Origin of the sequence: Micromonospora sp. NPDC049060, assembly GCF_040649055.1 — a bacterium.
Taxonomy (GTDB): Bacteria; Actinomycetota; Actinomycetes; order Mycobacteriales; family Micromonosporaceae; genus Micromonospora; species Micromonospora reichwaldensis.
Genome location: NZ_JBEZEV010000009.1, coordinates 1 through 57,671, shown reverse-complemented (window position 1 = coordinate 57,671; position 57,671 = coordinate 1). Strand labels below are relative to the sequence as shown.

The following is a 57,671-nucleotide window of genomic DNA, read 5'->3' as shown; positions in this document are numbered from 1 at the left end:
TGGCACGTGTCCGGGCCGCCGGACTGGTTCGACAGCGCGGGCCGGATCGAGGGGTGGCGGGAGGCCCTCCGGTCAGCCGGTGCCGAGGCGCCGCCGCTGATCCCGGCGGACTGGTCCGCGGCGGCCGGCTACCGGTGCGGGCAGATGCTCGCCCGGATACCGGAGGTCACCGCGGTGTTCACCGCCAACGACCACCTGGCGCTGGGCGTGCTGCGGGCGCTGCACGAGCACGGCCTGCGGGTGCCTGACGACATCAGCGTGGTCGGCTTCGACGACGTCCCGGAGGCGGCGTACTTCATCCCGCCGCTGACCACCGTGCGGCCCGACTTCGCCGCGGTCGCCCGGGCGAGCCTGGACCTGCTGCTCGCCCAGATCGAGTCGTCGCAGGTCGTCGGCCCGCTGCGGCAGACGGTCGCACCGAGCCTGGTCGCCCGCCGCAGCGTCGGAGCGCCGCCGCGCCGTTAGGGCCGGGTGGAGGTCCCCGCGTCGCGGTTCAGACGAACCGCCAACGCTGGTCGGCGGCCCCGCTGTCGGTGCCGAGGACGATCTGCGCGCCCTGGCTGCCGGAGCCGCCGCTCACCCCGAGGACCCGGCCGCCGTTGGCGCACTGGACGCGGAAGTAGCCGTTGCCGCCGTACCGCAGCCGCCACCGGTGGTCGTTCGCGCCGTTGTCGGCCCACTGCACGATCCGGGTGCCGGCGGCGCTGGCGCCGCCCTCGACCCCGAGCACCTTTCCGCTGTGCGAGTTGCGCAGCCGCAGGTAGCCGCCGGTGTCCACGATCGCGGTCCACAGGTGGTCGGCGGTGCCGGTGTCGCCCCACTGGAGGACGAGGCCGCCGTCGGCGGTGGACATGTCCCGCACCCCGAGCACGAGCCCGCTGGCGAGGTTCTGGATCCGGCGGGCGCCGTTGGGCACGAACCGCCACTGGTTGTCCAGGCTGCCGTTGTCCTGGTCCTGCACCGCCTGGGCGCCCTGGGTGGTGGCGGCGCCGGAGATGGCGAGCAGCTTGCCGGTGTGCGCGTTGCGCAGCTTGTGCGTGCCGTCGCCCACGTCGGCGGGCGTCCAGTCGTGGTCGGCGGTGCCGTTGTCGGCCCACTGGACGATGCGGGCGTTGTCGGCGGTGGACATGCCCTCCACGCCGAGCACCTTGCCGCTGTGGACGTTGCGCAGCCGGATCGTCGACCCGCCGGGCAGGAGCTGCCAGTCGTGGTCGGCGGTGCCGGTGTCGCCCCACTGGAGGGCGGGGCCGCCGTCGGCGGTGGACATGTCCCGGATGCCGAGCACCAGGCCGCTGGCCGCGTTGACCAGGCGGAAGCTCGCGTCGCCGCCACCGTTGCCGGCGACGCTCCAGTAGACGGTGTAGTTGTGCCCGTGCGCGTCGTGGAAGGGCCCGAGGGCGACCGTGGCGCCGTTGGCGACGGCGGTGAACGCGAGGGCGCTGGTGCTGGTCCGCGTGACCGAGCCGGTGCTCAGCGCGGGCAGCCCGCTCAGGGCGGTGTTGCCGTAGTTGCCGGAGAGGACCACCGGACCGTACGTGACGGCCTGCACCGCGGCGTTGTCGTTGGCGGCCGACATGACGACCCGCATCGGCAGCCGGACCGTGACCACGTCGCCGGGAGCCCAGGAGCGGGTGAGGCTGGCGTAGCTGCCTGGGGTCGTGGCGATGTTCTGCGGCGTGCCGTTGACGCTGACGCTGGCGCCGCCGGTCCAGCCGGGGATCCGGATCCGCATCGTCCACGCTCCGCCGGCCGAGCCGGTCACGGTCAGGGTGGTGGTGTCGCCGACCGGGTACGAGGTGGTCTGGGTGACCGTGATCCCGCGCTGCGTCCAGGCGAGCACCGATGGCATGAACAGGTTCACCGTCAGCGTGGTGCCGTCGTGGAAGTAGATGGAGTCCGCCAGCGTGGTGTTGGTTTCCAGGCCGGTGCCCTGGCAGCACCAGAACGAGTCGTAGTCGGTGCTCCAGGTGCCCCCGCCCCACGCCGGACCGACCCCGCGCCGGCCGCCCGGGTTCAGCGGCGTGAAGTAGGTGACGTGGCCGTGGACGTCGGCCGGGTTCTGCTGGCCGCTCATGTGGTTGAGCAGCGCCCGCTCGTAGAAGTCGAAGTAGGCGGCCCGGTTCGGGTCCAGCAGCCACAGCTCCCGGGTCAGCTTCAGCATGTTGTAGGTGTTGCAGGCCTCGCAGGTGTCGGCGCGCAGGTACCCGGCGATGGCGTCGGGGGAGCGGAAGTGCTCGGCCTGGCTGTTGCCGCCGATCACGTAGCTGTGCGCGTCGACGGTGATGTTCCACGCGTTGCTGGCGATGTCCCGGTAACGGGTGGTGCCGGTGGCCTTGAACTCCCGGGCCGCGCCGATCCACTTCGGCACCTGCGTGTTGGCGTGCAGCCCGTTGAGCTGGTCGGAGTTGGCGGCGAGGGGGTTGAACACGGCGTTGTGGTCGAACCGCTGGGCGGCAGTGAGCCACCGGGCGGTACCGGTCTGCTGGTACAGGTCCGTCAGGACGGCGTTCATGCCGCCGAACTCGGTGCCGAGCATGGCCTGCATCTGGGCGGTGGTGAGCCGGGCGGTGCGCCAGTCGACCCAACCGGCGAGCGCCAGCAGCACGTCGCGGGCCTGGGTGTTGCCGACGAGGCGCCAGACGTCGAGCAGCCCGGCGAGTGTCTTGTGGACGCAGTAGTACGGCACGTTGCCGTTGCTCAGCGTCCGCGCCTCCAACGCGGTGAAGTCGGACTCCGGGAAGCCGGACAGGTATCCGGTGTTGAATCCGGCCGCCGCGTTGTTGGCCTGGCACTTCGCCAGCTCCGCCACCATGCGGTTCGCCTTGTCGCGGCAGGTGGCGTCCCCGAGCACCGCCCAGGCGTGGGCCCAGGCGGTCAGGAAGTGCCCCTGCATGTGGGTACGGAACGGAAACGTCGGGGCGTCCCAGCCGCCGGTCGGCGCGGCGCCGGCCGTGGAGAGGCGGTGGTTGGCGCGGAAGTTGTAGAGCAGCCGGTCGACGTCGACGAACCGCAGGTAGTTCAGCGTGCGGCTCTGGTTCTCCTGCCAGCGGCTCGCGGACAGCCGGACCTGGCCGGGCTCGAACGCGTGGGCGGAGACGCCGATGTCGGGCCGGGCCGGGGGCAGGGCCGCGCTGGCCGTACCGCCGCCGGTGACGGCGCCGAGGGCGGACCCGCCGGTGGTGGCGACGGCGACCACGCCGGCGGACCTGAGCAGGAGTCGACGGTTGAGGGAGGGAGTGGGCATCGGGGCCTCCGGGTGCGGCGGTCGGGGTGCTACGAGGTGATCCGGAAGGTGGCGTCCTGCCGGTCGGCGGCGCTGGAGGAGGCGCTCAGCGTCGAGTCCCACACGTGCAGGTACTGGCTGATGACGCCGAAGTTCGTGCCGCGCAGGTCGGCGACTCGGTGAAGTAGGTCATCACGTAGCCGGTGTAGGTCGCAGCCGAGGCCGCCCGGGGGCGATCGTCAGGCCGGCGGCGGTGGCCGCGCCGGTGGCGACCGCACCGAGGGCGAAGGCTCGTCGGGTCAGGGCCATGGAGGTGACCTTTCTCGATGGTGGTGGGGGAGCGGCGGTTGGCGGGCCGGCGCCGCGAAAGCCCCTACGTCCCGGTTCTTACGAGCGCCTGGTCGTGGGCCGGCCGAGTCGGGGCGGCCAGCCGTCGGCGAGCGGTACGGCCGGCCGAAGGGCCCGGCGGCACGCCGTCGCCGGAGCGGGCGTGACGTCGGGGGAGAGGTGCGGGACGGGTGGTGCGTGCCACGGGCGCGGCGGTCGGAACGGCCGCGCGACCGTCCGGACAAGCCATGGGGCAACATCGATGTTATCGATAACATAGTTTCCACGTGACGCCCGCGCAAGGCTCCTCCCGACGCGGAGAGCCGGATGCCCCGGGCCCGGGCGCGGGACCCACCCAGAAATATCCGGGCGGCGATGTCGAGAACCCGGGACCAGCTCCGTCCCCGTGGTGGACGCGATCAGAATGGGTTCGCACCCGCACCGAGAGGGGAAACACGATGGCCAAGTACCTGCTGCTCAAGCACTACCGGGGCGCTCCGGCCGGGGTCAACGACGTGCCCATGGACCAGTGGACGCCGGAGGAGATCTCGGCGCACATGCAGTACATGCAGGACTTCGCGACCCGGCTCGAGGGGACCGGCGAGTTCGTCGACGGTCAGGCGCTCGCCCCCGAGGGGACGTTCGTCCGGTACGACGGTGAGGGGCGCCCGCCGGTCACCGACGGCCCGTTCGCCGAGACCAAGGACCTGATCGCCGGCTGGATGGTGATCGACGTCGACAGCTACGAGCGCGCCGTCGAGCTGGCCGGGGAGCTGTCGGCCGCTCCCGGTGCGGGCGGGAAGCCGATCCACGAGTGGCTCGAGCTGCGCCCGTTCCTGACCGCGCCGCCCACCATCACGGAGTGACCTGATGCAGGAGGCCCTGCTCCGGAGCCTCACGCCCGGCGTGCTCGGAATCCTCGTCCGCCGCGGAGCCGACTTCGCGGCGGCCGAGGATGCCGTACAGGATGCGCTGGTCGAGGCGGTCCGCACCTGGCCGGCCGACCCGCCGCGCGACCCGAAGGCCTGGCTGGTCACCGTGGCGTGGCGTCGGTTCCTCGACGCGACCCGGGCGGACGCCGCCCGCCGTCGGCGTGAGGACCTCGTCGACGAGGAGCCCGCGCCCGGACCCACGCCCACGGTGGACGACACGCTCCAGCTCTACTTCCTGTGCGCCCACCCGTCGCTGACGCCGGCGTCGGCGGTCGCGCTCACGCTGCGTGCCGTCGGCGGGCTGACCACCCGTCAGATCGCCCAGGCGTACCTGGTGCCCGAGGCGACCATGGCGCAACGCATCAGCCGGGCCAAGCGCACCGTCTCCGGCGTGCGGTTCAACCAGCCCGGCGACGTCGCGACCGTACTGCGCGTCCTGTACCTGGTCTTCAACGAGGGCTACTCCGGCGATGTCGACCTCGCCGCCGAGGCCATCCGGCTCACCCGGCAGCTCGCGGTCGCGATCGAGCACCCCGAGGTGGCGGGGCTGCTCGCCCTCATGCTGTTGCACCACGCCCGACGCGCCGCGCGGACCGCGCCCGACGGCAGCCTGGTGCCGCTCGCCGCGCAGGACCGCGGCCGGTGGGACACCACGTCGATCGCCGAGGGCGTCGAGATCCTGCAGGCCGCCCTCGCCCGCGACCGGCTGGGCGAGTTCCAGGCCCAGGCAGCCGTCGCGGCGCTGCACGCCGACGCGCCCACCGCCGAGGAGACCGACTGGGTGCAGATCGTCGAGTGGTACGACGAACTCGTGCGCCTGACCGACAGCCCGGTCGTCCGGCTCAACCGCGCGGTGGCCGTCGGCGAGGCCGACGGGCCGCGCGCCGGCCTGGCGGCGCTCGCGGCGCTGGACGACTCGCTGCCCCGCCACGCGGCGGTGGCGGCGTACCTGCACGAGCGCGACGGTGACCTGGCGACGGCGGCACGGCTGTACGCCGAAGCGGCCCGGAAGGCGCCCAACCTCGCCGAGCGTGACCACCTGACGCGCCAGGCCGCCCGGCTCAACGCCCGCCGGCGCGCCTGACCTGCCTAGGACTCCGCAGTGGAACCATTGTCCTAGGATGCTTTAGGGGGTGTGCGCCAGCCGGCACCGGAATGACACGCCGGACGATCACCCGGTACGGGCACGACCGTCGGCTCGACGGGCCCTAGCATTGCCGGCGTGGCGACGCGGCTCGTGCAGATCAACATGAAGGCCCGGGACGACTCCGCGCTCGGCGGTTTCTGGGCGGAGGTGCTCGGCTGGGGAGTCTCCAGCGAGGGGCCCGGCGTGACAAACCTCGAACCCGAGGGCTTCGTCTACCCCGACCCCGTCGCGGTCTGCATCGACCTCATCGTCTCTTCGGAACCCAAGACGGTGAAGAACCGCGTGCACGTCGACCTCGCCACCACCTCGGCAGCCCACCAGGCGGAGGTGGTCGCGCGCCTGAAGGAGCTCGGCGCGACACCTGCCGACGTGGGCCAGGGCGACGTCCCGTGGACGGTCCTGGCCGACCCGGAGGGCAACGAATTCTGCGTGCTGGACCCCCGACCGCTCCACCGCGACACCGGACCGATCGCCGCCGTGGTGGTCGACTGCGCGGATCCGCGAGCCATGGCGCGCTTCTGGGGCGAGGCCATGGACTGGGCCCTGCACGAGGTGACCGACCACGAGGCGGTGCTGCGCTCCGCCAAGGGCGTCGGCCCCTACCTGCGGTTCCTCCGCACACCCGACGTGAAGACCGGGTGGAACCGCGTCCACCTCGACGTCCGCCCGTACCCGGGTGACGACCTGGAGGCCGAGGCGGCCAGACTGCGGAATCTCGGCGCCACCGCCGTCGACCTGGACCGCGACGTCCCGTGGACGGTCCTCGCCGACCCGGAGGGCAACGAGTTCTGCGTCCTCACCCCAGGCTGACCCGAACCCCCGTCAGCCGCTCACCACGACCATCAGCCCCGACCTTGCGACGGCCCTAGCCCACTGATCGCACGATCCGGGCCGTTCACTGCCGGAAAAGGTCTCCGCCGCAGCCGTGCTGCTGGCGGCCTCCGCAGGGTGGCACCGTCCAAACTGTACGTCGGGCCCGCACTGCTGCCATTCGGGTGAACAGCCCTGTTGAAGTGCGGTTTCGCCGCTATACCCTCGCTGCTTGTGATTGACGACGACCCTTGGACGACGCTCCGGACGACCGACGGACACGTCGGCACCTCCAGGGTGGTCCACCTCCGCGGCGACCCCTGGTTGGACGGCCCGGTCGGAGACCCGGTGGCGCGGGGACTCGCGGGCAATCCGGCGGCACCGGCCGACGTGCTGCTGCGTCTGCTCGACGACCACGCCGAGGCCGTCCCCGCAGCGTTCCGGCGGCGCGCCGACCTGCCGCCCGCGGTGGTCGCAGGGGCGATGCGTCACCCCTCGGCCCGGGTACGCGGCGCGCTCGCCGCCAACCCGCACATCGTCCCGGCGCTCCGGCTCGGCCTGCTGGACGACCCCGAGCGTCGCGTTGTCGAGCTCGTCCGTGCGGATCCGGACCTGGCTCTGCCGGATCGCGCGTTCACGCCGAGCCTGGACCGGCTCGTCGAGCAGTTCCGGCGAGGCATCATGACGGCGGCCGAGCTGCGTGGCGAGGTGATCGAGCTGGCGTGGGGCGACCGGCGTGCGGTGCGTGTCGTCGCCACCCACCCGGAGCCGCTCGTGCGTGCCGCCGCGGTCGGGCTGCTCGGCGGCCTGGACGAAGCGTCCCGCGATGAACTACGCCAAGCCTTGCTGCACGACGACGTGCCGGAGGTGCGGGCGGCGACCGCCCACTTCTACGCCGAGCGGGAACGGGCGCAGGAGCCGGCGGACCTACCCGCCAACGGGTACGCGTACCGAGGGCTGCTGGGTGAGCTGCCGCTCTCGCCCGCACTGATCGAGTACGTGCTCGCCGCCGAGGACGGGAGGGAGGGCGTCGACGCGATGGCAACCAACCCGGCCCTGCCGCCGGAGGTGGTCGAGGCGCTGTTCGACCACCCGTCGGCGGACGTCCGGCGCAGCCTCGCCGGGCGTGACGACCTGACAGGCGCCCAGTTGGCGCGGCTCGCCGCCGACCCGGACGCGTCCGTACGGACCGCGGCCTCCGTGCATCCCGCGCTGACCGAGGAGGAACGTGCGGCGATCGACATCGACGTGACCACGGCACCGTTTGACCCCCGTATCGACCTGTGCTGGCACGTGCGGGGGACGGTGTCGCGTGAACCGCTGCCGCCGCCGGCGGAGTCGGTACGGCTTGCCACGTCGGTCAACCCGCTCCTGCGCCGGCGGGCCGCGGTCGACCCGCGGTTGCCGGCCGGGATCGTCACCGCGCTCTCGGACGATGCCGATCCCGGCGTGCGGGCGCTCGTCGCTCATCACCATCCGGCCGCGCCGCCCGAACTGCTCCTGCGCGTGTTCCGCGAGCAGGGGAACCGTCGATGCGACCGGGGCCGGCTGCTGGCGCTGCCGAACTTCCCGACGGCGGGGCTGGCCCGGTTCGCCGACGATCAGGATCCCGCCGTCCGGCGGCTCGTCGCCCGCGACCCGGAGGCGGATCCGGCGCTCGTCGACCGGCTCACCCGCGACCCCGACGCCGCGGTACGGCAGGCGATGGCGGCATGCCCCCGACTGCCGGTGGACCGGATCGTCGACCTGCTCGACGACGTCGAACTGGCCGGGTCCACGGCGCGGAACCCGGCCCTGCCGGTCGACGCGATGCGCGAGCGACTCGCCTCGTCGGCACCCTCGCAGGGGAGGCGCTGACGGTCGATCGGCACCAGGTGCCGAGTGCCATGACCTGCGTCGACCTCCGGCCGACGGGCAGCCGTGCGGGTGCTGGGCGCGGAGGTCGGTGGTGGTCAGGTGGCGGCGGTCGCGGCCGGCCGCGGGTACTTGTGGAAACCGCTGCCGCTCTTGCGCCCGTACCGGCCCGCGTCCACCAGTTCCCGCAGCGTGCGCCCGGGCCGGAAGCGGGGGTCACCGGTGCACTCGAGCAGCACCAGGAGCGTGTCGACGACGGTGTCCAGGCCGATCAGGTCGGCGGTACGCAGCGGACCCGTCGCGTGGCCGAGGCACTCCTGGAAGACCCGGTCGACGGTCGCGGCGTCGGCGGTGCCCTGGCCGACGACCTCGGCGGCCTCGTTCACGGTGAGCATCAACACGCGGTTGATCACGAAGCCCGGCCCGTCGGCGACGACGATGCCGGTCTTGCCGATCGCGGCGAGCAGGTCGAGGGTGCGCTGGAGGGTGTCCGCGCTGGTCCGTGGCGCCCGCACCACCTCGACGCTGTCCCTGCGGGGCGCGGGGTTCATGAAGTGTGTCCCGACCACCCGGTCCGGCCGGCGGGTGCTGGCGGCGAGCCGGTCGATGGGGATGGCGGAGGTGACCGACGCGAGCACCGTCGTCGGTGGACAGACGGCGTCCAGCTCGCCGAAGATCCGTTCCTTGAGCGGGATGCGTTCCGGTGCGCACTCGATCACGTACCCGGCCCGGTCGAGCCCGGCGGTCCGGTCGGTCCAGCTGATCCGCTCGGTCACCCGGGCCATCGGCTCGCCCGCGCGGTGCGGGGCCAGCAGCCGGGCCTGCCGCAGCCCGGTACGCAGCCGGTCCACCGCCGCCGCCACCCCGGTCGCCGACCCGAGCGCCGGGTCGGCCACGACCACGTCGTACCCGCCCTCGGCCAGGCACTGGGCGATGCTGAGCCCCATCGTGCCGGCGCCGACCACCCCGACGGTTCCGCTCATGCTCCCCCCTCGCCGCGCCTGATGATCCGTCCGCTGTGCCCGCTCACGCCGTCACCACCCGCACCGGGTGTGCCCGCGCGGTCGGCGGCCGGGCCGGGTCGATCGCGAGCGTCCACCGGTCGCCCGCGTCGTCCTCGACGGCGAAGCCGGCGAAGCGCAGGGTGACCAGCATCTGCCGGTTGACCGCGGTGGGCACGAACTCCGCCACCGGCCGTCGGCCGGCGGCGAGCGCGGTGTGCACGAGGTGGTCGAGCAGGGCCGCGCCGGCGCCCCGGGACAGCACCCGGCACGACATCAGCAGCAGCCGCAGTACGCTCGCGTCCGGCCGCAGCTCGGTGACGGCCAGCCCGACCGTGCCGTAGGAGCCGAACCTGTCCCGCAGCCGCGCCACCAGCACCTCGTGCCGCGGCGACGCGCACAGTGCGCGCAGTTCCGCCAGGCTGAACGTGACGCCGGTGGTGTTCAGCTGGTGGGTGCGTACGGTCAGCTCGTGCGCCCGGGCGAGGTCGGCCGGGCCGGCCCGGCGCACCTCCAGCACCAGGCCGAGCGAGGCGAGGAAGTCCGCGGGCGGCCCGGCATGGGTGGCCTCGGCGGCCCGGCGTCGCTCGTCGGTCCGGTAGAGCTGGCGGCGCTGCCGGGACTCCTCGGTGACGAACTCGCGGGCGAACTCGGGCAGCGCCGGCAGTGCGGCGACGGCGTCGGCCGGGTGGCAGCGCACGACCGGCAGCGCGGCGGCCACCTCGGCGCGCTCCACCGGGTCGTTGTCGACGAACGCGACGGTGTCCAGGCCGATGCCCAGGTCGGCGGCGATCCGGGTGACCGCGAGGGACTTGGCGCCCCAGCCCACCTCGACCCGGGTGAACAGGTCGAGCAGGCCGTGCGCGGCCAGGTGGGCGGTGGCGGCGGCACGCTCGCCCCGGCTGGCCACGGCGTGCAGGACGCCGCGCCGGTCCAGGGCGTGCTCGGGGTGCCGGGGTGAGCTGCCGGCCGGCAGCCGGTGGGCGCACCGGGGGCCGGGGTCCGCTGCCGTTCCTGCCGTCGGGCCGGTGTGGTGGGCGACCTGTTCAAGATCGTAACGCAGGCCGCCGACGAGATCCGCAAGCGCACGTGACGCGGCAGTGTCGACGATGCCTACGGCGGATCCCTCCCACCCGCTCGTCATGAGGCATCGGGAAGGAACCTGATCGCGGCGTAGCGCGCGGCCGGGTGCGGAAGCTGTCCGGGGATGCCGAGAATATGGGGGCCGTTCCCCGTACCGGTCGCCGCAGGCGCGGTGACATTCTCGTTGCCGTCCGTCAGCGACGAGTTTCCTGGAGTGGTGCGCATGGACGAGCAGGTACGGGTGCAGGTCATCGCCGCCGACCCGGAGGTACGGGTCGGTGTCGACGAGCTGGTGCGGGTGTGCCCGGAGCTGACCGTGGTGGTCGACCGGCCGGACGTGGTGCTGGTGGTGACCGACGAGGTCGGCGACGCGGTGCTGGTCCTGTTGCGCTCGCTGTCCCGCGCCGGCCGGCGGGTGCTGCTGGTGGCCGACAGGTTGCGGGAGTCGGACGTGGCCGAGGCCGTGGCGGCGGGTGCCGGCGGGCTGCTGCGCCGTTGCGAGGTTCGCCCCGACCGGCTGCGCCCGGCGATCCGGGCGACGGCCGAGGGCAGCTTCACCGTGCCGTCGGACCTGCTGGGGGACCTGCTGACCCGGGCCGACGAGCGGGCGCCGGAGCGGCCGGCGGCACGACGGCTCACCACGCGGGAGCGGGCGGTGCTGCTCATGCTCGCCGACGGGCACGAGACCGAGGAGATCGCCCGCTCGCTGGCCTACTCGGTCCGCACCGTGACCGGCATCGTGCACGCGATCACCCACCGATGGCAGGTGCGCAACAGGGCGCACGCCGTGGCGTGCGCCCTGCGTGAGGGGCTCATCTGAGCCGGACGCGCCGGGTCAGATCAGCCCGTGCCGGATGGCGTACGCGGTCGCGTGGACCCGGTTGGAGACCTGCAACCGGGCCATGAGGTCGTAGATCATGTTCTTCACGCTGTGTGGTGAGCAGCGCAGTTCCCGCGCGATCCCCGCGTTGTCGTACCCCTCGGCGACGAGTTCGAGCACCCGGAGCTGCTGGGCGGTGAGTACGGGCTTCGACGCGTTCCTCATGATCGTCTCCTGGGCCGTGTGGTGGTGACTACCGACCCAGGCTAGGAACGGCTCGTCGCCCGCTCATCGGGCCGCCGCACCCAGATTGCCGGCCGCCGCCCCCGCATTTTCCGCACGGGCGCCCACGATCCACTGCCGGGCCAACCGCCCGACCGCCTCCTCGGGCCGCCGCACCGCCGCGGCGAGGATCCCGCTGAAGCCGGCGGCGAACGAGGCGGCGCGGTCGGCGGTGAACAGGTCCTCGTGGTACTGGAGGGACCCGGTCAGCCGCGTTCCCTCTCCCCGTACGGTGAGCAGCAGGTCGAAGGGGGAACCGCCCTGGCCGTGCCGGAACGGCTCGGCGGTCACCCCGGGCAGCCGGAGCCGACCGGTCAGGTCACCGAGAGTCTGGAAGGCGACCTGGACCAGCGGGTTGCGGCCCAGGTCGCGCTTCGGACGCAGCGCCGTCACCAGCCGGTCGAAGGGGAACCCCTGGTGCCGGTACCCGGCCAGCGCCACGTCACGTACCCGCAGCAGCAGGTCGGTGAAGGCCGCTCCGGGCGGGCAGGGCACCCGCAGGGCGAGGGTGTTGGCGAACATCCCGATCCCGTTCTCCGCCGCCTCCGTGTCGCGGTTCGCGGCGAACGTGCCGACCACCAGGTCGTCGCGGCCGGCGAGCTGCCCGACCAGCACGGTGAACGCGGTGAGCAGCACCATGAACGGGGTCGAGCCGGTGGCCCGCGCCAGCGTCCGCACCGCGGCGGTGGTCTCCGCCGACAGGTCGAACCGGACGGTGGCCCCGCTCTGCCGCAGCCGCGCCGGTCGGGGCAGATCGGTCGGGAGGTCCAGGGTGGGCGGCGCGCCGGCGAGGTGCCGACGCCAGTAGTCGAGGCCGGCCGGGTCGGTCGCCGGCAGCGGGGCCGGCGGCAGCGGGTCGACGGCCGCCGTGTCGCCCCGGCGGCGCCGCGCGTACGCCTGGCAGAGGTCGCGCCACAGCACGTCCATCGACCAGTCGTCGGCGACGACGTGGTGGACGGTGGCGGCCAGGACGTGCTCCTCGGGGGCCAGGCGCAGCAGGGTGACCCGCAGCAGCGGCCCCTCGGCGAGCGCGAACGGCACGGCGGCGAGCCGTTCGACGGCCACCCGCGCCTCGGTGAGGTCGGCGACGGTGCGCACCTCGACCGGCACCCGGGCGTCCGGCCCGATCTCCGCGTACGGCACGCCGCGCCGGGACCGGAAGGTGGTCCGCAGGGCCGGGTGCCGGCGCACCGTGTCCGCCAGGGCGGCGCCCAGCACGTCGACGTCGACGGGTCCGCGCAGGCGGTAGGACTCGGCGATCGTGTAGGTGGTCGACCCCGGATCGAGCTGGTCGGCGAACCAGATCCGGTGCTGGGCGGCGCTGAGCGCCCCGGCAGCCGGCCGGTCGGCGTCGACGTCCGGTGCGCCCGGCGGCTGGCTCTCCCCGGCTGCGCCACCGGTGCCGGCCGCCGCCCGGCCGGCCCCGACGAGGTCGGCCACGGTGGCGGTGAGCACGTCGGCGGGGGAGAACGACCGGCCCCACAGGTGGCGCAGGCGGGAGCAGACCCGGGCGGCCGCCAGCGAGTCGCCGCCCAGCTCGACGAAGGTGTCGTGCACCCCGACCGGCCCGGCGCCGAGCACCTCGGCCCAGATGCCGGCGAGCCGACGCTCGTCGTCGGTACGCGGTTCGACCCGCTCCCCGTCGGCGAGCCGGTGCCCGTCGGGCGCGGGCAGGGCCGCCCGGTCCAGCTTGCCGCTCGGCCCGACCGGCAACGCCGGCACGGCCACGAACGCCGGCGGGACCATGTGCCCGGGCAGCCGTTCGGCGAGGTGGGCCCGGAGCACCCGGACGCCGGGGACGGCGCCGGCCACCACGTACCCGACGAGCTGCCCGGCGTGCACGGCGGTGGCGGCGGCCCGCACGCCCGGCACGGTACGCAGCGCCGCGTCGATCTCACCCAGCTCGACCCGGTGGCCCCGGATCTTGACCTGGTGGTCGATCCGGCCCAGGTAGTCCACGGCCCCGTCGGGCAGCCGCCGGGCCAGGTCCCCCGTGCGGTACAGCCGGGAGCCGGGCGGGCCGAACGGGTCGGGGACGAACCTCTCGGCCGTCAGCCCGGGCCGGCCCAGGTAGCCCCGGGCGAGCTGCACCCCGGCCAGGCAGAGTTCGCCGACGTCCGCCGCCTCGCCGCGCTCGTCCAGGACGTGGGTGCGGGTGTTCGCCACCGCGTGGCCGATGCTGACCGGCTCACCCGCCCGGCAGCGCGACCCGGTCACCTCCACCGCCGCCTCGGTCGGGCCGTAGAGGTTGAGCAGCTCGCAGCCGATCAGCTCGTCGGCCTCGGTGACCAGGTCACCCGTCAGCTCCTCGCCGCTGCAGACGATCCGGCGCAGGGCGGGCAGGCGGGCCTCGGTGTCGCGGACCTCGGCGAGGAACGCCCGCAGCATCGACGGTACGAAGTGGATCGCGGTGATCCCGTACCGGCGGATCGTGTCGATCAGGTACGCCGGGTCGCGGTGTCCGCCGGGGCGGGCCATCACCAGCCGCGCGCCGGCGGCCAGGGTGCCGAAGATCTCCGGCACCGAGACGTCGAAGCCGTACGGGGTCTTCTGGAGCACCCGGTCGTCGGGGCCCAGCGGATGCGCGTCCAGCCCCCAGCGGACCCGGTTGACGATGGCGCGGTGCGGGATCACCACGCCCTTGGGCCGACCGGTGGAGCCGGAGGTGTAGATGACGTACGCCGGATGATCCGCGTCGACGGTGACCCGCGGCGCCCCGGCCGGCCGACCGGGGGTCTCCCGGCCCACCGGCACGGTGGCGACGCTGCGGCCCGCCTCGGCGAGGGCCGGCAGGCCCGGGTCGGCCACCACGGTGTCCAGCCCCGCGTCGGCCACCAGCAGGGCGATCCGCCGGGCCGGGTGCTCCGGGTCCAGCGGCACGTAGGCGGCTCCGGCGGTGAGGACGCCGAGCAGGGCCACCACCAGGTCGCCGCCCCGGTGCAGGCACACCCCGACCCGGGACTCCGGGCCGACGCCCCGCGCGACCAGCAGGTCGGCGAGCCGGTCGGCCCGCCGTACCAGTTCGGCGTAGCTGAGCTGCTCCCGCTCGGTGACCACCGCGACGGCGTCCGGGGTGCGCGCCGCCTGCCCGTGCACCAGCTCGTGCAGTGCCGGCTGTCCCGGGTAGCTCCTGGCCGTGTCGTTCCACGGTGCGACGCCCGGCTCAGTCGGCATCCGGGTCCTCCGGCGCGATGGTCAGGAAGTCCGGCAGCCGGGTGCCGAGGCCGTCGCGTTCCGCGGCCCGCCGCACCAGCTCGGCCACGGCGAGGTCGAGCACGCCCAGGCCGAACGGCGAGTAGACGGTGACCCGTTGCGGGTCGTGCCGCCAGCCGGCCCCGTCCAGGATCTCGCCGATGCCGGCGGCGATGAAGTCGCGGTTGCCGGCCTCCTGCTCCGCCAGGTGCAGCGAGGTGGCCGCCCGGCAGACGTGGTCGGCGTCGTCGACGACGTTGACGGCGGTGCGGACGTCCGCCGGGAAGATGTCCCGCAGCGACAGGTGCAGCACGAGTGCCCCGGGGCGGCAGTGCGCCAGCCCCAGGTGCGGTACGCCCGCCGTCGTGGCCAGGCAGACCAGCGGGTGGGCGCCGAGCGCCTCCTCGACGCCGCCGGCGACGCGCACCTTCAGGTCCCACCGCGCGCAGCGCCGGGCGAACGCGGCGGCCCGCCCGGCGTCCAGGTCGAAGACGGTCACCTCCGTCAGGCCGGGCAGCGCCGCACGGAGGAACCGCAGCACCTCGAAGTTGATCACGCCGCAGCCGACCAGGGAGACGCCGCCGGCCGGCGGGGCGAGGGCGCCGGCGGCCAGGGCGGCGCTGGCGGCCGTCCGCCGGGCGGAGATCGTGGAGCCCTCGATCAGCGCGACCGGGTGGCCGTCGGTCATCGAGTTCACCACGATCGCGGCGGAGGCGCGGGCCAGCCCGCGGTCGACGTTGCCGGGGAACGACGAGATCCACTTCATGCCGGCGACCGGGGAGTCGTCGCCCAGGTACGCGGGCAGCCCGATGATCCGGTTGCGGGCGTCCTCCGGGAACCGCAGGAACACCGAGTGCGGCAGCACGGTACGCCCCCGCCCGTGCAGGACGTAGGCGCGGCGGACCGCGTCCAGGACGGCGTCCTCCCGGTCGGCCAGGATCTGCCGGACCTCGCCGGCGGACACGATCAGCATGACGGCACGTCCATTGTCCGGTCCCTCCACAGGTGGGTGACGTCGCCGAAGTGCCCGGTCACCCAGTCGTCGTCGTAGATCGTGTTCAGGTAGCGCTCACCCCGGTCGGGAAAGATCAGCGCGCAGGTCGCGCCGGCCGGGATCAGGTCGCGAAACTGCTCCAGGGCGGCCACCACCGCCCCGGACGAGCCACCGGCGAGGATGGCCTCCCGGCGGGCCAGCCGGCGGCAGCCGGCCACACAGTCCAGGTCGTCGACGTGCATCACCTTGTCGGCCAGCCCGTCCCGGTAGAGCTTCGGCCGGATCCCCGCGCCGTGGCCGGGGATGAGCCGCTTGCGTGGGGGGTGGTCACCGAAGATGGCGCTGCCCGCCGCGTCCACCGCGACGATTGTCAGCGCCAGCTCGTGCCGGCGCGCGTAGTCGGCACAGCCGCGCAGCGTGCCGCAGGAACTGGTCGCGCAGAACAGGAAGTCCAGCGGGGCGGGCACCCCCTCGACGATCTCCCGCATGGTGGTCTCGTGGGCGCGGGGGTTCAACGGGTTGCCGTACTGGTCCGGCCACCAGGCGTTCGGGATGGTCGCGACCAGCTCCTGGACCCGGCGGATGCGCTGCGGCAGGTACTCGCCCGTGGCCGGGTCGGTGCGGGTCACCACCTCCACCTCGGCGTCGAACGCGCGCATGACCGCGATGTTCTGCGCGTTCGTGCGGGGGTCCACCACGCAGATGAACCGGAGGCCGAAGTAGCGGCACACCTGAGCCAGCCCGATGCCGAGATTGCCCGAACTGGACTCGACCACCACCGACCGGCCGGGTTGCAGCTGCCCGGTCCGCAGCCGGTCGATCAGCATGCCCAACGCCGAGCGGTCCTTGATGCTGCCGCCCGGGTTGTGCGCCTCCAGCTTCGCCCACAGCGTGAACGCGGCGTCCGGCATGAGCTTGTCGAGCCGGACCAGTGGGGAGCCGCCGATCGTGGTCAGCACCCCACCGACGTCGGTCTCATCGGCCCGCATGTTCGCTCCCGCTACGGGGATCCGTAGCGGCCCGCAGGGTGTTACCGGGCACGGTCGCGGTGCCGGGGATCGCCTCGGCCGGGTCGTCGGTGGTGCCGAGCATCCGGTTGGCCTCGTCCACCATCACCACCCGGGGCGAGTACCCCTTGGCGTCCGGGTCGGCCATCGCCGCGTAGCTGATGATGATGACCAGGTCGCCGGGGTGGATCAGCCGGGCGGCGGCCCCGTTGATCCCGATGACCCCGCTGCCGCGCCTGCCGGCGATGACGTACGTCTCCAGGCGGGCGCCGTTGTTGATGTCCACCACGTGCACCTGCTCGCCGGCGAGCAGGTCGGCGGCGTCCATCAGATCCTCGTCGATGGTCAACGAGCCGACGTAGTGCAGGTCGGCCTGGGTGACCACCGCGCGGTGGATCTTCGACTTGAGTATGGTGCGCAACACCTTCAGCTCCTCCTTGAGGGCTCGATCGGCAGAAAGCCCGCTCGACGTATCGAGCGGCTGAGCGTCGCCAGGGCGGCGAGCAGGACCATCCAGACGGCCATCGACCACGCGGCGGGTGCCGGCCCGAGCGACTCCAGCAGGAAGCCGCCGACCAGGGAACCGAGCGCGACCGCGCCGTTGGCCAGCAGGCTGACCGCGCTGAGCACCCGGCCCTGGATGCGGTCGGGGGTGATGGCCATCTGGTACCCGGCGACCGCCACGTTCCAGATCGGCCCCACGAACCACATCAGGGCGTACGCGGCGCCGATCAGGTAGCGGTCGTCGGTGAGGGCGATGACGCAGGTCATCAGCGCCCACACCCAGTTCGCGGCGATGACGATCGCGCGCATCGGGAACCGCCCGGCGCACCACGTCGCCACCAGCGAGCCGAGCACCCCGCTGGTGCCGGCCACACCGAGCAGCAGGCCGATTGCGGCCGGGGCCGCCCCGGCGGCCTCGAACGCCACGATGATGATCAGGAACAGGACGCGGAACAGCAGGTTGCTGCCGGCGACCAGCAGGGTGGCCGTGCGCAGGAACGGCTGCCCCCACAACCACCGCAGCCCGTGCGTCAGCTCGGCGGCCAGCTTCCCGGGACGGGTGTCGGGGCCGGTCGCGTCGCCCGGCGCGGCCTGGAAGTCGCGGCGGATGAACAGCAGCGTCAGCAGGGAGACCAGATAGGAGACGGTGTCCAGCACGAACGGCCAGATCCGCCCCAGCCCGAACAGCGCCCCGCCGAGCGGGGTGCCGGCCATCACCGCGGCCCGCTCCCGGGCCTCGTTGCGCGACAGCGCCGTGGTCACCTGGCTCGGGTGCACCACGTTCGGGATCGCCGCGCCGGCCGCCAGCTCGTACCCGACCGACAGCGTCCCCTCGACGAAACCGACGGCCAGCACGTGCCACAGGTGCAGCTCGTCGACGGCGATCGCCGCCACGATGCTGCCCACCCCCAGGGCCCGCAGCACGTCGCACCAGATCATCACCCGCTTGCGGTCCCACCGGTCCACCAGCGCCCCGGCCGGCAGCTGGAACAGCAGCGTCGGCAGCAGCGCCACGAAGCCGGCCAGCCCGGCGGCGCCCGGTGAGCCGGTCAGCGCCAGCACCAGCAGCGGGTACGCCACCAGCGACGCGGTCGAGCCGAGCATGGAGACCGCCGAGCCGCTCCACAGCAGCAGGAAGTCCCGGTTGCGGTGCAGCGGCGGGATCCGCTCCCCGACGACCGGAGCGTCGACCCGGCTCACCGGTCGCCACCGATCCGGCGGCGGCCGGCGGGGCCCCCGCGCGCGGTCACCGGGCACCCCGGCGGGCGGCGACGTCGGCCAGCCGGCTCCGGGCGGTCAGCCTGGGGACCGCCGGCCGGCCGTCCAGCTTCGGGTAGCCGGGCAGCGCCCCGACCAGCCGGGCGACGGTCGGGTGGTCGAACAGGGCCCGGACCGGCACGTCGACGCGGAGCAGGTCCCGCAGCCGGACCGCGACCCGGGTGGCCAGCAGCGAGTGCCCGCCGACCTGGAAGAAGTTCTCGTGCACGCCCACCTCGCCGGTGCCGAGCACCTCGCCCCACACCTGCGCGACAGTCCGCTCGTCGGCGGTACGCGGCGCCACCCGCACGGGTTCCCGCCGCCCGCCGGCACCGGGTCGCGGCACCGGCAGGGCGTTGCGGTCGACCTTGCCCGTCGGGGTGAGCGGGAAGGCGTCCAGCGCCACGTAGGCGGCCGGGCACAGGTAGTCCGGCAGCGTACGGAGCAGGAACTCGCGCAGCTGCTCGCCGGTCGGTACCGGGTGCCGCCCCCCGCCGACCAGGTACGCGACCAGCTCCTGCTCCCCGCCGTACCGCTGCGGGTGCACCACGGCGGCCCGGACGTGCTCGTGGGCCAGCAGCGCCGCCTCGACCTCGGCCGGTTCGATCCGGTGTCCCCGGATCTTCACCTGGTGGTCGACGCGGCCGAGGATCTCCAGGTGCCCGTCGGCGTGCCAGCGGGCCAGGTCGCCGGTGCGGTACATGCGCGCGCCCGGTGCCGTGGAGTGCGGGTCGGGGACGAACTTCTCCGCCGTGAGGGCGGGCCGGCCCCGGTAGCCCCAGGCCACCCCGTCCCCGCCGATGTGGATCTCACCGGGGACGCCGACCGGCACCGGCTCCAGCCGCTCGTCCAGGATGTGGAGCCCGGCGTTCGGGGCCATGCCGAAGTCGACGGGTCGGCCGTCGGGAGCCAGCCGGGTCGTGGTCGACCAGACCGTGGTCTCGGTCGGCCCGTAGATGTCCCACACGGTGGCCCCGGTCGAGGCGAGCCGGACCGCCAGCTCGGTCGGCAGCTTCTCGCCGCCGCAGAGCACGGTCGCGCCGGCCGGCGGGGACCAGCCGGAGTCCAGCAGCATCCGGTACGTCACGGGGGTGGCCTGGAGCACCGCCGGCCCGGCGCGGTCGATCAGCTCGGACATCCGCTGCGGATCCCGGGTCTGCTCCGCGTCGGCGATCACCACCCGGCCGCCGACCAGCAGCGGCAGGTACAGCTCCAGCACCGAGGGGTCGAACGACACGGTGGTCAGGCCGACCACGGTGGCCCCCGCCGGCAGACCCGGCCGGTGCCGCATCGCGGCGAGGAAGTTGCCCAGCCCCCGGTGGTCGATCATCACCCCCTTCGGGGTGCCGGTCGATCCCGAGGTGTAGATGACGTACGCCAGGTCGTCGGCGGCCGGCCGGTCGGGCAGCCGCCGCTCGGGACGGGCGTCGATCGCCGCCCGCTCCGCGTCCAGCAGCACCGTCCGGATCCCGGCGGTGTCCAGCCGCCCGGCCAGCGCGGTCTCGGTCACCATCACCTGCGCGCCGGCGTCGGCCAGCATGAAGGCGGTCCGCTGCGCCGGGTAGTCCGGGTCCAGCGGCAGGTACGCGCCACCGGCGGCCAGCACCGCGAGGAACGCCACGACCAGGTCCGCGCTGCGGTCCAGGTGCACCCCGACCAGCGTCCCCGGCCCGACGCCCAGCTCCCGCAGGTGGTGGGCGAGGCGGTTGGTCCGGCGGTCCAGCTCGGCGTAGCTGAGCACGCCGGCGCCGAAGACCACCGCGTCCGCGTCCGGGGTGGCCGCCACCTGCCGGGCGACCCACTCGGGCAGCGTCCCGTCCGGGACCGGTCGCGGTCCGCCGGCGCCGAGGGCGAGCAGGGCGCGCCGGTCGGGCTCGGGCAGCCCGCACCGGCGCGGGTCACCCGTCGGGTCGGCGACCATCGCCTCCAGCACCCGCCGGTAGGTCCGGGTGAGCAGGTCCAGGTGGCCGTCGGAGATCCGGTCGGTGCCGGCCTCGATGATCAGTTGACCGGGCTCGCTGGACACCGAGAGGCCGAACTCGTTCGGGGTGGTGTCGGTGATCGCCGAACGGTCGATGCCGTCGAGGTCGAGCACGTGCATGTCGGTGTAGTTGAAGAAGACGTCCACAAGCGGCTTCTGCTCGCCCCACTCGCGTTGCATCGCCGGCAGCGGGTAGTGCCGGTGCGGCCAGAGCGCGACCTCCCCGGCGAAGACCCGGCGGGCCTGCTCGGCCCAGGTCGGCGCGGTCAGCTCCACCGCGAACGGCACGGTGTTGAGGAACATGCCGCGCACCTGGTCGCCGTCGGTCAGCTCGGGCCGTCCGTTGCAGACCAGCCCGCTGTGGAAGCGCCGCTGCCCGGTCACGACGCCCAGCACGGCCAGGTGCGCGGTGAACAGCAGGCTCTTCAGCGGTACGTCCGCCGTGCGGGCCAGCTCCCGCAGCCCCGGCATCAGGTCGGCGAAGGGCAGCCGCACCGCCCGGTACCGGGCCCCCGCACCCGCCCACGCGGCCGGGACGCTGAGCCGCTCGTGGGTGCGTACCCGCGACGCCCAGAACTCGCGGTCCACCCCGGCGGCCACCGCGCGGCGCTCCAGCGCCACCGCGTCGGCGAACCGGACGGCCGGCACCGGGGCGGGCCGCGGGTCCTGCCCGTCCCGGATCCGCCGGTGGTACGCCAGCAGCTCCGGGACCAGCGAGTTCTGGCTCCAGCCGTCCAGGATGGCGTGGCTGTAGCTGACCAGCAGTCGCCACCGGTCGTCGGCGAGCTGGTAGGCGTGCAGCCGCAGCAGCGACGGCGTGCCCAGGTCGAAGCGGTCCCGGCGCTCCTCGGCGACCAGCCGGGCCACGGTGCCCTCCACCTCGGCGGCCGGCAGGTCCCGCAGGTCGGTGTGGCCGACCCGGATCTCCGCGCCCGGGTGGATCAGCTGGAGCGGCTCGCGGTAGGAGGTCAGGTCGATCGAGGCCCGCAGGATCTCGTGCCGGGCGGCGAGCAGCCGGGCGGCGGCGCGCAGGGCGGGCAGCGAGAACGCCTCGCCCTCGACCGGATAGCAGAGGCTGTTCAGGTACAGCTCGCCGGTCGGGTCGGCGAGCATCTCGTACGCCATGCCGGCCTGCGCCATCGACAGCGGGTACGCGTCGACGACGCCCTCGGGCAGTCGGGCCCGGTCCTCCTCGCCGATGAGCGCGAACCGGTCGACCAGGCGGGTGGCCTCGGCCGGCAGCCCGCCCTCCCGGGCGTCGACGGCCGCGGCGAGCTCGGCGACCGTCCGGTACCGGAAGAGGTCCGTGACGGTGAGGTCGAGCCCCTGGTCGCGGAGGTTCCCGACGACCCGGATGGCGCGGATGCTGTCGCCGCCGATGTCGAAGAAGCGGTCGTGGATGCCGATCGGTCCGGCGTTGCCGGCGAGGGCCTGGGCGTAGGCGGCCACGATCAGGTGCTGGGTGGGGGTGGCCGGTGGGGTGTGCCCGCCGCTGCGCGCGGCGTGCGTGCCGGGCGGGGGGAGTGCGTTGCGGTCGATCTTCCCGCTGCTGGTCAGGGGGAGTTCGGTGAGCGTGACCCAGTGGGCGGGGACCATGTACTCGGGCAGCCGCGCGCGCAGGTGGGTGCGCAGGGTGTCGGCGTCGGCGGGGTGGCCGTCGGCGGCGACGAGGTAGGCGGCGAGTTGCCGGTCGTCGCCGGGGCCGTGCGGGTGCACGACGGCGGTACGGACGCCGGGGTGGTCGGCGAGGGCGGCCTCGATCTCGCCGAGCTCGATGCGGTTGCCGCGGATCTTCACCTGGTGGTCGAGGCGGCCGAGGTACTCGATCGTGCCGTCCGGGCGCCAGCGGGCCTGGTCGCCGGTGCGGTAGGCGCGCCGGCCGCCGTCGGCGGGGATGAAGCGTGCGGCGGTGAGCGCGGGCCGGCGGTGGTAGCCGCGGGCGAGCTGCACGCCGGTGAGCAGGAGTTCTCCGGGTACGCCGACGGGGACCGGGTTGCCCCAGGGATCGTGGATGTGGGCGCCGGTGTTGGCGATGGGGCTGCCGATGGTGACGGTCTGCCCCGGGTGGACGCGGGCGGCCGTCACGTCGACGGCGGCCTCGGTGGGGCCGTAGAGGTTGTGCAGCTCGACGTCGAGGTGTTCGTGCACGGCGGCGGCGAGGTCGTCGGGCAGCGCCTCGCCGGAGCAGACGACGTGCCGGAGGTGGGGCAGGGCGGTGCCGGTCGTGGCGAGGTGGGCGGTGAAGGCGCGCAGCATCGAGGGGACGAAGTGGACGGTGGTGACCCGCCGCCGGTCGATGGTCTCGGCGAGGTAGGCGGGGTCGCGGTGCCCGTCGGGGCGGGCCATGACGAGGGCGGCGCCGGTGGTCAGGGGCCAGAAGAACTCCCACACGCTGACGTCGAAGGTGTGCGGGGTCTTCTGCAGGATCCGGTCGGTCTGGTCGAGCCGGTAGGCGTCCTGCATCCAGCGGAGCCGGTTGACGATGGCGCGGTGGTCGACGAGGACGCCCTTGGGGCGGCCGGTGGAGCCCGAGGTGTAGATCAGGTAGGCGGGGCTGCGGTCGTCGGTGGTGACGCCGGGCCGTCCGGCGGGTTCGCCGGTGAGCGTCGGGTCGTCGAGGTGGACCCGTGGACCGGGGGACCAGTCGTGCTGGTCCGGGGCGTCGACCAGGGTGACGGGGTCGCCGGCGTCGGCGAGCATCCAGCGCAGCCGCTCGACGGGGTGGCCGGGGTCGAGCGGCAGGTAGGCGGCGCCGGTCTTGAGTACGGCGACGAGGGCCACGGCGAGGGCGACGCGGCGTCGCGCGCTGACGGCGACGATCCGTTCGGGTCCGGCGCCGAGGGCGATCAGCCGATGGGCGAGCCGGTTGGCGCGGGCGTCGAGCTGGGCGTACGTCAGCTCCTCGTCGTCGTCGAGCACGGCGACCGCGTCCGGGGTGGCGTCGACCTGCGCCTCGATCAGCCGGTGCAGCAGGGTGTGGCGGGGGTGGTCGACGGCGGTGTCGTTCCAGGCCGCGAGCTGGGCGGTCTCGGCGTCGGTGAGCATGGGCAGCCGGGTTACCGGGGCGTCCGGGTCGGCGGCGACGGCGCTCAGCAGCCGCTGGTAGTGCCCGGCCAGCCGCCGCGCGGTCGCGTCGTCGAACAACGCCGTCGCGTACTCGACCACCCCGGAGAAGGAGCCGTCCGCCTCCTCGGTCACCTGCATGGTCAGGTCGAACTTGGCGGTGTGCCAGAGCGTCGGCACCTGCCGCGCGCGCAGCCCCGCCCCGGCGAAGTCGGCCGCCGTGGCGTTCTGCATGACGAACATGGTCTGGAACAGCGGGTTGCGCGACAGGTCCCGCTCCGGGGACAGCGCGTCCACGATCCGCTCGAACGGCACGTCCTGGTGGGACTGCGCGTCAAGCACCGTCTCCCGGACCCGGGCCAGCACCTCGACGAAGGTCGGCTCGCCGGACAGGTCGGTCCGCAGCACCAGCGTGTTGACGAAGTACCCGATCAGGTCCTGGACCTCGGGGCGGGTACGCCCGGCGACCGGGGTGCCCACCGCCACGTCGGTCTGCCCGGTGTAGCGGGCCAGCAGCACCTGGAACACGGCCAGCAGCACCATGAACGGCGTCGCCCGGTACCGCCGCCCGATCGAGGCGAGGGCGCGACCGAGGTCGGCCGGCACGGTGAACGGCAGCGTCGCGCCCCGGGGGTCCTGCACGGGCGGGCGGGGCCGGTCGGTCGGCAGCTCCAGCGGCACGAGGCCCGCCAGCCGGTCGCGCCAGTGGTCGAGCTGCCCGGTCAGGCCGGCCGCCCGGTCCCGCTGCCGCACCGCGAAGTCCGCGTACTGGATCGGCGGCGGGGCGAGCGGGGACGGCTCGCCGGCGACCAGCGCCGGGTAGAGCGCGCCGAGTTCCCGGGCCAGCACGCCGACCGACCAGCCGTCGAACGCGATGTGGTGGGCGACCAGCACCATGACGTGCTCGTCCTCGGCGAGCCGGACCAGCCGGACCCGCAGCGGCGCGTCCCGACCCAGGTTGAACGGGGTGCCCGCCTCGTCCCGGATCAGCGCGTCCAGCCGCTCCCGCCGCTGCGACGGGGCGCAGCCGGTCAGGTCGACGACCGGCAGCTCGACCGGCTCGGCCGGGCCGACCACCTGGCTCGGCCGGCCGTCCACGACCCGGTAGCGGGTCCGCAGCACCTCGTGCCGCCGGACGACCTCCCGCCAGGCTTCGCGGAGGGCCACCGGGTCCAGCGGGCCGGTCAACCGCCAGCTGAACGGCACGACGTACTCCGCGCCGCCGGGCCGGATCTGGTCGAGCAGCCACACCCCCTGCTGCGGGTAGGACAGCGGCAGCGGGCCGGTCGGCCGTTGCGGCGCGCTCGGGTTGGCCGGCGACCGGTCCGGGGCCCGCCCGGCCAGCAGCGCCTCCACCAGCGCCCGACGGCGGGCGTCGGTCAAGGTCGGGGACGGGTCCTCGGGAGTCGTCATTCCTTGCCCACCTGCGCCAACATCGTCTCCAGTTCGGACTCGGACATCCCCGCCACCCGCTCCTCGACGGCCCGCTGGAGCACCGTCGCCAGCTCCGCCACGGTCGGCGCCTCGAAGACCGCGCTGACCGGCAGGTCGACCGGGAACCGTTCGTGCAGCAGCGCGACGACCTGGGTGGCCAGCAGGGAGTGACCGCCGAGGTCGAAGAAGTCGTCGTGTGTTCCGCAGCGGTCGACGCCCAGCACCTCGGCCCACACCTCGGCGACCGCCCGTTCGGTGGGGGTACGCGGGGCCGCCGCCGGTCCGTCGGCGACCGGGCCGGCCGGGGCGGGCTCCGGCAGCCGCCGGCGGTCGACCTTTCCGCTGCCGGTCAGGGGCAGCTCGTCGAGCGTCACCCAGCTCTGCGGGACAATGTGCTCCGGCACCCGCTCGGCCAGGTACGCGCGAACCGCCCGATGGTCGGCCGGCTCGGGGCCGGCCGGCAGCAGGTACGCGACGAGCTGCGGGCCGCCGACCGCGCCGTGGTGCACGTCCACCACGGCGGCGCGGACGGCGGGATGCTGGCCGAGCACCGCCTCGATCTCGCCCAGCTCGATCCGGAAGCCCCTGATCTTCACCTGCTGGTCCCGCCGGCCCAGGTACTCGATGCTGCCGTCCGGCAGGTACCGGGCCCGGTCGCCGGTGCGGTACATGCGCTGTCCGGGCCGGTCGGCGAACGGGTCGGGGACGAAGCAGGCAGCGGTCAGTCCCGGCCGGCCGAGATAGCCCCGGGCGAGCTGGATCCCGGCGAGCACCAGTTCCCCGGGCTCACCGACCGGCACCGGCCGCAGCTCGCCGTCCACGATGTACGTGCGGGTGTTGGCCACCGGCCGGCCGATGGTCACCGCCTCGCCGGGCAGGCAGCGGGTGCTGGTCACCTCGACCGTCGCCTCGGTCGGCCCGTAGAGGTTGACCACCTCGCAGTCGAGCCGGTCGTGCGCCGCGGCCACCAGGTCGGCGGGGAGCGCCTCGCCGCTGCACAGCACCCGCCGGATCGACGGCAGGCTGGTCCGGCCGGCGGGCAGCACGTCCAGGAAGGCGCGCAGCATCGACGGCACGAACCGGATCGAGGTGACCTGCCGTTCGGCCACCACCCGGGCCAGGTACGCCGGATCGCGGTGCCCGCCGGGACGGGCCGTCACCAGCGTCGCCCCGGTGGTCAGCGGGGAGAAGAGCTCACACACCGAGACGTCGAAGCCGTACGGCGTCTTCTGGAGCACCACGCCGCCGTCGGCGCCAAGGGCGTCCGGCATCCAGCGCACCCGGTTGACGATCGCGCGGTGCTCCACGACGACGCCCTTCGGGCGGCCGGTGGAGCCGGAGGTGTAGATGACGTAGGCGGCGTTGGCCGGACCCACGACCGGCTCCGGGGCGCCGCCCGGCAGCCCCCGGTGGTCGTCGTCGACCCGGATCGGGGCGCCGGTGGCGGCGGCCAGCGGCTCGTGGTCGACGCCCGGGCCGGTGACGACGGTCGTCGCCTTCGAGTCGGTCAGCAGGTAGCGGATCCGGTCGGCCGGCTGGTCCGGTTCCACCGGAAGGTAGGCGCCGCCCGCCTTGAGCACCCCCAGCAGCGCCACCACCAGGTCGACCCCCCGGTGCAGGCACACCCCCACCACCGACTCCGCGCGCACCCCGGCCGCCCGCAGCCGGCGCGCGAGCCGGTCGGCCTCGCGGTCCAGCTCGGCGTAGCGGACGGTCCGCTCGTCGGACACCACGGCGATCGCGTCCGGGGTACGCCGTACCTGCTCCTCGAACAGCTCGTGCAGGCACGGGTCGGTCGGGTACGCGACCTCGGTGTCGTTCCACGCTGTCGGGACCCGGTGCCCGTCGGCCGCGGTCAGCTTCGCCATGGCGGTCACGACTACCGGCCCGCCGCCTGCTCCATGCGCCGGCGCAGGCTGAGCGGGCGCATGTCGGTCCACACCTCGTCGATCCGCTTCAGGCACTCCTCGCGGGTGCCCTCGGTGCCCTCCGCGCGCCACCCCAGCGGCAGCTCCCGGTCGCCCAGCCAGATCGAGTACTGCTCCTCGTCGTTCACCACGACCCGGTACGCGCGCTCATCGGTGTTCTCGTCGGACATGCCGGCTCCTCCTCGGGAAAGGGCAGCCGCGTCGTACGACACGACACTGGTCCCACTGCCGGTCACACCCTGCCGGGACGCCGTTCGCCGTACGTAGAGAAGAACCGGCAGAAAAACGCGTACGAGCCTTGCCGGGGATTCTCTTTCTGACCCGTGCCTCAGCGGAGAGGCTGAGCCGTGCCGCGTGACCGGCAGCCCAGAGGCCGACAGGAGAAGCGATGAGTACGCCCCGGATGACGGTGCCGCCGCTGCCGCGCGGGCCGGCCGAGAAACCGCTTCCGTTCGTCCTGACCGCCGGTGCGCCGGGGGAGCCGATCGGCGGGCGGCTGGCCGCCGACCGGGCCGCGATCCGGGCCCGGCTGCGTGAGCACGGGGCCGTCCTGCTGCGCGGGTTCGACGTCGGCGGGGTGGCCGGCTTCGAGGGGGTGGTCCGGGCGCTCTCCGGTGAGCCGCTGGACTACGCCGAGCGCTCGTCGCCCCGCAGCACCATCCAGGGGCGGGTCTACACCTCGACGGACTTCCCGCCGGCCGAGGAGATCTTCCTGCACAACGAGAACTCCTACCAGGCCGACTGGCCCATGGCGCTGTACTTCTACTGCCTGCGTACGCCGGCCACCCTGGGCGCCACCCCGCTTGCCGACACCCGCCTGGTGCGCCAGCGCATCGACCCGGCGGTGTGCGCCGAGTTCGTCGCCCGGGGCTGGCTGGTGGTGCGCAACTTCCACGACGGCTTCGGCGTGCCCTGGCAGCGGGCGTTCAACACCGACGACCGGGACGAGGTGTCGCGCTACTGCGCCCGCAGCGGCATCGAGGTGGAGTGGACCGGCTCGGGACTGCGTACCCGCGCCCGACGCGACGCCGTGCACCGGCACCCCGGCACCGGCGAGCTGCTCTGGTTCAACCACGTGACCTTCTTCCACGTGACCACGCTGGCCGAGGAGGTCTGCGCCGGGCTGCGGGAACTGTTCGACGAGACCGAGCTGCCCACGAACACCTACTACGGCGACGGCGGGCGCATCCCGGACGACGTGGTGGCCCACCTGCGGGACTGCTACCGGGCGGCCCAGCGGCGCTTCGACTGGCAGCGCGACGACGTCCTGGTGGTGGACAACATGCTCGCCGCGCACGCCCGAGAACCGTTCACCGGCGACCGCAGGATCGCCGTGGCGATGGCCGAGCCGTACCGCGCGGCGCTCGCGGCGGCCGGCGCGGCCCCGGGGTGACCGTCGGCGGTGTGCCCGGGACCCTCGCGCACACCTAACCAACTCCCCACGGCATCGCAGCGATGCCCGGCCCGGACACGGAGGCGAAAGACCCATGGCAGACGGCGACAGCCGGTACGTCGGCACCGGCGGGGCGGTGCTGTCCGATCACGAGGGCGGCCACGCCGTGTCGTCGGCGCAGGAGCAGCTCTGGTTCGTCGACCAGCTGCGCTCCGGTGCCAGCGAGTATCTCCTGCACCAGGCGGTACGGGTGCGCGGCCCGCTCGACGCCACGGCGCTGCGGGCCGCGCTGAGCGGGATCAGCGCCCGACACGAGATCCTGCGGACCCGGTACGACACGGTGGACGGCCGTGCCGTGCAGGTGATCGACCCGCCCGGCCCGGTCGACGTCGACCTCGTCGACCTGGGCGACTCGCCGGCCGGCGACCGGGACGGCCGCCTCGACGAGGTGCTGGAGGCCACCCTCGACGCCCCGTTCGACCTGCGTGGGGACGCACCGCTGCGGGCCCGGCTGATCCGGTGCGCGGCCGACGACCACGTCCTGCTGCTGGTGGTGCACCACATCGCCTTCGACGGCTGGTCCTGGGGCGTGCTCGCCAGGGAACTGCACACCCTCTACGGGGCGTTCGTCGCCGGCCGGCCCGACCCGCTGCCGCCGCTGCCCGTGCAGTACGCGGACTTCGCCGCCTGGCAGCGCGAGAACTGGCTGTCGGGGCCGCACGTCGACGCCCAGGTCGGCTACTGGCGGGAGCGGCTGTCCGGGCTCGGCCCGCTCGACCTGCCGACCGACCGGCCCCGGCCCGCGCACTGGCAGGCAGCCGGCGACGGGCTCACCTTCACCGTGCCGGCGGACCTGGCGACCGCCCTGACCCGGCTCGGCGCGGACCGGGGCGCCACCCCCTTCATGGTCTTCCTCGCCGCCTTCCAGCTCCTGCTCGGCCGGTACGCCGGTCAGACCGACGTGGCGGTCGGGGTGTCGGTGGCCGGGCGGCACGAGGTCGAGCTGGAGGACCTGATCGGCCTCTTCGTCAACACCGTCGTGCTCCGCGCCGACCTGGCCGTCCCGGCGTGCTTCCTCGACCTGCTCGACCAGGTCCGCGGCACCACCCTGGACGCCTACGACAACCAGCAGGTGCCGTTCGACCGGATCGTCGCCGAGTTGTCCCCGGAGCGGGACCTGTCCCGCAACCCGCTGTTCCAGGTGGGGTTCGGGCTGCACAGCGCCGACCGGGCCGCCTTCGCCCTGCCCGGCCTGGCCGTCACCGAGCAGCCCACCTCGTGGACCTCGGCCGCGTTCGACCTCTCCCTGCAACTGGTGGGGCGGCCAGACGGCTCGTACCACGGGGAGGTGGTCTTCCCCACCGCGCTGTTCGACGGCCCCCGGGTGCACCGCATGGTCGCCAACTACCTGCACCTGCTGGCCGCCGTCGTCGCCGCCGGCCAGGTCCCCCTGGAGGAGCTGGACCTGCTGGCCCCCCGGGAGCGCCGCGAGGTGCTCGGCGAGTGGGGCCGGGGCGCCGACCGGCCCGCCGGCCCGGGGCTGCCGGAACTCTTCCTCGCCCAGGCGGCGGCGACCCCCGACGCGACCGCGCTGGTCGCCGACGACGGCACCGAGGTCGGCTACGCCGAGCTGGCCGGGCGCGCCCGGCAGTTCGCCGCGCACCTGCACACCGTCGGCGTTCGCGTCGGCGCCCCGGTCGGGGTCGCGGTGCACCGCGGGCCGGACCTGGTGACCGCGCTGCTCGGGGTGCTGCTCGCCGGCGGCGTCTACGTGCCCCTCGCCCCCGACCAGCCGGTCGACCGGCTGGAGTTCATGGCGGCCGACGCCGGGGTGTCGGCGCTGGTCACCGAGTCGGCCCTGCGGGGCCTGCTGTCGGCCGGTGACGCCCCGGTGGTGCTCGTCGACGCCGCTTACGACGCCGAGGGCGGCACCGCGACGGTGTCGCTGCCGGCGACCGACCCCGACGCCGCCGCCTACGTCATGTACACCTCCGGATCGACCGGCCGGCCCAAGGGCGTCGTGGTCACCCACGCCGGCATCCGCAACCGGGTGCTGTGGTCGGTCGAGCAGTACCGGCTCACCGCCGCCGACCGGGTGCTCCAGAAGACCGCCCTCGGTTTCGACGCCTCCATGTGGGAGTTCCTGGCGCCGCTGGTCAGCGGCGGCGCGGTCGTCCTGGCCGCCCCGGACGCCCACCGCGACCCGGGCGCGATGCTGCGGGCGATGCGGGCCCACGACGTGACGGTGCTGCAACTGGTGCCGTCCGTGCTGCGGGTGCTGCTGCACGAGACCGACCTGTCCGGCTGTGCCGCGCTGCGGCTGGTCTGTTCCGCGGGGGAGCCGCTGCCGGCGGCGCTCTGCGAGCAGCTTCGGGCCCTGCTGCCCGTGGAGGTCTGGAACACCTACGGCCCCACCGAGTGCGCCATCGACGCGACCGCCTGGCGCTACCGCGGTGACGAGGCAACGGAGATCGTCCCGATCGGCCGGCCGCTGCCCGGCTGCGGCGTCCTGGTCCTCGACGCCGACGACCGGCCGGTGCCGGTCGGGGTGGCCGGCCAGCTCTGCCTCGGCGGGGTCGGCCTGGCGCGGGGCTACCTGGGCCGACCCGGCCTGACCGGGGAGAAGTTCACCCCCAACCCGTACGGCGGCCCGGGGGAGCGCCTGTACCGGACCGGGGACCTGGCCCGGTGGCGCGACGACGGCAGCCTGGAGTACCTGGGCCGCCTCGACCATCAGGTCAAGCTGCACGGGGTACGCATCGAGCCGGGCGAGGTCGAGGCGGCCCTGCGGCGGCACCCGAGCGTCGACGCGGCGGTGGTGACCCTGCACCGGCCCCCGTCGGGCGACGCGGAGCTTGTCGCGTACGTGGTCCCCGCCGCCGGTGCCCGGGTCGATCCGGACGGGCTGCGCGACGCGCTCGCCGACCGGCTGCCCGCCGCGCTGGTCCCGTCCACCGTGATCAGCCTGGAGAGCCTCCCGCTGACCGCGAACGGCAAGCTGGACCGGGCGGCCCTGCCGGCGCCCGACGGCCCCCGCCCCGGCGCCGACCGGAGCTACCTGCCGCCGGCCACCGACACCGAGCGGACCGTCGCCGGGATCTGGGCCGAGCTGCTCGGCGTCGAGCGGGTCGGCCGGGACGACAACTTCTTCACCCTCGGCGGCCACTCCCTGCTCGCCATCCGGGGCGTGCTCCGGGTGCGCCGGGCACTCGACGTGGAGCTGACCGTCGGGCAGCTCTTCACCGCCCCCACCGTCGCCCAACTCGCCGCCCTGGTCGACGAGGCCCGACCCGGCGCCGGGTCCACCGACGAGCCGGCCGACGCGGCGATCCGGCCGGTGCCGCGGGACGGGAAGCTGCCGCTCTCCCTCGGCCAGCGCCGGCTGTGGTTCCTGGACCAGCTCGAACCGGGCAGCCTCGAATACCTGATCCCGATCTCGATGCGGCTGACCGGCCCGTTGGACGTGGCGGTGTTCCGGCGGGCGCTGGACGAGGTGGTCAACCGGCACGAGATCCTGCGTACCCGCTACCACTCGGTCGACGGCGAGCCGGTGCAGGTGGTCGACCCGCCGGGACCGGTCGGGTGGGAGCTGGTCGACCTCAGCGGCGCCCCGGAGGTCGTCGACGGCGCCGAGGTGCTGCTGCGGGTCGCGGCCGGCCGGCCCTTCGACCTGGCCACCGAACGCCCGATCCGGGCCCAGGTGATCCGGGTCGCCGCCGACGAGCACCTGGTCGCGCTGACCATGCACCACATCGCGTTCGACGTCTGGTCGATGGACATCCTCCTGCGCGAACTCGACACCCTCTACCGCAGGTACGCGCGGGGCGGCGCGGCCACCGCACTGCCCGACCTGCCCGTGCAGTACGCGGACTTCGCGGCCTGGGAGACGGCCCGCCAGGACAGCCCCGAACTGGACGCGCAGCTCGCCTACTGGTCCCGGCAACTGGCCGGGTCGACCCCGCTGGAGCTGCCCACCGACCGGCCCCGCCCGGCGCTGCGCGACCCGGCCGGCGACAACGTCGTCGTCGACGTGCCGACCGACGTCGGGCGGGCGCTGGCCGAGCTGGGCAACCGGGAGGGCGCCACCCTGTTCATGGTCCTGCTGGCGGCCTTCCAGGTCATGCTCGGCCGGTACGCCCGGCAGCACGACGTGGCCGTCGGCACCCCGGTCGCCGGCCGGACCCGACAGGAGACCGAGGACCTGCTCGGCTTCTTCGTCAACAACCTGGTGATGCGCGCCGAACTGGTCGACGACCAGCCCTTCCCGGTCCTGCTCGACCAGGTGCGCCGCACCGTGACGGACGCGTTCCGCAACCAGGACGTCGCCTTCGAGCGGCTGGTCGACGCGCTGCGGCCGGACCGGGACCTGTCCCGCAATCCGCTGTTCCAGGTGATGTTCGAACTGCAACACCTGGAGCGGATGACCGCGACCCTCGGCCCGACCACCATCGCGCACGTCGACAGCTCCGTCCCGGTGGCCAAGTTCGATCTCACCCTCTCCGTGGAGCAGCACCCGGACGGCCGGCTGCGCTGCTGGTTCGAGTACGCCACCGCGCTCTGGGACCGCCCCAGCATCGAGCGGATGGCCGGGCACTACCTGCACCTGCTCGCCCAGGTGGCGACCGCGCCGGGAACCGCCCTGCGTGACCTGACCCTGCCCACCGGCGCGGAGCGGGCGTACCTCCTCGGGCCGTTGGCCGGCGAGCCGGTCGCGCCCGCCGGGCCGCTGCGCGCCGCCGAGGCCGCTGGGCCGTTGCGCGCCGCCGAGGCCGCCGGCGCCAGCGTGGTGGAGCTGTTCGGCCGGCGGGTCCGGCAGCACCCGGACGTCGTGGCGGTGGAGTTCGACGGCCGGCGGCTGACCTTCGCCGAACTGGACACCCGGGCCAACCGGCTCGCCCACCACCTGCGCGGGCTCGGGGTGCGCCCGGAGGTCCCGGTCGCGGTCTGCCTGGAACGCGGCCTGGAGGTGGTGGTCACGCTGCTCGCGGTGCTCAAGGCGGGCGGGGTGTACCTCCCGGTCGACCCGGACCACCCCACCGAGCGGCTGCGCTTCATGATCGCCGACGCGAGGGCCGCGGTGGTGGTCACCGAGGAGGGCTTCGCCGACCGGGTCGCCGCCGACGGGGTGGCAGTGGTCGCCGTGGACGCCGACCGGGCGGTGATCGCCGGTCGGGACGGCACCGCGCCGGACCCGTCGACCGGATCGGACGACCTCGCCTACGTCATCTACACCTCGGGCTCCACCGGGCGACCCAAGGGCGTGATGATCGCGCACGGCGCGTACGCCCACCACTGCGCGGTCATCGCCCGCGCGTACGACATCGCACCCGGCGACCGGGTGGTGCTGCTCTCCGCGCTCACCTTCGACGTGGCGATGGACGGCATGCTGGCCACCCTGCTGGCCGGGGCGACCCTGGTGGTCAGCGACCCGGTCTTCTGGAGCCCGGCCGAACTGCCGGACCGGCTCGCCCGGCACCGGATCACCCACATGGAGATCACCCCCGCCTACTACCGGGAGGTGATGGACGCCCTGCCGGCCGGCGACGACCGGCTGCGGCACCTGAAGCTGATGAACGTCGGCAGCGACGTGGTCACCGTCGCCGACGCCCGGCGCTGGGCGGACACCGGACTGCCCGGCCGGTTCCTGGTCAACTACGGCCCGACCGAGGCGACCGTCACCTGCCTGTTGCACCCGGTCACCGGCGACCCGCCCGGCGAGCGGAACGAGGCCCTGCCGATCGGCCGCCCGGTCCCCGGCACCCGGACCTACGTGGTCGACGAACACCTGGACCCCGTCCCGGTCGGGGTGCCCGGCGAGCTGCTGCTCGGCGGGGAACGGCTGGCCCGGGGCTACCTGGGCCGGCCCGCACTGACCGCCGACCGGTTCGTGCCCGACCCGTTCGGCGACGGCCCCGGCGGACGGCTCTACCGCAGCGGCGACCTGGTCCGGTACCGGCCGGACGGGACGATCGAGTTCCTCGGCCGGATCGACCAGCAGGTGAAGATCCGGGGGTTCCGGATGGAGCTGGGCGAGATCGAGTCGGCCCTGGCCGAGCACCCGGCGGTCCGCGCGGTCGCGGTGGTGGCCCGCGAGACCCAGCCGGGGGAGAAGGGCCTGGTCGCCTACCTGGTCTGCCGGGACGGCACCCCGCCGGCGGTCGGCGAACTCCGGGCCCACCTGCGCGACCGGCTGCCGGACTACATGGTGCCGGCCCAGTGGATGGTGCTGGACGCACTGCCGTTGACCACCAGCAAGAAGGTCGACCGCCGGGCGCTGCCCGCGCCGACACCCGTGCGCGCCGACCCCGGCCGGGCGTACGCGGCACCCCGTACCCCGTTGGAGGAGGCCGTGGCCGACATCTGGGCCACCGTGCTGGAGGTCGACCGGGTCGGCGTCCATGACGACTTCTTCGACCTCGGCGGTCACTCGCTGCTCGCCACCCGGGTGCTCGCGCACCTGCGGCAGGGCTTCGACCTCGACCTGCCGCTGCGCCTGCTGTTCGAGCAGACCACCGTGGCCGACCTCGCCGACGCGGTGCACACGGCCATCGAAAACGAGATCTCACGGCTTTCCGACGCCGAGGTGGCGGAACTGCTGAAGGAGGGCAACCTGTGACCGCCAGCCACACCCCGAGTGCGTCCCCGCGACAGGAACTGCTCCAGCGGCGCCTGCGTGGTACCGGTCGGGCCCGCCGCGCCGACACCATCGCCCCGGCGCCCCGCACCGATCCGCTGCCGCTCTCCTTCGGGCAGCACCGGCTCTGGGTGCTCGACCAGTTGCAGCCCGGCGGCACCGGCTACCTGATGTCCGTCGGCCTGCGGCTGCGCGGGACGCCGCACGTCGACGCGCTGCGCCGGGCGTTGACCGAACTGGTCGCCCGGCACGAGATCCTGCGGACCCGGTACGTCGTCGTCGACGGCGAGCCGGCACAGGTCGTCGACCCGCCCGCCCCGGTCGAGTTGACGACGACCGACCTCGGCCACACCGACCGGGAGACGGCCCGGCAGCGCCTCACCGCGCTGCTCGGCGCGCCGGACCCGGTCGACCTGGCCGCCGGTCCGGCGCTGCGGGCCCGGCTGGTCCGCCTCGCCGGGGACGAGCACGCCCTGGCGCTCACCATGCACCACATCTCCTCCGACGGCTGGTCCGAGGGGATCATCCTGCGCGAACTGGCCGCCCTGTACGACGCGTTCGTCGCCGGCCGGCCCTCCCCGCTGGCCCCGCTGCCCATCCAGTACGCGGACTTCGCGCTCTGGCAGCGGACCCGCTCCGCCGGGGACCGGCTGGACCGGCAGCTCGACCACTGGCGGGACCGGCTGGCCGGGCTGACGCCGTTGGAACTGCCGACCGACCGGCCACGGCCACCGGTGTGGAACCCGGACGGCGGGCTGGTCACGTTCACGGTGCCGGCCGCCCTCGCCGGCCGGCTGCGTGACATGGGTCGGGCGTCGAACGCCACCCCGTTCATGGTGCTGCTGGCCGCGTTCCAGCTCCTGCTGGCCCGCCACACCGGGCAGACCGACGTCGCGGTGGGCACCCCGGCCGCCGGCCGGGACCGCCTGGAGACGCACGGCCTGGTCGGGCTCTTCCTCAACACGCTGGTGCTGCGGACGGACCTGTCCGGCGAGCCGACCTTCGTGGAGCTGCTGGCCCGGGTGCGGGAAGCGGTGCTGGACGCGCAGTCGCACCAGGACGTGCCGTTCGAGCGGATCGTGGACGCGCTGTCGCCGGAGCGGGACCTGTCGCGCAACCCGCTGTTCCAGACCATGTTCCTCTTCCAGGAGGGCGGGTCGGCCGGCTTCGACGCGGGTGGCCTGGTGGGGGAGGAGCTGTCCGTTGGCCCGACCACGGCGAAGTTCGACCTGACGCTCGGGCTGACCGAGGAGGCGGACGGCTCCCTCTCCGGCGGGGTGGACTTCCCGACGGCGCTGTTCGACGACGCGACCGTGCGGCGGCTGGCCGGGCACTACCGGCGGTTGCTGAGCGCCGTCGTCGCCGACCCGGACGCCCCGGTCACCCGGCTGCCCCTGCTCACCGACGCCGAGACCGCCCAGCTCGCGGCCTGGAACGACACCGCCGTCGAGTATCCCCGGCACACCCTGACCGGTCTGCTGGACGCGCAGGCGGCCCGTACTCCCGACGCGGTCGCGCTGCGCTTCGACGGCGCGGAACTGTCGTACGGCCGGCTGCACGCCGAGGCAGGCGCCCTCGCGCGGCGTTTGCGCGACGCCGGGGTCGGGCCGGAGTCCGTCGTGGCCGTCTGCCTGCCGCGCGGCCTGGACCTGATGCGGGCCCTGGTGGCCGTCCTGAAGGCCGGCGCCGCCTACCTGCCGCTGGACCCGGACCTGCCGGCGCGGCGGCGCGCCTTCATGGTGCGCGACTCCGGCGCCCGCCTCGTGATCGACGAGGACTTCCTGGCCGCCGAGGCGGACAGCTCCGCCGACGACGACCCGCACCCGTCGGCGGAGATAACGCCCCGGCACGCCGCCTACCTGATCTACACCTCCGGGTCGACCGGCCGGCCCAAGGGCGCCCTGATCGAGCACGGCGCGATCGTCAACCGCCTGCGGTGGATGCAGGACGTCTACCGCCTCGACGCCTCGGACCGGGTGCTGCAGAAGACGCCGATCGGGTTCGACGTGTCGGTGTGGGAGCTCTTCTGGCCGTTGCTCACCGGCGCGACGCTGGTCCTCGCCCGCCCCGGCGGGCACCGCGATCCGGCGTACCTGGCCGACGTGATCCGCACGGAGGGGATCACAACCGTCCACTTCGTACCGTCGATGTTGCGGGCCTTCCTGGCCGAGCCCGTCGGGGCGCTGCCGTCCCTGCGGCGGCTGATCTGCAGCGGCGAGGCGCTGCCGCCCGACCTGGCCGAGCGGGTGCACGAGCGGATCGGCTGCGAGCTGCACAACCTGTACGGCCCCACGGAGACCGCAGTCGACGTCACCGCGACGCGGTGCGAGCCGGGCGAGCCGGTCACCATCGGCCGCCCGATCGCCAACACCACCGCCCACATCGTCGACGCCGCCGGTCAGCCCGTCCCGGTCGGTGTGCCCGGGGAACTGCTGATCGGTGGCGTGCAGCTCGCCCGGGGCTACCTGGGCCGGGCCGCGCTGACCGCCGAACGGTTCGTCCCCGACCCGTTCGCCGCCGCGCCGGGACGGCGTCTGTACCGCACCGGTGACCTGGCCCGCCACCGCCCCGACGGCAGCATCGAGTACCTCGGCCGGATCGACCACCAGGTGAAGATCCGCGGCCAGCGCGTCGAGTTCGGCGAGGTCGAGGCCCTGCTGTACGAGGCTCCCGGCGTCACCGCGGCGGCGGTGGCCGTCCACGACGAGCAGCTCGTCGGCTACCTCGTCGGGCCGGAGACCGTCGATCCGGTACGCGCGTACCTGGTCGACCGCCTGCCGGACGCGATGGTCCCGGCGCGCTGGACGATCCTGCCCGCCCTGCCGCTGACCGCCAGCGGCAAGGTGGACCGCCGCGCCCTGCCGGCACCCGAGGCGGCGCCGGGCGCGCAGGGCGGCGGTTACATCGCCCCCCGCGACGAGATCGAGAAGCGGATCGCCGACGCGTTCGGCGTGGCGCTCGGCCTCGACACGGTCGGCGTGACGGAGAGCTTCTTCCTGCTCGGCGGCGACTCGATGCGGGCGATCCGGATGGTGGGGCTGCTGCGCGCGGCCGGCCTCACCGTGTCGGTCCAGGACCTGTTCACCCACCAGAGCGTGGCCGAGCTGGCGGGCGTGGCCGCGCGGACCGGGCCGGGCGAGGAGACCGAGTCGACCGTCGACCGGTTCGCGCTGGTGGGCGACGCGGACCGCAGCCGGTTGCCGGACGGGCTCGTCGACGCCTATCCGATCACCCAGAACCAGGCGGGCATGCTCTTCGAGATGCTCTCCGGCGGCGACCGGCCGGTCTACCGCAACGTCTCCTGCTACGGGATCACCGACCGGCAGCCCTTCTCCCTGGACGCGCTGCGGGAGGCCGGCCGGCTGCTCACGGACCGGCACGAGATCCTGCGTACGTCGTTCGACCTGTCCCACTACTCCGAGCTGATGCAGCTCGTCCACGCGTCGGTCGACCTGCCGATCGGCTACGACGACCTGCGCGGGCTGCGGCCCGACGAGCAGGAGGAGGCCGTACGCGCACACCTGCGGGCCGAGCGCGTCCGGCCGTTCGACATCACCACGGCGCCGCTGCTGCGCTACCACGTGCACCAGCTCGGCGACTGCGAATGGCGGCTGACCCACTCGGAGAGCCACGCGATCCTCGACGGCTGGAGCCACACCTCCACGGTGGCGATGCTGATCTCGCTGTACCGGACGCTGCGCCGGGGCGAGCGGCCCGCCCTGCCGCCACCGCCGGCGGTGCGCTTCGCCGACCTCGTCGCCCGCGAGCGCGCGTCCCTCGCCTCGGCGACGGACCGTGGCTTCTGGGCGGCGACGGTGGCCGGGTCGGACCGGCTCGAACTCCCGCCGGAGTGGGGCACCGGGTCGGACGCGCCGGCGAACATCGTCGAGGTGCCGTGGGCCGACCTGCGTCCCGCACTGCGCCGGCTCTCCGCCGCCGCCGGCACCTCCCTGAAGAGCGTGCTGCACGCCGCGCACCTCAAGGTGCTGAGCATCGTCACCGGCCGGCAGCGCTTCTTCACCGGCCTGCTGTGCAACGGCCGGCCCGAGCGGCTGCGCGGCGACGAGGTCTTCGGCATGTACCTCAACACCGTGCCGTTCGCCGCCGACACCTCCGCCCGCACCTGGCGCGCCCTGGTCCAGGCCGTCTTCGCCGGCGAGGCGCGCCTCTGGCCGCACCGCCGCTACCCGCTGCCGGCCATGCAACGCCAGTGGGGCAACGGCTCACCACTGCTGCGGGTCGGCTTCTCGTACCTGGACTTCCACGTGCTCGACGGCCCCGCCGAGTCGGTCGGGATGGTCGACGACTTCAGCCCGAGCAGCGTCGGGCTGGACGTGTGGACCTTCCCGGGGGTCCTGCGGCTGGGCGCCCGGCCCGCCGACATCGACCGGCCGTACCTCGAACTGCTGGCCCGGACCTACCGGCACGTGCTGGAGGCGATGGCCGCCGACCCCGACGGCGACACGGACGTCGGGCTGAGCGCCGCCGACCGGGCCTGGGCGGTCGAGGCGTACCAGCCCGTCGAGCCGTTCCCGGCGGCCCCGTTCGTCCACGACCTCGTCGCCCGGCGCGCGGCCGCCGCGCCCGCCGCGGTGGCGGTACGGCACGGCGACGCCACGCTCACCTACGGGCAGCTCGACGACCGGTCCGACCGGCTCGCCGCGCGCCTGGGAGAGCTGGGCGTCCGGCCCGACACGGTCGTCGGCATCCACCTGCCCCGCGGGATCGACCTCGTCGTCGCGATGCTGGCCGTCCTCAAGGCCGGCGGGGCGTACCTGCCGCTCGATCCGGCCTATCCCGCCGAGCGGGTCGGCGACATGGTCCGCGACGCGGCGCCCGTGGTCGTGCTGACCGACGGCGACCTGGCCCCGCGACTGCCGTGCACGACCGCGACGGTGCTGGTCGCCGACCTCGCGAACGGCCGGCCCCCGGCGGCCTACCCGCCGGCGGCACGGCTCAGCGGGGACAACCTCGCCTACGTCATCTACACGTCGGGCTCCACCGGCCGGCCCAAGGGCGTCGCGGTCACCCACCGCGCCGTGCTCAACTTCTGCCACGCCCAGCGGCGGGTCCTGCAGGCGCGGCCCGGCGACGAGGTGCTCCAGTTCGCCTCGCCCAGCTTCGACGCGTCGGTCTGGGAGATCCTGCTGGCCCTCGCCAACGGCGCGGCGCTGGTGCTGCCCCCGCCGGACGCCGACCCCGGCGACCTGCGCCGCCACGCGGCCGAGCTCACCCACATGACCCTGCCGCCGCCGCTGCTGGACCGCCTCGACCCGGCCGACTTCCCGCGCCTGCGGGTGCTGGTCACCGGTGGCGAGGCGTGCACGGCCGAGCAGGCGGCGCGGTGGGCCGACCGGGTGCGCGTCCTGCACGCGTACGGGCCCACCGAGACCACCGTCGTGGCCACCATCGCCGAGCTGCGGGCCACGGACACGGCACCGCCGCCGATCGGGCTCCCGCTGGACAACGTGCGCGCCTACGTCGTCGACGACGAACTGCGCCTGCTGCCCCCCGGCGTACGCGGGGAACTCGTCCTCGGCGGGGCGGGCGTGGTGCGCGGGTACCTCAACCGGCCGGCGCTCACCGCCGAGCGGTTCGTGCCGGACCCGTACGCGTCGCGACCGGGCGAGCGCATGTACCGCACCGGTGACGTCGTCTCCCGGGACCCCGACGGCACCCTGCACTTCCACGGACGCCGCGACCACCAGGTCAAGGTCCGCGGGTTCCGGATCGAGCTCGGCGAGATCGAGCACGCCCTCGCCGTCCACCCGGCGGTCGCCGCCGCCGTGGTCGCCGTGCACCGGGCCGGCACCCCGGACGCCTCGCTCGTCGCCTACACCCGCCCCGCGGACGCGACCGCGGCGTCCCCGGCCGAGCTGCGCGACCACCTGCGGGAACGGTTGCCGCAGCACCTCGTCCCGCACCACTACCTGGCCGTGGACGACTTCCCGTACACCCGCAACGGCAAGGTCGACCGGGCCGCCCTCCCGGCGCCGGACGGCTCGCGGCCGGTGACGGACGTCGCGTACGTCGCGCCGCGCTCGGACGTCGAGAGGCACATCGCCACGGCCTGGAGCGAGGCGCTCGGCATCGAGCGGATCGGTGTGCACGACGACTTCTTCGCCCTCGGCGGCCACTCGCTGGCGATGATGCGACTGACCGCGACGCTGCGCAGCCGGCACGGCTACGAGCTGACGTTCGGCTCGTTCGTCGAACACCGCACCGTCGCCGGGCTGGCCGCGACACTTCAGGACCCGGCGGCGACGGCCGGCGCGATGATGTGGCTGCGGCGCGGTGGCGACGGCCGGCCCCCGCTGTTCTGCGTGCACCCCGGTGGCGGCAGCGCCCACTGGTACCTGCGCCTGGCCCCGCACCTGCCCCCGGAGCAGCCGGTGGCGGCGTTCGAATGGCCGGGCCCGCACCCGGAGGGCACGCCCACCACGGCACAGATGGCCGAACGCTACGGCGACGAACTCCGCCGGGCCCAACCGCACGGGCCGTACCGGCTGTTCAGCTGGTGCGGCGGCAGCGGCATCGCGAGCGAGATGGCGCACCGGCTGGTCGAGGACGGGCAGGAGGTGACGCTGATCCTGCTCGACCCCGGCCTGGACATCCACACCCGCGCCGACGCCTGGAACGAACTCGCCCTGATCCGCCGCCTCGAACTGCTGCTGCACGAGGTGAGCGCCGGTGGCGACGAGGCCGACACGCCGCAACGCCGCCGGGAGATCCTCGACCTGCTCGAACACCTCGTCGACGACATCGACGAGGAGACCGGCATCGCGCTGCCCGAGCGCGGCGTGGGGGACTCGTGGCCGCGCCAGGTACGGATCTGGCGCGAGGTCATGGAGGTGGACGTCGAGTACCGGCACCGGCCCTGGCCGGGTCGGCTGGAACTGATCGTCAGCGACGAACTCGCCGACGGCCGGCACGAGGTCACCTCCGGCCAGAGCTACCCGGACTACCTGGCGCGCTGGGAGGAGCTCTGCACCGGCGGCGTACGGGTGCACCGGGTGCCGGGTGACCACTTCAGCGTCATCAAGCCGCCGCACGTCACCACGCTCGCCCGCGTCATCGCCGACGTGCTGGGTGAGGGCTGACCGTCTGTCACGGATGCCGGCCGCGCCCGCCGTGCGCGGTCGGACGAGAGGAAGAACTGGATGAGTACCCACACGAGCCCGCCACCCCTACGGGTAGCCATCGTGGGCACGGGCAACATCGGCACGGACCTGCTGTTGAAGGTCGAGGCGTCCCCCCTGCTGGAGTGCGTCCTGTTCGCCGGGCGCCGCGCCGGATCCCCCGGGATCGGGCTGGCCGAGCGGCACGGGGTGCCGACCAGCGTGGACGGCATCGACGCGGTCACCGCCCGCGCCGAGCACATCGACCTGGTCTGCGACGCGACCTCGGCCGACGACGCCACCCGCCACTGGTCGGTCGTCGCGCCCACCGGGCTGCCGTTCGTCGACCTCACGCCGGCACACCTCGGGAAGTTCTGCGTACCGGCGCTCAACCTGGACGACTGCCTCGACGAGCAGTACCTCAGCATGGTCACCTGCGGGGGCCAGGCAGCAGTCCCGATGGCCCACTGCATGGCGGAGGCCGCGGAGGGCATCGACTACCTGGAGATCGTCTCGGCCAGCGCCTCGGCCACCGTCGGCCCCGCGTCCCGGGCCAACCTGGACGAGTACGTGCACACCACCGAGCAGGCGACCATCGAGTTCTGCGGCGTGCGACGCACCAAGACCGTGCTGGTCATCAACCCCGCCGAGCCCGGCATCGTCATGCGCAACTCCATCGCGGTGACGACCGCCGAACGGATCGACATGGACGCCCTGCGCACGTCCGTCGCCATGATGGAGAAGCAGATCAGGTCGTACGTTCCCGGCTACCGCGTCGTCGTCCCGCCGGTGGCCGTCGGGGACCGGATCACGATCACGGTGGAGGTCGAGGGCCGGGGCGACTGGTTCCCGCGCTACGCCGGCAACCTCGACATCATCACCTGCGCCGCCCTCGCGGTCGCGGAGGCCCGGGCGGAACGGCGGCGGTCATGAGCGGCGTACCGAAACTCAGCATCTGCGACACGACCCTGCGCGACGGCAACCACGCGGTCGGCCACCAACTCGGCCGCGCGGACATCAGCGCCTACGCGCGGGCGGCGGAGGCGGCCGGCGTGGACGTCGTCGAGGTGGGCCACGGCAACGGCCTCGGCGCCTCGTCCATCCAGGTCGGCATGGCCGCGCTCAGCGACGCCGAGATGCTGCGGGCCGCCAAGGCCGAGCTGCGTACGGCCCGCCTCGGCGTGTTGTCCATCCCCGGGTTCGCAAGCGTCGAGCGCGACCTCAAGCCGGCGCTGGACCACGGCGTGGACGAGGTCCGGGTCGGCGCGCACTGCACCGAGGCGGACGTCACCCGGCAGCAGGTCACGATGCTGCGGGCGATGGGCGTCGCCGTCAAGGGGATGCTGCTGATGAGCCACATGGCCTCCGCGGCGAAGCTGCTGGAACAGGCCCGGCTCATGCAGGGCTACGGCGCCGAGGCGGTCATCCTGATGGACTCCGCCGGCGCGTACACGCCGGAGAAGGTCCGCGAGAAGGTCGGCGAACTCGTCGAGCACCTCGACATCGCGGTCGGTTTCCACGCGCACAACAACCTCGGCATGTCGGTCGTCAACAGCATGACGGCGATCGAGGCCGGAGCCACCATCGTGGACGTCACGGCGCGCGGCTTCGGCGCGGGCGCCGGCAACGCGCCGATCGAACTCGTCGCGGCCAACCTGCACGTCGGGCAGGTCGAGACCGACATCCAGCTCTTCGGCGCGCTGGACGCGGCCGACGTGGCACAGGAGCGGTTCGTCAAGCACGTGCCCACCAACGACAGCGTCACCATCGCCAGCGGGATCGCCGGCGTGTTCTCCGGGTTCGCCGCGCCGGTGCGGCGCGCGAGCGCCCGCTTCGGCGTCGACCCCCGCAGGATCCTGCTGGAGCTGGGCAACCGCCGGGTGGTGGCGGGCCAGGAGGACACCATCATCGAGGTCGCCATGTCGCTGGCCGCCGAGCAGAGCCATTGAGCCGGTACGCGCGGCCCTCCGGGCCCGCATCACCTGACGTAGGAGGACCAATGCAACGCCATTCCTCGCTCCACGAGGCGGCCGACCTGGCCGGTGTCGCCGCGCTGCTGCAGATCGGCGCGGAGATCGGGGTGGACCGGCTGCTGGACTCGGGCGGCACGTTCGACGCCGCCGAGCTGGCCAGGACCGCCGACCTCCCGCAGGCCGGCGTGGAGGACTACCTCGCCGCGCTGGTCGCCGCCGGGCTGGTGGTCGGCACGGACGTCCCGGACCGCTTCCGGGCGGCCGAGGACTACCCGGACCGGCGGTACGCGGCCGGCTACGTGTCCTGGGCCATGAGCGCCAACGGGCCGTTCCTCGCCAACGCCCGGGAGTTCCTGACCGACCGCGACGCGGCGGCCCGGGTCCACCGGCGGAACGGACGCCGGGTGGCGGTCAGTTCGAGGTGGATCGGCGAGCGGGCGTTCTATCCGCCGATCGTCGACCGGGTCGCCTCGGCCGGCGCCTCGCACGTGGCCGACCTCGGCGCCGGCGCCGGCGGGCTGCTCATCGAGCTCCTCGGGCGGGACCCGGGACGTACCGGCGTCGCGCTCGACAGCAGCGGCGCCGCGTGTGCCGCCGCGCGGGAGGCCGCCACCGCCGCGGGGGTCGCCGACCGGCTCCGGGTCGTCGAGCGTACGGTCCAGTCCCTGGCGGACGATCCCGGACCGGTCGAGGGCGCGGACGCCGTGCTGGCGTGCTTCGTCATGCACGACATCGTGGCGGACGAGCCGGTGGCCAAGGAGGTGCTGGGCGCCTGCCGCGACGCGCTGGCACCGGGCGGGTTCATGGCGGTCGCCGACGCCGTCTCCTACGCGCCCGACCCCGCGGAGCGGAGGTTCAGCGCGCTCTTCACCTACCTGCACGCCAGCTTCATGCGCGTGACCCTGCCGACCGAGCGGCAGTGGCTGGACACGTTCCGGTCCGCCGGCTTCTCCGAGACGGCGTGCGTACCGCTCGGCGTGCCCGGCGGTCGGCTCTTCGTGGCGGCCAGGTAGTGGCCACCACGCTGTCGCTGCACCGCGCGCTCGCGGGGGAACTCAGGACGGCGGCGCGGACCCTTCGCGCCGTACCGCCGATCTCGGTCCGGCATCCGCAGCTCGACCTGGCGGACGCCTACGCCATCCAGAGCGAGCTGCGCGAGATGGACCTGGCGGACGGCGCGGTCCTGGCCGGGCTCAAGATCGGTGCGACGAGCGAGGCGATCCAGTCGATGTTCGGCATCGACCATCCCGACTTCGGCTACCTGACCGACCGGATGGTGCTCGACGACGGCGCCGACCTCGACCTGGGCCGGTTCATCGCGCCGAAGGTCGAGGGCGAGATCGCGTTCCGGTTCGCGCGGGACGTCGCCGGCCCGACCGTGACCGCGCAGGACGTGCTGGCCGCCACCGCGGAGGTCCTGCCGGCGCTGGAGGTGCTCGACAGCCGGATCCGGGACTGGCGGATCGGCCTCGTGGACACCGTCGCCGACAACGCCTCGTCGGCGCTGGCCGTCCTCGGCGCCGGCGTGCCGCCCGACACGACGGACCTGGCCGGCGCGCGCATGGAGCTGCGTAGCCGCCACGGCGTGCAGGCGGGGCGGGGGTCGGCCGTGATGGGCCATCCGGCCGAGTCCGTGGCCTGCCTGGTGCGCATCCTGTCCGGGTTCGGCACCGGGATCAGGGCCGGGCAGCTCGTGCTCTCCGGTTCCTGGGCGGCGGCGGTGGACCTCGTGCCGGGGGACACCGTGCGGGCCTCCTTCGGCGCCCTGGGTCAGGTCGCGCTCACCACCCACCGCTGACGTGCCCCGGGCCCCGGCACCGCCCGCCGGTCGGGGAGCCCGCACCCGACCGACCTGTTTCGACGACGAGACGACCACGACCGAGGAGACCCCGAACCGATGACCATGCTGGTGGACGAGACGGTACCGCCGCACAAGGCGGCCTACGACTTCTCCCTCTTCGAGGCGATGGAGTCGGAGGTGCGTTACTACTGCCGCAAGTTCCCGGTGGTGTTCGACCGGGCCCGGGGCGCCGAGCTCTACGCCGAGGACGGTCGGATGTTCACCGACTTCTTCTGCGGCGCCGGCACCCTGAACTACGGCCACAACCATCCGTACCTCAAGCGGCGGGTCACCGAGTACCTCGCCAGGGACGGCGTGATGCACGGCCTGGACATGTACACCGTGGCGAAGCGGACGTTCCTGAGCCGGCTGCGGGAACACGTGCTGGCCCCGCGGGGACTGGACCACAAGGTGCAGTTCTGCGGGCCGACCGGCACCGACGCGGTGGAGGCGGCGCTGAAGGTGGCCCGCCGGGCCACGGGACGACGGGGCATCGTCTCCTTCACCGGGGCGTACCACGGCATGTCCCGCGGGTCGCTGGCGGTCAGCGGTGGCCGCCGGGCGCGCGCCGCCGGGCAGGTGGGCACGGCCGACGTCGCGTTCGTGCCGTACGAGGACGGCCCGGCGGGACCGTTCGACTCGATCGGCTACCTCGAGCGGATGCTGTCCGACCCGTCGTCGGGGCTCGACGTCCCGGCCGCGGTGATCGTGGAACCGTTGCAGATGGAGGGCGGGGTCTACCCGGCCTCGGCCGACTGGCTGCGCCGGCTGCGCGAGTTGACCACCCGGTACGGCGTGCTGCTCATCTTCGACGAGATCCAGTCCGGTTGCGGGCGTACCGGCACGTTCTTCTGCTTCGAGCACGCCAGCGTGGTGCCCGACATCATCACCGTCTCCAAGGCGATCGGCGGGTACGGGCTGCCGCTGTCGATGGTGCTGTTCCGGCCGGAACTCGACGTCTGGTCGCCGGGGGAGCACACGGGCACCTTCCGGGGCAACCAGCTCGCCTTCATCGCCGGCGCCGCCGCCTGCGAACTCTGGGGCCAGGACGGATTCCGGACCACCGCCGCGGTCGGCGCCCGGCGGCTGGAGCGCTTCGGCGCCGAGCTGCGCGACAGCGAACCGGCGCTCGCCGTCCGGGGCCTGGGCATGGTCCTCGGCATCGACCTGCGGGCGGCCGGCGGCGCCGAGCGGGCCGATCGGATCCAGCGACGCTGCTTCGAGACCGGGCTGATCGTCGAACTCTGCGGACGCGACGACGAGGTGATCAAGGTGATGCCGCCGCTCACCATCGACCTCGCCCGGCTGGAGCGGGGCCTCGCCGTCCTGCACCGGGCCATCCGGGCCAGCTGACCGCCGCCCGCCACCGCGACCGTTCCTGGAGGATCCCGATGGACCGTCGTCCCCGCCGTCACCTGCTGTCCATCAAGGACCTGAGCGACGCCGACCTGCGGCACCTGGTGGCCCGCAGCGCCGAGTACGCCGCCGGCCGGGTCGGGCCCGCCGACCAGTTGCGCGGCCTGGTCACCGCGGTCTACTTCCGCCGCACCTCGACCCGGACCCGTACCGCCTTCTCCAGCGGAGCCCTGCGGCTCGGCTCCCAGCTGATCAGCTACGGCCCCGGGGACCTGCAACTGAACACCGGCGAGACGGTCGAGGACACCACCCGGGTGCTGTCCGAGATGGTCGACCTGTTCGTCGCCCGGACCGCCGATCCGGTCGCCGAGCTGCGGGCGTTCGCCGGGCAGGACCGGATGGGGGTGATCAACGCGATGAGCGCCGAGGAGCACCCCACGCAGGCGCTGGCCGACCTGAGCACCATGACCGAGCGGTTCGGCCGGGTCGACGGGCTGCGGGTGCTCTACGTGGGGGAGGGCAACAACACCGCCGCCGCGCTCGCGCTGGCCCTCAGCCGGTTCACCGGAACGCGGCTGCACCTGCGCACGCCGCCCGGGTACGGGCTGGACCCGGACGTCCTCGCCGCCGCCCGGGCGGCCGCCGCGCGGACCGGTTCGGCGGTCGCCGAGGCGCACCACATGGCGGACCTGCCGGAGGTCGACGTCGTCTACACCACCCGCTGGCAGACCACCGGCACCACCAAGCCGGACCCGGACTGGCGGGGCGTCTTCGCGCCGTTCCGGGTCGACGGGGCGCTGCTGGCGGCGAGCCCGGAGGCGGTGTTCATGCACGACCTGCCGGCGCACCGGGGCGAGGAGGTCACCGCCGGCGTGCTGGACGGTCCCCGCAGCATCGCCTTCGCGCAGGCGAGGCACAAGATGTCAAGCGCCCAGGCCGCGTTGGAGTGGTGCGCCGGGTGAGCCCGCAGGTCACCGGCGGTGCGCCGGCGCCGCCGAAATATGGGTACCGGTTACCCATGTGACCCCCTGCGGGCCGCCGGCACGATATCGGCGTGGAGAGATCGGGGACGCGAAATGCGGCGGCGGTGGGCGGTGCGGGCGACGCCTGGTGGGCGCCCGGCCTCACGCTGGCCGAACGGGTACGGGCAGCCGACGACGGCGGGTCCGTCGTCGCCGGCCCCGGGTCCGAGCACGCCGTGCGGCGGTTGCAGGACTGGCGTTCGGCGTACGAGCTGGGGACGACGGGTCAGTTCGCGCACCGCCTGGCGGCCCTGAGGATCGACGAGCGGCAGTTCCTGGCTCTCCTCGACCGACCGCCGGCGGCGCTGGCGGCCGGGTCGGCGGCGCCGGGCTGGGCCGAGTTCACCGAGCGGGCGCTCGGCCTCGCCCCCGACGGCGCCGCCGACCCGACCCCGGGCACCCCGTGGTCCGACGCGTTCGCGGGCGTGCTGGCGCCGTTCGTCGCGGCCGCCTGCGCCGACCTGCGGCAGCGGGTACGGGCTCCCGGTACGCCCGCGGTGGTGGACCTCGCCGCCGTGTACGCCGGGTTCGCCGACGCGCTGCGCGCCAGGCTGGTCGCGATGGCGTCGCGTACGTTCGTCCTGGAACTCAACGTCGCCCGCGCCGCCGGCCGGCTGGTGGGTCCCACGCCCGAGCACCGGTTCGCCGCCTTCGTGGCCGACCTCGCCCAGCGCGAGCGGCTGACGAGGGTGATGACGGACTATCCCGTGCTGGCGCGGATCCTGGCGACCGCCTGTCGGCACGCCGTCGAGGCGGCGGCCGAGCTGCTCGACCGGTTCGTCGCGGACCGGGCCGAGATCCTCCGGCGGTTGTTCGACGGCCGCGATCCGGGCCCGCTGGTCGGGGTCGACGTGGCGGGGGACTCGCACGGGCACGGGCGGGCGGTGGCGCTCCTGCGCTTCGCCTCCGGGGCCCGGGTGGTCTACCGGCCGCGCTCGGTCGCCGTCCACGTGCACTTCAACGAGGTCCTGGACTGGCTGAACGGGGCGCTGCCCGAGCTGGAGCTGCGCACGTTGACCGTGCTCGCCCGCGACGGCTACGGATGGATCGAGGTCGTCGACCGTGCCGGCTGTTCCGACGCCGGCCAGGTCAGCGCGTTCTACCACCGGCAGGGGGTGCTGCTCGCGCTGCTGTACCTGCTGGGCATGACGGACATCCACCACGAGAACCTGATCGCCTGCGCCGACCAGCCCGTCCTCGTCGACGTCGAGACGCTGCTGCACCCCGACCTGCCCGTGCCGACCGCCGCGCCCGATCCCGCCGCCCGGGCGCTGCGGACGTCGGTGTACCGCACGGCCCTGCTGCCGCAGCCGCTCATCGGCGAGCGCGGCCTGCTGGACATCTCCGGCCTGGGCGGCGACCCCGGTGCCCAACAGCTCCGGGAGGCCGTCGAGTGGGCGGCGGCCGGCACCGACACGATGCACCTGGTACGTCGTGCCGCGCCCGTGCGGGCCGCCGAGAACCGCCCGACGCTGCACGGCGTACCGGCCGACGCCGCCGAGCACACGGCCGAGCTGCTCGCCGGCTTCCGCGCCGCGTACCGTGCCGTCGCCGTCCGGGCCGCCGACCTGACCGGCCCGGACGGACTGCTGCGGCGGTTCGCCGGCGACGAGCTGCGGGTGATCGTCCGGTCGACGCGGACGTACACCGTGCTGCTGAGCGAGTCCACCCATCCCGACGTGCTGCGCGACGCGCTCGACCGCGATCAGGTCTTCGACCTGCTCTGGGCGGCCTCGGTGGACGATCCGGTGCGCAACCGACTGGTGTCCCGCGAGATCGAACAGCTCTGGGACGGCGACGTGCCGTTGTTCACCTGCCGTCCGGACGACCACGACCTGAGCGGGGGTGACGGCGTCCCGTTCGTCGACGTGCTCGACGAGCCGGTGCTGGCAACCACCCTGCGCAAGATCGCCGGCATGGGTGTGATCGACCAGCGCGACCAGGAGTGGATCGTCCGGGCCGCGCTGGCCGGCCGGCTCGGCGGGGCCCGCCACGAGTGCGCCGAGCCGGTCCCCGTCCGGTGGGAGGCGACGGCACCGGACCCGGGCAGGCTGCTCACGGTCGCCTGCGGCATCGCCGACAAGATCATCGCGGACGCCTACGACGACGGCGTGTTCGCCAACTGGCTCGGGCTCGAGCCGGTGGACGGCGGGCACAGCACGATCATGCCGCTGGGCGCCGGGCTGGGCAACGGTTACCCGGGCACCGCCCTCTTCCTCGCCGAACTGGCCCGGCTCACCGACGTCGACCGCTACGCCGAGGCCGCCGGCCGGGCGGTGCGCCAGCTTCCCCTGTTGCTCACCTCGTTGGCGGCTCGACCGCACCTGGCGAGCACGGTCGGCAGCGGCGGGTTCACCGGCCTCGGCGGGATCGCCTACGCCACGGCGCGCCTCGCCGACCTGCTCCCGGGCGACGCGCTCGGCGACTCCGTCGAGACTGCGGTACGCCTCGCGGCGGTGGCCGCCGCGACGGACACCAGCCTGGGCGTGCTCGACGGGCTCGCCGGCTGCCTCGCCGCGATGCTCGCCGTCAACGAGCTGACCGGTCTGCCGCTCGCGGCCGAGACGGCCCGCGACTGCGCCGAGCGGATCCTGGCGGCCGCCCCCGCGCTGCCCGCGCAGCCCGGCTTCGCCACCGGTACGGCCGGGATCGGCTGGGCCCTGCTGCGATTCGCGCAGGCGCAGGGCGACGAGCGGCACGCCGAGGCCGGAAGCGCGATGGTGGCCCGGGCCGCCGTGGGCCCGGTGCCGGAGCCGTCGACGCGCTCGTGGTGCCACGGCGTCCCGGGAATCGCGGCCGCCATCGCCGACCAGGGCCGGTTGCTGGCGGACCCGGCGCTGGCCGCCTTCGTGGACGGCGCGGCGACCGCCGTGTCGAGATCCGGGCTGGTCGGCGACCACAGCCTCTGCCACGGGGAGCTGGGCAGGCAGGAGATGCTGGCGGTCGCCGCCGCACGCGGTCGCGAGGCCGCGGTCAGAGTCCGCTTCGACCAGGCCGCACAGTTGGTCGCGGCGCTGGACCAGGCCGGACCGAGGTGCGGTGCGGCCGGCGGCGTGAGCGTCCCCGGCCTGCTGGACGGCCTGGCCGGGATCGGCCACGGACTGCTCCGTGTCGGCTTCGCCGATCATGTGCCCTCGGCACTGCTGCTGCATGCCGAGCCGACGACATCCGGACGCGGTGTCGGAAAATGAAGGGGGAAGAAATGCGCGACGACTTGACTGTTCCTCACGCGGCGGGGTCGGTGGAGGAGCACGAGTCAGCCGACACACACCCGGCGGGCGAGATCAAGCTCAGCTTCCTGGGGCACATCGGTAAGCGGTCGGGCATCCTGACCGGGCTGATGATGGCCGCGCCCGCCCTCGCGGGCATCATCGACACCGGTACCGGCGGACACACGTCGGCGTAGGCCCGGGCCCGGGGCAGCGGCATCCGCACATGTCGCTTCATCGACAGCGGGCGTTCCGCGCCGGACGAGGCGACGCGGGTGCCGTTCACGTTAGCCTGCGGCATGCGCTTCTCCTCGCCCGTGGTGATCGGACGTGACGCCGAAATCCGCGCCGTCGACGCTCGGCTGACGGCGACCCGGGCCTCGTCCGGCGGCACGATCTTCCTGATCGGCGAGGCGGGGATCGGCAAGACCCGACTCGCGGAACACTGCGCGCACGCGGCGGCGGAGGCCGGCATGGAGCTGCTACGGGGCCGTAGCAGCTCCACCGGCCCCATCGTCCCGTTCCGCCCGCTGACCGAGGCGATCTTCTCGCTGTCGCGTACGGGCCGGCTGCCGGACAACACCGAGCTGGCGCCCTACCGCCCGGCCCTCGCCCGGCTCGTCCCCGAGTGGCGGGACCCCGCGGTGCCGGAACGGGTGTCCTCGATCGTCGAGCTGGCCGAGGCGGTCCTGCGGCTCGTCACCGCCGTGGCCGGGGGCCGGGGCTGCGTCCTCATCCTCGAGGACATCCACGACGCCGACGCCGAGACCCACGCCGTCCTGGAGTACCTGGTCGACAACCTCGCCGACCTGCCCATCCTGCTGGTGGCCACCATGCGGCCGGGCAGCGGCCCCGCGACCGAGCTGGCCTGGGCCGCGGCCGTGCGTCGCTCCGCGACCGTCGTCGAACTCCGCCCCCTGGCCGACCAGGAGGTCCACGAACTCGCCGCCGCCTGCCTCAACACCGACGCCCTGCCCGCCGAACTGACCGACCGGCTGGTACGCGACAGCGAAGGCAACCCGTTCGTCGCCGAGGAACTGCTCAACAGCATGATCGGCGCGCGCGCACTGGTCCGCGACGGCGACGGCTGGCGGTTCACCGACGACCCGGCCATCGCGTTGCCGAACACCGTCACGCTCAGCGTGACCCGCCGGCTGGCCGGCCTCGATCCGCAGGCGCGGACACTGCTGCACACCGCCGCGGTGCTGGGCCGGCGCTTCCCCGTGGCCGCGCTGCGGGCGGCGACCGGTCTCGAGGAGCGGGCCATGCTGAGCCATCTGCGTTCCGGCGTGGACGTCGAGGTCGTCATGCCCGACCGGTCGACGCCCGACTGGTACTCCTTCCGCCACGCGCTGACCGCCGACGCGATCCTGGCCACGCTCACCCCCGCCGAACGGTCCGCGCTGGCCAAACGCGCCGCCGACGCGCTGGAGTCGGCGTACGCCGGGCTGCCCGGACACTGGTGCCAGCTCGCGGCCGAACTCAGGCAGACCGCCGGGGACAACCACGCCGCGGGTCTGTTGTTCGCGGAGGCGGGCCGGCGGGCACTCGGCGACGGCGCCACCACCTCGGCCGTCACCCTGCTCGACCGCGCGTACCAGCTGATGTCCGACCCGCCCGACCCCGAGGCGCGCGCCGGCATCCTCGAGTCGCTGCTCAACGCCCTGGCCGAAGCCGGCCACGCGAACCGGGCGTTCGCCCTGGTCGACGACGCGACCTGGGTGAACGCCGTGACCCTCGGCGTCGAGCAGCACGTCAGCATCCGGACCCGGCTCGCCTGGGTCGCGGTCACGACCGGGCGGTGGTCCGACGGCGCGTCCCAGGTGCGCATCGCCCGGGCGGTCCTCGGCAGCAGCCCGCCGCCGGGGCCGGCGGCCCGGGTGGACGTGGTCGAGGCGCACCTGATCTTCGGCGACGGCGACGGCTGCGGCCGGACCACTCAGGCCGAGCAGCTCGTCCTCCAGGCCCTGGCGGTGGCCGAACGGGTGCCGATGGCGGAGACGGCGTGCCAGGCGCTGCAACTCCTGGCCATGATCGCCCGGAGCCGGAGCTTCGACGAGGCGGAGTCCTACCTGACCAGGATGCTGGCGATAGCGGAGGAACACCGCCTGCCCCTGTGGCGCATCAACGCGCTGTTCCGGCTCGGGGTCAACCAGAGCATGCGCACCGGCGAGCAGACGCTGCTGCGCCAGGCGGAGCAGGCCGCGCAGCTGTCCGGCGCCATCATGATCGGGCAGAGCATCGAGGGCGTGTACGCGATCCGGGCCGTGATGCAGGGCGACTACCCGACGGGGGACGAGCTCGCCGCCCGGTGCGCCGCGGCGACCGCCCGGCTGCGCAACATCGACGACCAGCAGTTCGCGCTGGTGACGGCCGCCGCCTCCGCCGCCCACCGGGGACGACGGCGACTGATGGAGCAGCGGCTGGAGGAGTTCCGGGCGGTCGGTGGGGGAGAGTCCGGGCACGTCCCGCTCGCCTACGGCTTCTGCGAAGCCGTCTGCGCACTGCTGGAGGAGGACCGGCCGGCGGCGATCCGGGCCCTCGACCTGGCCCGCGCGTGGGAGGACGACCACCCGAACACCTACTACATGACGGGCCGCTTCGGACTGCGACCGCTGCTCGACGCGCTGGCCGGGTCGCTGGACCGCACCGGCATGGAGGCGGTGGCGCTGGCCCCGGGCGCGACCCTGCGCTGGAACCGGCAGTTCCTGCACCTGGCGAAGGCGGTGGTGTACGGGCGCGCGGGGCAGCGCGAGCGGGCCGCCACGGAGGTCGCGCTCGCCCTGGAGGCCGCGGCGCCGTACCGCATGTCGTACCACCTGGGGTTGCGTCTGGTCGCCGAGGCCGCGCTCGCCGACGGGTGGGGCGAGCCCGTCGCCTGGCTGAGGGCGGCTGAGGACCACTTCCACAACGTCGACGCGCCGGTGATCGCCGGGGCGTGCCGGGGCCTGCTCCGTCAGGCCGGCGCGTCGCTCGGGCAGCGGCGCTCCGGTCACGACCGCATCCCGGCCCGGCTGCGCGCCGTCGGGGTGACCGTCCGCGAGCACGAGGTGCTCGTGCTGCTCGCGAAGGGCCACGACAACCAGGATCTGGCTTCGCTGCTGCACCTCTCGCCGCGTACGGTCGAGAAGCACGTCGCCAGCCTCCTGCTCAAGACCGGGCACGCGAACCGCAGGACGCTGCGCGACAACGTGGACGAGCTGCTGGGGCCCGACAGCCGCTCCGGGAGCCGGCGGTGAACGGCGCCGACCGCCCGCCGGGAGGCCGGGACCGTGCCGGTCGAAGGTGCGCGGGTTGAACCCGGGAAAAACTTGATCCGTTCCAAAATACTGGACTATGTTCGACACGTGACGCCCGACTTCGAGACCCAGCTGCGGGCGGTCTCGTTGCGCGTGACGCGGCCCCGGTTGGCGGTGCTCAGAGCGCTGCGCGACCACCCGCACGTCGACACCGACACGGTGATCGCCCTGGTGCGGGCGGACCAGCCAACGGTCTCCCACCAGGCGGTCTACGACGTGCTGCGCGCGCTCACCGACGCCGGCCTGGTGCGGCGCATCCAGCCCGCCGGGGCGACCGCCCGCTACGAGTCCCGGGTGGGCGACAACCACCACCATGTCGTGTGCCGCTCCTGCGGCGCGATCGCCGACGTCGAGTGCGCCGTCGGCCATGCACCCTGTCTCACCGCCTCCGACGACCGTGGCTTCGTGGTCGACGAGGCGGAGGTCGTCTACTGGGGCACCTGCCCCGAGTGCGCGACCGAACGCACCGTTCAGTGAACCGCCAGTCCGGAAGGAAGCAGATGAGCGACACCCAGGACAATGGCCCCGTCAGCGCGCAGGGCGTGGACAAGAAGGAGGCGGCCGGTTGCCCGGTCGCGCACGACTCCGTGACCGCGCACGGCAGCGAGAGCGAGAACCCGGCGATCGACTCGCCGACGCCGAAGACCGGAGGCCGTCCGCGCACCAACCGGGACTGGTGGCCCAACCAGCTCGACCTCTCGGTGCTGCACGCCCACTCGTCCAAGGGCAACCCGCTGGGGGAGGACTTCAGCTACGCCAGGGAGTTCGCCAAGCTCGACGTCGAGGCCCTCAAGCAGGACATCGTCAAGGTCCTCACCACCTCGCAGGACTGGTGGCCGGCCGACTTCGGCCACTACGGCGGCCTGATGATCCGGATGAGCTGGCACGCCGCGGGCACCTACCGCATCCACGACGGTCGTGGCGGCGCCGGCGACGGCGGCCAGCGGTTCGCCCCGCTCAACAGCTGGCCGGACAACGCCAACCTCGACAAGGCCCGCCGGCTGCTGTGGCCGGTGAAGCAGAAGTACGGCCAGAAGATCTCGTGGGCCGACCTGCTCGTGCTCGCCGGCAACGTGTCGCTGGAGTCGATGGGCTTCAAGACCTTCGGCTTCGCCTTCGGTCGGGAGGACGTCTGGGAGCCCGAGGAGATCTTCTGGGGCCCGGAGGACACCTGGCTCGGCGACGAGCGCTACGTCTCCGAGAAGGAGATGTCGCCGGAGGTCGGGGCGACCGAGATGGGCCTGATCTACGTCAACCCGGAGGGCCCGAACGGCAACGCGGACCCGCTCGCCGCGGCGCACTTCATCCGCGAGACCTTCGCCCGGATGGCGATGAACGACGAGGAGACCGTCGCCCTCATCGCCGGCGGGCACACCTTCGGCAAGACCCACGGCGCCGGCATCGCCGACGACCACGTGGGCCCCGAGCCCGAGGGCGCCCCGCTGGAGGCGCAGGGCCTCGGCTGGCTGAGCACCTACGGCAGCGGCAAGGGCGGCGACACGATCACCAGCGGTCTCGAGGTGACGTGGACCGACGTGCCGACGCAGTGGAGCAACCGCTTCTTCGAGATCCTCTTCGGCTACGAGTGGGAGCTGACCACGAGCCCCGGCGGCGCGAAGCAGTGGGTCGCCAAGGACGCCGAGGCGATCATCCCGGACGCCCACGACCCGTCGAAGAAGCACAAGCCGACGATGCTCACGACGGACCTGTCGCTGCGCGTCGACCCGGCGTACGAGAAGATCTCGCGCCGTTTCCTGGAGAACCCCGACGAGTTCGCGCTGGCGTTCGCCAAGGCCTGGTACAAGCTGCTGCACCGCGACATGGGGCCGGTCGAGCGCTTCCTCGGGCCGTGGGTCCCGGAAGCCCAGCTGTGGCAGGACCCGGTGCCGGCCGTCGACCACGAGCTCGTGGGCGACGCCGACGTCGCCGCGCTCAAGGCGAAGGTCCTCCAGTCCGGCCTGACGACCGCGCAGCTGGTCTCCACCGCCTGGGCGTCGGCCGCCAGTTTCCGGTCCACCGACAAGCGCGGCGGCGCCAACGGCGCGCGGATCCGTCTCGAACCGCAGCGCGGCTGGGAGGTCAACCAGCCCGAGCAGCTCGCGACGGTCCTGGAGGCCCTCGAAGGCATCCGGCAGGAGTTCAACTCCGCCGGCGGCGCGAAGATCTCGCTCGCGGACCTGATCGTGCTGGCCGGCTCGGCGGCCGTCGAGAAGGCGGCGCGCGACGCCGGCGTCGAGGTGACCGTGCCGTTCCGGCCGGGCCGCACCGACGCCACCCAGGAGCAGACCGACGTCGAGTCCTTCCGGGTGCTCGAGCCGCGCGCCGACGGGTTCCGCAACTACCTGCGTGCCGGCGAGAAGACCCAGCCGGAGGTGCTGCTCCTCGACCGCGCCTACATGCTCAACCTGACCGCGCCCGAGATGACCGTCCTCGTCGGCGGCCTGCGCTCCCTCGGGGCCAACGCCGGCGGCACTCGGCACGGCGTCCTCACCGACCGGCCCGGCGTGCTCACCAACGACTTCTTCGCCAACCTGCTCTCCCCGGGCACCCGGTGGAAGGCGTCGGAGTCCGCCGAGCACGTCTACGAGATCCGGGATCTGGCCAGCGACGAGGTGAAGTGGACCGCCACCGCGGTCGACCTCATCTTCGGCTCCAACTCCCAGCTGCGGGCCCTCGCCGAGGTCTACGCCAGCCAGGACGCGCGCGACAAGTTCGTCACCGACTTCGTCGCGGCCTGGACCAAGGTCATGGAACTCGACCGGTTCGACCTCGCCTGACCCGGCTCCGGACGAGCCCCGGTCGATCGCTGGTGGATCGACCGGGGCTCGTCCGTCGTCGGGTCCGGTGACCGGGCGGGCGTCGCCGGTGGTTCCTGTCCCGTCGACGGCGGAGGCCGGGCGGCCCCCAGGGCCTGTTTCATAAGAACTGGCCGGCCTGCGGCGGGCCCGGACGACGACCGGCGGCGTTGGGGGGGGGGGGGGGGGGACA

Annotated in this window: 33 protein-coding genes (1 of these 33 running past the window's edge); 21 read left to right on the top strand and 12 right to left on the bottom strand. The window is 74.0% G+C overall.

Features of this window, described 5'->3' with window-relative positions; genetic code table 11:
- Window positions 1-465, top strand: the 3' portion of a protein-coding gene (locus tag AB0B83_RS06555; protein ID WP_357577298.1) for a LacI family DNA-binding transcriptional regulator. Its footprint begins 528 nt before the window's first position; only the last 465 of its 993 coding nucleotides appear in the window; the start codon falls outside the window, past its left edge; its stop codon occupies window positions 463-465.
- Window positions 466-493: 28 nt separating this feature from the next.
- Here AB0B83_RS06555 and AB0B83_RS06550 read toward each other — a convergent pair whose 3' ends face one another.
- A complete protein-coding gene (locus AB0B83_RS06550; protein WP_357577297.1) occupies window positions 494-3,244 on the bottom strand; it encodes a beta-L-arabinofuranosidase domain-containing protein in 2,751 nt (916 codons plus the stop codon).
- Window positions 3,245-3,280: 36 nt separating this feature from the next.
- Here AB0B83_RS06550 and AB0B83_RS06545 point away from each other — a divergent pair, with 36 nt between their 5' ends.
- The 5 genes from AB0B83_RS06545 (at window position 3,281) to AB0B83_RS06525 (ending at window position 8,296) form a co-directional block, all read left to right on the top strand.
- Entirely contained in the window at window positions 3,281-3,406 is a 126-nt protein-coding gene (locus AB0B83_RS06545; protein ID WP_357577296.1) for a hypothetical protein, read from the top strand.
- Between the two features lie 602 nt (window positions 3,407-4,008).
- A complete protein-coding gene (locus tag AB0B83_RS06540; protein WP_132236607.1) occupies window positions 4,009-4,416 on the top strand; it encodes a YciI family protein in 408 nt (135 codons plus the stop codon).
- A gap of 4 nt (window positions 4,417-4,420) precedes the next feature.
- Window positions 4,421-5,566, top strand: a complete 1,146-nt coding sequence (locus AB0B83_RS06535; protein ID WP_357577295.1) for a DUF6596 domain-containing protein — start codon at window positions 4,421-4,423, stop codon at window positions 5,564-5,566.
- Window positions 5,567-5,704: 138 nt separating this feature from the next.
- Entirely contained in the window at window positions 5,705-6,439 is a 735-nt protein-coding gene (locus tag AB0B83_RS06530; RefSeq protein ID WP_357577294.1) for a VOC family protein, read from the top strand.
- 348 nt (window positions 6,440-6,787) lie between these two features.
- Entirely contained in the window at window positions 6,788-8,296 is a 1,509-nt protein-coding gene (locus AB0B83_RS06525; protein WP_357577293.1) for a hypothetical protein, read from the top strand.
- Window positions 8,297-8,391: 95 nt separating this feature from the next.
- On the opposite strand, the gene AB0B83_RS06520 is transcribed toward AB0B83_RS06525, so the two are convergent.
- Together AB0B83_RS06520 and AB0B83_RS06515 are read right to left on the bottom strand one after the other, a co-directional pair.
- Entirely contained in the window at window positions 8,392-9,276 is an 885-nt protein-coding gene (locus AB0B83_RS06520; RefSeq protein WP_357577292.1) for a 3-hydroxyacyl-CoA dehydrogenase family protein, read from the bottom strand.
- Between the two features lie 43 nt (window positions 9,277-9,319).
- Entirely contained in the window at window positions 9,320-10,438 is a 1,119-nt protein-coding gene (locus AB0B83_RS06515) for a hypothetical protein (protein ID WP_357577291.1), read from the bottom strand.
- A gap of 162 nt (window positions 10,439-10,600) precedes the next feature.
- Between AB0B83_RS06515 and AB0B83_RS06510 the strand changes: the two genes are divergently transcribed.
- On the top strand, window positions 10,601-11,197 hold the full coding sequence (locus tag AB0B83_RS06510) for a LuxR C-terminal-related transcriptional regulator (RefSeq protein ID WP_357577290.1): 597 nt from the start codon (window positions 10,601-10,603) through the stop codon (window positions 11,195-11,197).
- A 15-nt stretch (window positions 11,198-11,212) separates the two neighbouring features.
- On the opposite strand, the gene AB0B83_RS06505 is transcribed toward AB0B83_RS06510, so the two are convergent.
- The 9 genes from AB0B83_RS06505 to AB0B83_RS06465 form a co-directional block, all read right to left on the bottom strand.
- The gene (locus AB0B83_RS06505) at window positions 11,213-11,422 is read right to left on the bottom strand and encodes a LuxR C-terminal-related transcriptional regulator (RefSeq protein ID WP_121401277.1); all 210 of its coding nucleotides are present in this window, start codon (window positions 11,420-11,422) and stop codon (window positions 11,213-11,215) included.
- Between the two features lie 63 nt (window positions 11,423-11,485).
- Window positions 11,486-14,653 carry an amino acid adenylation domain-containing protein gene (locus AB0B83_RS06500; protein WP_357577289.1) on the bottom strand — a complete coding sequence of 1,056 codons (3,168 nt, stop codon included), beginning with the start codon at window positions 14,651-14,653 and terminating at the stop codon, window positions 11,486-11,488.
- Window positions 14,643-15,644: a 2,3-diaminopropionate biosynthesis protein SbnB gene (sbnB, locus tag AB0B83_RS06495; protein WP_357577288.1), complete on the bottom strand. Its 1,002-nt coding sequence runs from the start codon at window positions 15,642-15,644 to the stop codon at window positions 14,643-14,645. The genes AB0B83_RS06500 and sbnB overlap by 11 nt, the downstream gene beginning before the upstream one ends.
- The gene (gene sbnA / locus AB0B83_RS06490; protein WP_357577287.1) at window positions 15,638-16,654 is read right to left on the bottom strand and encodes a 2,3-diaminopropionate biosynthesis protein SbnA; all 1,017 of its coding nucleotides are present in this window, start codon (window positions 16,652-16,654) and stop codon (window positions 15,638-15,640) included. Before sbnA ends, sbnB begins: the two co-directional genes overlap by 7 nt.
- A complete protein-coding gene (gene panD / locus AB0B83_RS06485; protein WP_132240573.1) occupies window positions 16,641-17,096 on the bottom strand; it encodes an aspartate 1-decarboxylase in 456 nt (151 codons plus the stop codon). Before panD ends, sbnA begins: the two co-directional genes overlap by 14 nt.
- A gap of 2 nt (window positions 17,097-17,098) precedes the next feature.
- A complete protein-coding gene (locus tag AB0B83_RS06480; protein ID WP_357577286.1) occupies window positions 17,099-18,376 on the bottom strand; it encodes an MFS transporter in 1,278 nt (425 codons plus the stop codon).
- Between the two features lie 46 nt (window positions 18,377-18,422).
- A complete protein-coding gene (locus AB0B83_RS06475; protein WP_357577285.1) occupies window positions 18,423-24,890 on the bottom strand; it encodes an amino acid adenylation domain-containing protein in 6,468 nt (2,155 codons plus the stop codon).
- Window positions 24,887-26,779 (bottom strand): amino acid adenylation domain-containing protein, encoded by a 1,893-nt coding sequence (locus tag AB0B83_RS06470; protein WP_357577284.1) that lies wholly within the window; start codon window positions 26,777-26,779, stop codon window positions 24,887-24,889. The genes AB0B83_RS06475 and AB0B83_RS06470 overlap by 4 nt, the downstream gene beginning before the upstream one ends.
- Before the next feature lie 11 nt (window positions 26,780-26,790).
- The gene (locus AB0B83_RS06465) at window positions 26,791-27,009 is read right to left on the bottom strand and encodes an MbtH family NRPS accessory protein (RefSeq protein WP_091630286.1); all 219 of its coding nucleotides are present in this window, start codon (window positions 27,007-27,009) and stop codon (window positions 26,791-26,793) included.
- Window positions 27,010-27,227: 218 nt separating this feature from the next.
- Here AB0B83_RS06465 and AB0B83_RS06460 point away from each other — a divergent pair, with 218 nt between their 5' ends.
- From AB0B83_RS06460 to katG, 14 genes are all read left to right on the top strand, one after another.
- Entirely contained in the window at window positions 27,228-28,232 is a 1,005-nt protein-coding gene (locus AB0B83_RS06460) for a TauD/TfdA family dioxygenase (RefSeq protein WP_357577283.1), read from the top strand.
- Between the two features lie 139 nt (window positions 28,233-28,371).
- Window positions 28,372-34,848, top strand: coding sequence for an amino acid adenylation domain-containing protein (locus AB0B83_RS06455; protein ID WP_357577335.1), 6,477 nt, complete (start codon window positions 28,372-28,374; stop codon window positions 34,846-34,848).
- Window positions 34,845-41,966, top strand: a complete 7,122-nt coding sequence (locus AB0B83_RS06450; protein ID WP_357577282.1) for an amino acid adenylation domain-containing protein — start codon at window positions 34,845-34,847, stop codon at window positions 41,964-41,966. The genes AB0B83_RS06455 and AB0B83_RS06450 overlap by 4 nt, the downstream gene beginning before the upstream one ends.
- A gap of 60 nt (window positions 41,967-42,026) precedes the next feature.
- Window positions 42,027-42,917 (top strand): acetaldehyde dehydrogenase (acetylating), encoded by an 891-nt coding sequence (locus AB0B83_RS06445; protein WP_357577281.1) that lies wholly within the window; start codon window positions 42,027-42,029, stop codon window positions 42,915-42,917.
- Entirely contained in the window at window positions 42,914-43,933 is a 1,020-nt protein-coding gene (dmpG, locus tag AB0B83_RS06440) for a 4-hydroxy-2-oxovalerate aldolase (RefSeq protein ID WP_357577280.1), read from the top strand. The genes AB0B83_RS06445 and dmpG overlap by 4 nt, the downstream gene beginning before the upstream one ends.
- Window positions 43,934-43,983: 50 nt before the next feature.
- A complete protein-coding gene (locus tag AB0B83_RS06435) occupies window positions 43,984-44,970 on the top strand; it encodes a class I SAM-dependent methyltransferase (protein WP_357577279.1) in 987 nt (328 codons plus the stop codon).
- Window positions 44,970-45,755 (top strand): fumarylacetoacetate hydrolase family protein, encoded by a 786-nt coding sequence (locus AB0B83_RS06430; RefSeq protein ID WP_357577278.1) that lies wholly within the window; start codon window positions 44,970-44,972, stop codon window positions 45,753-45,755. Before AB0B83_RS06435 ends, AB0B83_RS06430 begins: the two co-directional genes overlap by 1 nt.
- Before the next feature lie 99 nt (window positions 45,756-45,854).
- Window positions 45,855-47,150, top strand: a complete 1,296-nt coding sequence (locus AB0B83_RS06425; RefSeq protein ID WP_357577277.1) for an aspartate aminotransferase family protein — start codon at window positions 45,855-45,857, stop codon at window positions 47,148-47,150.
- 38 nt (window positions 47,151-47,188) lie between these two features.
- Entirely contained in the window at window positions 47,189-48,115 is a 927-nt protein-coding gene (locus tag AB0B83_RS06420; RefSeq protein ID WP_357577276.1) for an ornithine carbamoyltransferase, read from the top strand.
- A gap of 92 nt (window positions 48,116-48,207) precedes the next feature.
- Entirely contained in the window at window positions 48,208-51,366 is a 3,159-nt protein-coding gene (locus tag AB0B83_RS06415; protein WP_357577275.1) for a type 2 lanthipeptide synthetase LanM family protein, read from the top strand.
- An 11-nt stretch (window positions 51,367-51,377) separates the two neighbouring features.
- Window positions 51,378-51,581 (top strand): hypothetical protein, encoded by a 204-nt coding sequence (locus AB0B83_RS06410; protein WP_357577274.1) that lies wholly within the window; start codon window positions 51,378-51,380, stop codon window positions 51,579-51,581.
- Window positions 51,582-51,683: 102 nt separating this feature from the next.
- Window positions 51,684-54,623, top strand: coding sequence for an AAA family ATPase (locus tag AB0B83_RS06405; RefSeq protein ID WP_357577273.1), 2,940 nt, complete (start codon window positions 51,684-51,686; stop codon window positions 54,621-54,623).
- Window positions 54,624-54,731: 108 nt separating this feature from the next.
- The gene (locus tag AB0B83_RS06400; protein WP_311410343.1) at window positions 54,732-55,160 is read left to right on the top strand and encodes a Fur family transcriptional regulator; all 429 of its coding nucleotides are present in this window, start codon (window positions 54,732-54,734) and stop codon (window positions 55,158-55,160) included.
- Between the two features lie 23 nt (window positions 55,161-55,183).
- Window positions 55,184-57,460: a catalase/peroxidase HPI gene (gene katG, locus AB0B83_RS06395; protein ID WP_357577272.1), complete on the top strand. Its 2,277-nt coding sequence runs from the start codon at window positions 55,184-55,186 to the stop codon at window positions 57,458-57,460.
- Window positions 57,461-57,671 lie beyond the last annotated feature (211 nt).

Bases quoted from the DNA above. Each gene is read 5' to 3' on its own strand.
- AB0B83_RS06550 (WP_357577297.1), bottom strand. From the start codon at position 3,244: ATGCCCACTCCCTCCCTCAACCGTCGACTCCTGCTCAGGTCCGCCGGC.
- AB0B83_RS06540 (WP_132236607.1), top strand. From the start codon at position 4,009: ATGGCCAAGTACCTGCTGCTCAAGCACTACCGGGGCGCTCCGGCCGGG.
- AB0B83_RS06535 (WP_357577295.1), top strand. From the start codon at position 4,421: ATGCAGGAGGCCCTGCTCCGGAGCCTCACGCCCGGCGTGCTCGGAATC.
- AB0B83_RS06520 (WP_357577292.1), bottom strand. From the start codon at position 9,276: ATGAGCGGAACCGTCGGGGTGGTCGGCGCCGGCACGATGGGGCTCAGC.
- AB0B83_RS06515 (WP_357577291.1), bottom strand. From the start codon at position 10,438: ATGACGAGCGGGTGGGAGGGATCCGCCGTAGGCATCGTCGACACTGCC.
- AB0B83_RS06510 (WP_357577290.1), top strand. From the start codon at position 10,601: ATGGACGAGCAGGTACGGGTGCAGGTCATCGCCGCCGACCCGGAGGTA.
- AB0B83_RS06505 (WP_121401277.1), bottom strand. From the start codon at position 11,422: ATGAGGAACGCGTCGAAGCCCGTACTCACCGCCCAGCAGCTCCGGGTG.
- AB0B83_RS06500 (WP_357577289.1), bottom strand. From the start codon at position 14,653: ATGCCGACTGAGCCGGGCGTCGCACCGTGGAACGACACGGCCAGGAGC.
- sbnB (WP_357577288.1), bottom strand. From the start codon at position 15,644: ATGCTGATCGTGTCCGCCGGCGAGGTCCGGCAGATCCTGGCCGACCGG.
- sbnA (WP_357577287.1), bottom strand. From the start codon at position 16,654: ATGCGGGCCGATGAGACCGACGTCGGTGGGGTGCTGACCACGATCGGC.
- AB0B83_RS06475 (WP_357577285.1), bottom strand. From the start codon at position 24,890: ATGACGACTCCCGAGGACCCGTCCCCGACCTTGACCGACGCCCGCCGT.
- AB0B83_RS06470 (WP_357577284.1), bottom strand. From the start codon at position 26,779: ATGGCGAAGCTGACCGCGGCCGACGGGCACCGGGTCCCGACAGCGTGG.
- AB0B83_RS06465 (WP_091630286.1), bottom strand. From the start codon at position 27,009: ATGTCCGACGAGAACACCGATGAGCGCGCGTACCGGGTCGTGGTGAAC.
- AB0B83_RS06460 (WP_357577283.1), top strand. From the start codon at position 27,228: ATGAGTACGCCCCGGATGACGGTGCCGCCGCTGCCGCGCGGGCCGGCC.
- AB0B83_RS06445 (WP_357577281.1), top strand. From the start codon at position 42,027: ATGAGTACCCACACGAGCCCGCCACCCCTACGGGTAGCCATCGTGGGC.
- dmpG (WP_357577280.1), top strand. From the start codon at position 42,914: ATGAGCGGCGTACCGAAACTCAGCATCTGCGACACGACCCTGCGCGAC.
- AB0B83_RS06435 (WP_357577279.1), top strand. From the start codon at position 43,984: ATGCAACGCCATTCCTCGCTCCACGAGGCGGCCGACCTGGCCGGTGTC.
- AB0B83_RS06425 (WP_357577277.1), top strand. From the start codon at position 45,855: ATGACCATGCTGGTGGACGAGACGGTACCGCCGCACAAGGCGGCCTAC.
- AB0B83_RS06420 (WP_357577276.1), top strand. From the start codon at position 47,189: ATGGACCGTCGTCCCCGCCGTCACCTGCTGTCCATCAAGGACCTGAGC.
- AB0B83_RS06410 (WP_357577274.1), top strand. From the start codon at position 51,378: ATGCGCGACGACTTGACTGTTCCTCACGCGGCGGGGTCGGTGGAGGAG.
- AB0B83_RS06405 (WP_357577273.1), top strand. From the start codon at position 51,684: ATGCGCTTCTCCTCGCCCGTGGTGATCGGACGTGACGCCGAAATCCGC.
- katG (WP_357577272.1), top strand. From the start codon at position 55,184: ATGAGCGACACCCAGGACAATGGCCCCGTCAGCGCGCAGGGCGTGGAC.